Source organism: Brachybacterium sp. GCM10030267, assembly GCF_042666875.1.
Taxonomy (GTDB): Bacteria; Actinomycetota; Actinomycetes; order Actinomycetales; family Dermabacteraceae; genus Brachybacterium.
The window spans coordinates 1-55,634 of record NZ_JBHTCX010000001.1 but is presented as its reverse complement, the minus strand read 5'-3'; the positions used below and the strand labels follow the sequence as shown (position 1 = coordinate 55,634).

54 protein-coding genes (1 of these 54 running past the window's edge) are annotated in these 55,634 nt (G+C 70.9%); 23 read left to right on the top strand and 31 right to left on the bottom strand.

The features are described from left to right. Nucleotides 1-207 carry the 5' end (the start) of an OFA family MFS transporter gene (locus tag ACFQS2_RS00270; protein WP_377792314.1) on the bottom strand. It extends 1,332 nt beyond the left edge of the window, so only the first 207 of its 1,539 coding nucleotides appear in the window; it begins with the start codon at nt 205-207; its stop codon lies off the left edge, out of view. A gap of 94 nt (nt 208-301) precedes the next feature. Continuing rightward, entirely contained in the window at nt 302-1,597 is a 1,296-nt protein-coding gene (locus ACFQS2_RS00265; protein WP_377792313.1) for an MFS transporter, read from the bottom strand. 120 nt (nt 1,598-1,717) lie between these two features. Here ACFQS2_RS00265 and ACFQS2_RS00260 point away from each other — a divergent pair, with 120 nt between their 5' ends. The 3 genes from ACFQS2_RS00260 to ACFQS2_RS00250 are packed head-to-tail and all read left to right on the top strand — an operon-like array spanning nt 1,718 to nt 4,597. After that, nucleotides 1,718-2,554 (top strand): nucleotidyltransferase family protein, encoded by an 837-nt coding sequence (locus ACFQS2_RS00260; protein ID WP_377792312.1) that lies wholly within the window; start codon nt 1,718-1,720, stop codon nt 2,552-2,554. Next, the gene (locus tag ACFQS2_RS00255; protein WP_377792311.1) at nt 2,551-3,813 is read left to right on the top strand and encodes a galactokinase family protein; all 1,263 of its coding nucleotides are present in this window, start codon (nt 2,551-2,553) and stop codon (nt 3,811-3,813) included. The genes ACFQS2_RS00260 and ACFQS2_RS00255 overlap by 4 nt, the downstream gene beginning before the upstream one ends. A 4-nt stretch (nt 3,814-3,817) precedes the next feature. Beyond that, nucleotides 3,818-4,597: a hypothetical protein gene (locus ACFQS2_RS00250; RefSeq protein WP_377792310.1), complete on the top strand. Its 780-nt coding sequence runs from the start codon at nt 3,818-3,820 to the stop codon at nt 4,595-4,597. 18 nt (nt 4,598-4,615) lie between these two features. Here the strand turns inward: ACFQS2_RS00250 and ACFQS2_RS00245 are convergent, their stop codons facing one another. Next, entirely contained in the window at nt 4,616-5,572 is a 957-nt protein-coding gene (locus tag ACFQS2_RS00245; RefSeq protein ID WP_377792309.1) for a DMT family transporter, read from the bottom strand. A gap of 156 nt (nt 5,573-5,728) precedes the next feature. On the opposite strand from ACFQS2_RS00245, the gene ACFQS2_RS00240 reads away from it, so the two are divergent. Further along, entirely contained in the window at nt 5,729-6,913 is a 1,185-nt protein-coding gene (locus ACFQS2_RS00240) for a WXG100 family type VII secretion target (protein ID WP_377792308.1), read from the top strand. A gap of 56 nt (nt 6,914-6,969) precedes the next feature. Next, nucleotides 6,970-7,866 (top strand): aminodeoxychorismate lyase, encoded by an 897-nt coding sequence (locus ACFQS2_RS00235; RefSeq protein ID WP_377792307.1) that lies wholly within the window; start codon nt 6,970-6,972, stop codon nt 7,864-7,866. Nucleotides 7,867-7,870: 4 nt separating this feature from the next. On the opposite strand, the gene ACFQS2_RS00230 is transcribed toward ACFQS2_RS00235, so the two are convergent. From ACFQS2_RS00230 to ACFQS2_RS00220, 3 genes are read right to left on the bottom strand one after another with little or no spacing between them, the layout of a single operon-like run. After that, nucleotides 7,871-8,866 (bottom strand): aldo/keto reductase, encoded by a 996-nt coding sequence (locus ACFQS2_RS00230; RefSeq protein ID WP_377792332.1) that lies wholly within the window; start codon nt 8,864-8,866, stop codon nt 7,871-7,873. A 2-nt stretch (nt 8,867-8,868) separates the two neighbouring features. Then, nucleotides 8,869-9,270, bottom strand: a complete 402-nt coding sequence (locus ACFQS2_RS00225; RefSeq protein ID WP_377018859.1) for a MerR family transcriptional regulator — start codon at nt 9,268-9,270, stop codon at nt 8,869-8,871. A gap of 51 nt (nt 9,271-9,321) precedes the next feature. After that, nucleotides 9,322-10,278 (bottom strand): sugar-binding transcriptional regulator, encoded by a 957-nt coding sequence (locus ACFQS2_RS00220; protein WP_377792306.1) that lies wholly within the window; start codon nt 10,276-10,278, stop codon nt 9,322-9,324. Between the two features lie 97 nt (nt 10,279-10,375). Between ACFQS2_RS00220 and ACFQS2_RS00215 the strand changes: the two genes are divergently transcribed. The 5 genes from ACFQS2_RS00215 to ACFQS2_RS00195 all read left to right on the top strand — a co-directional run bounded on the left by ACFQS2_RS00215 (nt 10,376) and on the right by ACFQS2_RS00195 (nt 14,684). Then, on the top strand, nt 10,376-10,897 hold the full coding sequence (locus tag ACFQS2_RS00215; RefSeq protein ID WP_377792305.1) for a PTS sugar transporter subunit IIA: 522 nt from the start codon (nt 10,376-10,378) through the stop codon (nt 10,895-10,897). After that, on the top strand, nt 10,894-11,331 hold the full coding sequence (locus tag ACFQS2_RS00210) for an NUDIX domain-containing protein (protein ID WP_377792304.1): 438 nt from the start codon (nt 10,894-10,896) through the stop codon (nt 11,329-11,331). The genes ACFQS2_RS00215 and ACFQS2_RS00210 overlap by 4 nt, the downstream gene beginning before the upstream one ends. An 84-nt stretch (nt 11,332-11,415) precedes the next feature. After that, entirely contained in the window at nt 11,416-12,264 is an 849-nt protein-coding gene (locus tag ACFQS2_RS00205) for an aldo/keto reductase (RefSeq protein WP_377792303.1), read from the top strand. Nucleotides 12,265-12,343: 79 nt separating this feature from the next. After that, nucleotides 12,344-13,855, top strand: a complete 1,512-nt coding sequence (locus tag ACFQS2_RS00200; RefSeq protein WP_377792302.1) for an OmpA family protein — start codon at nt 12,344-12,346, stop codon at nt 13,853-13,855. A 34-nt stretch (nt 13,856-13,889) separates the two neighbouring features. Next, nucleotides 13,890-14,684, top strand: a complete 795-nt coding sequence (locus ACFQS2_RS00195; protein ID WP_377792301.1) for a serine hydrolase — start codon at nt 13,890-13,892, stop codon at nt 14,682-14,684. Between the two features lie 127 nt (nt 14,685-14,811). On the opposite strand, the gene ACFQS2_RS00190 is transcribed toward ACFQS2_RS00195, so the two are convergent. The 10 genes from ACFQS2_RS00190 to ACFQS2_RS00145 form a co-directional block, all read right to left on the bottom strand. Continuing rightward, nucleotides 14,812-16,647, bottom strand: coding sequence for a DUF222 domain-containing protein (locus ACFQS2_RS00190; RefSeq protein WP_377792300.1), 1,836 nt, complete (start codon nt 16,645-16,647; stop codon nt 14,812-14,814). Between the two features lie 690 nt (nt 16,648-17,337). Further along, the gene (locus ACFQS2_RS00185) at nt 17,338-18,450 is read right to left on the bottom strand and encodes an NlpC/P60 family protein (protein ID WP_377792299.1); all 1,113 of its coding nucleotides are present in this window, start codon (nt 18,448-18,450) and stop codon (nt 17,338-17,340) included. Nucleotides 18,451-18,557: 107 nt separating this feature from the next. Further along, nucleotides 18,558-19,685 carry a dipeptide epimerase gene (locus ACFQS2_RS00180; RefSeq protein WP_377792298.1) on the bottom strand — a complete coding sequence of 376 codons (1,128 nt, stop codon included), beginning with the start codon at nt 19,683-19,685 and terminating at the stop codon, nt 18,558-18,560. Further along, on the bottom strand, nt 19,682-20,833 hold the full coding sequence (locus ACFQS2_RS00175; protein ID WP_377792297.1) for a DUF819 domain-containing protein: 1,152 nt from the start codon (nt 20,831-20,833) through the stop codon (nt 19,682-19,684). Before ACFQS2_RS00175 ends, ACFQS2_RS00180 begins: the two co-directional genes overlap by 4 nt. A 153-nt stretch (nt 20,834-20,986) precedes the next feature. Beyond that, nucleotides 20,987-21,307, bottom strand: coding sequence for a DUF3870 domain-containing protein (locus ACFQS2_RS00170; protein ID WP_377018871.1), 321 nt, complete (start codon nt 21,305-21,307; stop codon nt 20,987-20,989). Nucleotides 21,308-21,326: 19 nt separating this feature from the next. Next, a complete protein-coding gene (locus ACFQS2_RS00165) occupies nt 21,327-22,805 on the bottom strand; it encodes an NAD-dependent succinate-semialdehyde dehydrogenase (RefSeq protein WP_377792296.1) in 1,479 nt (492 codons plus the stop codon). Between the two features lie 34 nt (nt 22,806-22,839). Continuing rightward, nucleotides 22,840-24,771, bottom strand: coding sequence for a glycoside hydrolase family 15 protein (locus ACFQS2_RS00160; protein ID WP_377792295.1), 1,932 nt, complete (start codon nt 24,769-24,771; stop codon nt 22,840-22,842). Nucleotides 24,772-24,775: 4 nt separating this feature from the next. Continuing rightward, a complete protein-coding gene (locus ACFQS2_RS00155; protein ID WP_377792294.1) occupies nt 24,776-26,281 on the bottom strand; it encodes a S10 family peptidase in 1,506 nt (501 codons plus the stop codon). 133 nt (nt 26,282-26,414) lie between these two features. Further along, complete coding sequence (locus ACFQS2_RS00150; protein WP_377792293.1) at nt 26,415-26,738, bottom strand: hypothetical protein; 324 nt, start codon at nt 26,736-26,738, stop codon at nt 26,415-26,417. A gap of 22 nt (nt 26,739-26,760) precedes the next feature. Further along, a complete protein-coding gene (locus ACFQS2_RS00145) occupies nt 26,761-28,458 on the bottom strand; it encodes a sodium:solute symporter family protein (protein WP_377018876.1) in 1,698 nt (565 codons plus the stop codon). Between the two features lie 353 nt (nt 28,459-28,811). On the opposite strand from ACFQS2_RS00145, the gene ACFQS2_RS00140 reads away from it, so the two are divergent. From ACFQS2_RS00140 to ACFQS2_RS00115, 6 genes are all read left to right on the top strand, one after another. Further along, a complete protein-coding gene (locus tag ACFQS2_RS00140) occupies nt 28,812-30,146 on the top strand; it encodes an ABC transporter substrate-binding protein (protein ID WP_377792292.1) in 1,335 nt (444 codons plus the stop codon). After that, the gene (locus ACFQS2_RS00135; RefSeq protein WP_377018879.1) at nt 30,143-31,027 is read left to right on the top strand and encodes a carbohydrate ABC transporter permease; all 885 of its coding nucleotides are present in this window, start codon (nt 30,143-30,145) and stop codon (nt 31,025-31,027) included. The genes ACFQS2_RS00140 and ACFQS2_RS00135 overlap by 4 nt, the downstream gene beginning before the upstream one ends. Then, complete coding sequence (locus ACFQS2_RS00130; RefSeq protein WP_377018880.1) at nt 31,024-31,941, top strand: carbohydrate ABC transporter permease; 918 nt, start codon at nt 31,024-31,026, stop codon at nt 31,939-31,941. Before ACFQS2_RS00135 ends, ACFQS2_RS00130 begins: the two co-directional genes overlap by 4 nt. A gap of 86 nt (nt 31,942-32,027) precedes the next feature. After that, nucleotides 32,028-33,383 (top strand): serpin family protein, encoded by a 1,356-nt coding sequence (locus ACFQS2_RS00125; protein WP_377792291.1) that lies wholly within the window; start codon nt 32,028-32,030, stop codon nt 33,381-33,383. 53 nt (nt 33,384-33,436) lie between these two features. After that, a complete protein-coding gene (locus ACFQS2_RS00120; protein WP_377792290.1) occupies nt 33,437-35,446 on the top strand; it encodes a beta-galactosidase in 2,010 nt (669 codons plus the stop codon). A 278-nt stretch (nt 35,447-35,724) separates the two neighbouring features. Then, nucleotides 35,725-36,942 (top strand): Gfo/Idh/MocA family protein, encoded by a 1,218-nt coding sequence (locus tag ACFQS2_RS00115; RefSeq protein WP_377792289.1) that lies wholly within the window; start codon nt 35,725-35,727, stop codon nt 36,940-36,942. Between the two features lie 120 nt (nt 36,943-37,062). Here ACFQS2_RS00115 and ACFQS2_RS00110 read toward each other — a convergent pair whose 3' ends face one another. The 6 genes from ACFQS2_RS00110 to rpmB all read right to left on the bottom strand — a co-directional run bounded on the left by ACFQS2_RS00110 (nt 37,063) and on the right by rpmB (nt 39,805). Beyond that, nucleotides 37,063-38,601, bottom strand: coding sequence for an FAD-dependent monooxygenase (locus tag ACFQS2_RS00110; RefSeq protein ID WP_377792288.1), 1,539 nt, complete (start codon nt 38,599-38,601; stop codon nt 37,063-37,065). 105 nt (nt 38,602-38,706) lie between these two features. Next, nucleotides 38,707-38,832: a ribosomal protein bL36 gene (locus ACFQS2_RS00105; protein ID WP_377792287.1), complete on the bottom strand. Its 126-nt coding sequence runs from the start codon at nt 38,830-38,832 to the stop codon at nt 38,707-38,709. Continuing rightward, complete coding sequence (locus tag ACFQS2_RS00100) at nt 38,829-39,074, bottom strand: type B 50S ribosomal protein L31 (protein ID WP_377018886.1); 246 nt, start codon at nt 39,072-39,074, stop codon at nt 38,829-38,831. Before ACFQS2_RS00100 ends, ACFQS2_RS00105 begins: the two co-directional genes overlap by 4 nt. 10 nt (nt 39,075-39,084) lie before the next feature. After that, the gene (gene rpsN / locus ACFQS2_RS00095) at nt 39,085-39,390 is read right to left on the bottom strand and encodes a 30S ribosomal protein S14 (RefSeq protein WP_377792286.1); all 306 of its coding nucleotides are present in this window, start codon (nt 39,388-39,390) and stop codon (nt 39,085-39,087) included. After that, complete coding sequence (gene rpmG / locus ACFQS2_RS00090; RefSeq protein ID WP_377792285.1) at nt 39,390-39,557, bottom strand: 50S ribosomal protein L33; 168 nt, start codon at nt 39,555-39,557, stop codon at nt 39,390-39,392. Before rpmG ends, rpsN begins: the two co-directional genes overlap by 1 nt. A gap of 11 nt (nt 39,558-39,568) precedes the next feature. After that, the gene (gene rpmB / locus ACFQS2_RS00085; protein ID WP_377792284.1) at nt 39,569-39,805 is read right to left on the bottom strand and encodes a 50S ribosomal protein L28; all 237 of its coding nucleotides are present in this window, start codon (nt 39,803-39,805) and stop codon (nt 39,569-39,571) included. A gap of 58 nt (nt 39,806-39,863) precedes the next feature. On the opposite strand from rpmB, the gene ACFQS2_RS00080 reads away from it, so the two are divergent. Together ACFQS2_RS00080 and ACFQS2_RS00075 are read left to right on the top strand one after the other, a co-directional pair. Next, nucleotides 39,864-41,021: a GTP-binding protein gene (locus tag ACFQS2_RS00080; RefSeq protein ID WP_377792283.1), complete on the top strand. Its 1,158-nt coding sequence runs from the start codon at nt 39,864-39,866 to the stop codon at nt 41,019-41,021. A gap of 129 nt (nt 41,022-41,150) precedes the next feature. Then, the gene (locus tag ACFQS2_RS00075; RefSeq protein WP_377792282.1) at nt 41,151-42,182 is read left to right on the top strand and encodes an aldo/keto reductase; all 1,032 of its coding nucleotides are present in this window, start codon (nt 41,151-41,153) and stop codon (nt 42,180-42,182) included. An 18-nt stretch (nt 42,183-42,200) separates the two neighbouring features. Here ACFQS2_RS00075 and ACFQS2_RS00070 read toward each other — a convergent pair whose 3' ends face one another. Next, complete coding sequence (locus ACFQS2_RS00070) at nt 42,201-42,761, bottom strand: helix-turn-helix domain-containing protein (RefSeq protein ID WP_377792281.1); 561 nt, start codon at nt 42,759-42,761, stop codon at nt 42,201-42,203. 89 nt (nt 42,762-42,850) lie between these two features. Between ACFQS2_RS00070 and ACFQS2_RS00065 the strand changes: the two genes are divergently transcribed. Then, complete coding sequence (locus ACFQS2_RS00065) at nt 42,851-43,861, top strand: NAD(P)/FAD-dependent oxidoreductase (protein ID WP_377792280.1); 1,011 nt, start codon at nt 42,851-42,853, stop codon at nt 43,859-43,861. A 4-nt stretch (nt 43,862-43,865) separates the two neighbouring features. Here the strand turns inward: ACFQS2_RS00065 and ACFQS2_RS00060 are convergent, their stop codons facing one another. Continuing rightward, complete coding sequence (locus ACFQS2_RS00060; RefSeq protein WP_377792279.1) at nt 43,866-44,888, bottom strand: zinc-dependent alcohol dehydrogenase family protein; 1,023 nt, start codon at nt 44,886-44,888, stop codon at nt 43,866-43,868. A 152-nt stretch (nt 44,889-45,040) separates the two neighbouring features. Here ACFQS2_RS00060 and ACFQS2_RS00055 point away from each other — a divergent pair, with 152 nt between their 5' ends. Then, nucleotides 45,041-45,934, top strand: coding sequence for a helix-turn-helix domain-containing protein (locus tag ACFQS2_RS00055; RefSeq protein ID WP_377792278.1), 894 nt, complete (start codon nt 45,041-45,043; stop codon nt 45,932-45,934). A gap of 10 nt (nt 45,935-45,944) precedes the next feature. Here the strand turns inward: ACFQS2_RS00055 and ACFQS2_RS00050 are convergent, their stop codons facing one another. The 4 genes from ACFQS2_RS00050 to ACFQS2_RS00035 form a co-directional block, all read right to left on the bottom strand. Further along, complete coding sequence (locus ACFQS2_RS00050) at nt 45,945-47,219, bottom strand: ATP-binding protein (RefSeq protein ID WP_377792277.1); 1,275 nt, start codon at nt 47,217-47,219, stop codon at nt 45,945-45,947. A 141-nt stretch (nt 47,220-47,360) separates the two neighbouring features. Continuing rightward, nucleotides 47,361-48,650, bottom strand: a complete 1,290-nt coding sequence (locus ACFQS2_RS00045) for a prolyl oligopeptidase family serine peptidase (protein WP_377792276.1) — start codon at nt 48,648-48,650, stop codon at nt 47,361-47,363. Between the two features lie 84 nt (nt 48,651-48,734). Continuing rightward, nucleotides 48,735-48,881: a hypothetical protein gene (locus tag ACFQS2_RS00040; RefSeq protein ID WP_377018903.1), complete on the bottom strand. Its 147-nt coding sequence runs from the start codon at nt 48,879-48,881 to the stop codon at nt 48,735-48,737. 78 nt (nt 48,882-48,959) lie between these two features. Then, the gene (locus ACFQS2_RS00035) at nt 48,960-49,208 is read right to left on the bottom strand and encodes a DUF6480 family protein (RefSeq protein ID WP_377018904.1); all 249 of its coding nucleotides are present in this window, start codon (nt 49,206-49,208) and stop codon (nt 48,960-48,962) included. Between the two features lie 89 nt (nt 49,209-49,297). On the opposite strand from ACFQS2_RS00035, the gene ACFQS2_RS00030 reads away from it, so the two are divergent. Both ACFQS2_RS00030 and ACFQS2_RS00025 read left to right on the top strand, forming a co-directional pair. Further along, entirely contained in the window at nt 49,298-50,674 is a 1,377-nt protein-coding gene (locus tag ACFQS2_RS00030; protein ID WP_377792275.1) for a cytochrome P450, read from the top strand. A 170-nt stretch (nt 50,675-50,844) separates the two neighbouring features. Further along, entirely contained in the window at nt 50,845-51,759 is a 915-nt protein-coding gene (locus ACFQS2_RS00025; RefSeq protein WP_377792274.1) for a TolB family protein, read from the top strand. A gap of 153 nt (nt 51,760-51,912) precedes the next feature. Here ACFQS2_RS00025 and ACFQS2_RS00020 read toward each other — a convergent pair whose 3' ends face one another. Both ACFQS2_RS00020 and ACFQS2_RS00015 read right to left on the bottom strand, forming a co-directional pair. Further along, nucleotides 51,913-52,893 carry a zinc-binding dehydrogenase gene (locus tag ACFQS2_RS00020; RefSeq protein ID WP_377792273.1) on the bottom strand — a complete coding sequence of 327 codons (981 nt, stop codon included), beginning with the start codon at nt 52,891-52,893 and terminating at the stop codon, nt 51,913-51,915. A 2-nt stretch (nt 52,894-52,895) separates the two neighbouring features. Further along, nucleotides 52,896-53,723 carry an NAD(P)H-dependent oxidoreductase gene (locus ACFQS2_RS00015; protein WP_377792272.1) on the bottom strand — a complete coding sequence of 276 codons (828 nt, stop codon included), beginning with the start codon at nt 53,721-53,723 and terminating at the stop codon, nt 52,896-52,898. 219 nt (nt 53,724-53,942) lie between these two features. On the opposite strand from ACFQS2_RS00015, the gene ACFQS2_RS00010 reads away from it, so the two are divergent. Then, complete coding sequence (locus ACFQS2_RS00010) at nt 53,943-54,890, top strand: AraC family transcriptional regulator (protein ID WP_377792271.1); 948 nt, start codon at nt 53,943-53,945, stop codon at nt 54,888-54,890. 160 nt (nt 54,891-55,050) lie between these two features. Here the strand turns inward: ACFQS2_RS00010 and ACFQS2_RS00005 are convergent. After that, nucleotides 55,051-55,634 (bottom strand): transposase (locus ACFQS2_RS00005; protein ID WP_377792270.1); only part of this gene is annotated, 584 nt, incomplete at its 5' end.

Here is a 55,634-nt window from a genome sequence, read left to right as displayed (position 1 = left end):
GGAGATGCCGAGCATCGCGATGGCCAGGGAGAAGATCCAGCCGACGGCGACCTCCCCGACGTCGAAGCGGCCCTGCAGCGGCGACTTGAAGACGCTGAAGGCATAGACCTGGCCGATCGAGAGGTGGATGGCCAGCGCCGCCGGCGGGATCAGCCAGCGATTGAAGCGGACGGGCGCGATGATCGCGCTGCGATCGAGAACGGACATGAGGAGCCTCCGGGGACAGGGCCGGCATCAGCGGTGATGCCGCGCGGCTGAGGTGCTGCCTGACGCGGCGCCCACGATACGTCCCCGGGACCGGTCAGTCCGACCGCGCGGCGTGACGGCCCGCCGCGATCGCCGCGACCAGCGTGACCGCGGACAGCGCCACCAGCACGACGCCGGGATGCCACCACGCCTGCGCCGTCCAGGCGCCCAGGCCCGCGGTCGCCAGCGGCACGAGCCCGCTGACCGTCGCGGCCACGGCGTAGCTCAGCGACAGCGCCGACAGGCGGAACCGGGCCGGGAAGAGGTCGCTCATGAGGCCGCCGAGCGCCGCCCAGGACATGGTGGGCAGAATGCCGCCGATGACCATCATCGCCACCAGCACCCCGAACCCGGCCGACTGCAGCAGGAGGTACATCGGGAAGGCGATCAGCGCCGTCCCGGCCGCTCCGAGGCCCACCACCAGCGCCGAGCCGATGCGCGCCGCGAGCGCCCCGAACAGCGGGATCGTCACCAGCTGCAGGAGGGCTCCGATGGTGGCCGCGGTCAGCAGCTGCAGATACGGGTAGCCCAGCACCGCTGAGCCGTAGTTCATCGTGTAGGTGTTCATCAGCGCATAGGAGCCGATGCCCAGCTGTGCGGCGCCGATCGCGATGACCAGGGCCAGCGGCCGGGAGCGGAACATCTCGGCCAGCGGGATCCGTTCGCGGCCGCCCTCCCGCGCCAGCCGCATGAACACCGGGGTCTCCTCGACCCGGCGCCGCAGGTAGACCGAGACCAGCAGCAGCGGGATCGCCAGCAGGAAGGGCACGCGCCAGCCCCAGCTGCTCATCGCCGATTCGGGCAGCGTCACCGAGAGCACGATGAACACCGCCGCCGAGAGGATCGAGCCGATGGGGGAGCCGAGCTGCGGGATCGCCGCGTAGAAGGCGCGCTTCAGCGGCCGGGAGTGCTCGGTCGCCAGCAGCACCGAGCCGCCCCACTCGCCGCCGAGCGAGATGCCCTGGACCAGGCGCATCAGCACCAGGCCGATCGCACCGAACCAGCCCGCCTGGGCGTACGTGGGCAGCAGCCCGATGAGCCCGGTGGCCACGCCCATCAGCGAGACCGTCCACAGCAGGGTGGCGCGCCGCCCGATCCGGTCACCGAGGTGCCCGAAGATGAGCGCCCCGACGGGCCGGATCACGAAGGAGACCGCGATGGTGCTGAACGACGCCAGCGTCGAGCCGGCCGGGCCCAGGGGCTCGAAGAACAGCGGGCCGACGAAGAACGCCGAGAAGTAGGCGTAGAGATAGAAGTCGAACTGTTCGAGCGAGGTGCCCACCATGGAGGCCCAGGCGATGCGCCACGGGGAGCGCGCGGCGGAGGACTGCGGGGCAGCCGTGGTGGTCATGAGGTCTCGCTTCCTGCCGCGACCGGACGCGGCGCTGACCAGCCTAGAAACCCTGCAGGCTCCGTGGTCGCCTTCGCGATAGGGCTCACACTCCGGCGTCGGCTCTCTAGACTCACCCGGGTGAGCGCCACCGACACCACCGTTCCCGCACCCGCCCGTCGGGCCGTGATCCTCGCGCGCGGCCTCGGCACCCGCATGCGCAGGGCCGACGACGCCGCGCAGCTCGACCCGGCCCAGGCCGCCGTGGCCGCCAGCGGCGTCAAGGCGTTGATCGATGTGGGCCGCCCCTTCCTCGACTACGTCATCTCCGCGCTCGCCGACGTCGGCGTCACCGAGGTGTGTCTGGTCATCGGCCCCGAGCACGATGCGCTGCGCGAGTACGCCGCGGCGGTCAGCGGTGGCCGGGTCACCGTGACCACCGCCATCCAGGCCGAACCGCGCGGCACCGCCGACGCCGTCGCAGCCGCCCGCGGCTTCGCCGGCGACGAGCGGGTCATCGTCGTCAACTCCGACAACTACTATCCGCGCGAGGCCCTCGCCGCGCTCGCCGCCGCCCCCGGCACCGCCCTGGTGGGCTTCGATCGTGCCGCCATGGTCGAGCGCTCCAACATCCCCGCCGACCGCGTACGCGCCTTCGCCCTCGTCGCCGCCGACGAGCACGGCCACCTGCGCGACATCGTCGAGAAGCCCGACGAGCAGACCCTCGCCGCCTACGGTGAGGATGCGCCCGTGTCCATGAACGCCTGGCTGTTCACCCCCGCGATCTTCGACGCCTGCGCGCGCATCGAGGCGTCCGTGCGCGGGGAGTACGAGATCATCGACGCCGTGCGGCTGCTGGTGAGCGAGGACGAGAGCGTCACCGTCGTCCCGTCGGCCGCCGGGGTGCTGGACATGTCCTCCCGCGGCGACATCGCCTCCATGCAGGAAGCCCTCGCCGGGATCGAGGTGCGGCTGTGACCGACGCGCTGACCGCGCTGACTCGAGCCGCCCGCGACGCACCGCAGCGGACCCGCTGGTTCGTGCCCGGCCGCATCGAGGTGCTCGGCAAGCACACCGACTACGCCGGCGGCCGCTCCCTGCTCGCCGCGGTCGATGCCGGGCACACCGTCACCGCCACGGCCCGCGCGGACCGCCTGCTGCGGGTGCGCTCCGAGGAGGCCGGCGAGACCGTCGACCTCGACCTCGACCACCTCGAGGAGCCCACCGCCGCGGCCGACGGGCACTGGGGCGGGTACGTCCGCACGGTCGCCGCCCGGCTCGCGGCGAATTTTCGCGGCCGCCTGCGCGGGGCCGACCTCACCGTGACCACCACACTGCCGCTGGCTGCGGGCATGTCCAGCTCCTCCGCGCTCGTCGTCGGCCTCGCCCTCGCGCTGATCGACCTCTCCGGCCTCGCCGCCGAGCCGGCCTTCGCCACCGCGATCACTACGCCCGAGCAGCTCGGCGAGTACCTCGGCACGGTCGAGAACGGGCAGAGCTTCGGGGAGCTGAGCGGCCACCGCGGCGTGGGGACGTTCGGCGGCAGCGAGGACCACACCGCGATGCTCTGCGGCGTCCCCGGCGCCCTGGTCCAGTACTCCTTCTGCCCCGTCCGCCACGAACGCACGGTGGCTCTGGGGGACGAGCTCGCCCTGGTGATCGCCGTCAGCGGGGTGGAGGCCGCCAAGACCGGTGCCGCCCGCGAGGACTACAACCGGGTCTCCCTCGCCGTGGGCGAGATCCTGCGCCGCTGGCAGGAGGACACCGGCAGGCACGACGCTTCCCTTGCGGCTGCGATCGGCAGCGGGCCCGCGAGCGTTCAGCGCCTGCGGGAACTCGCGGCCGACGACGACTACCTCGCCGGGCGCCTCGAGCAGTTCCTCGCCGAGTCCGAGCGGATCGTCCCCGCCGCAGCACTCGCCCTCGAGGAGGGCGACCTCGCCGAGTTCGGGCGCCTGGCCGACGACTCCCAGGCCGGCGCCGAGAGGGGCCTGCGCAACCAGGTACCCGAGACGATCACCCTGCAGAGACTGGCCCGGGAGCTGGGTGCCCACGCCGCGAGCGCCTTCGGAGCGGGCTTCGGCGGGAGCGTCTGGGCCCTGGTCGACGCCGTGGAGGCGGAGCAGTTCGCCGGCCGCTGGCTGGAGGCCTACCGGGCGAGGCACCCCGAGCGGGCCGGGACGGCGTCGGTCGCCATCACGCGCCCCGGCGCGGCGGCCCATCGGGTGACAGACTGAGGCCGTGAGCACGCCGATGAACAACTCCCTGCCCTGGCCCACCGAGGCCCCCGTCCTGCCCGTGCTGTCGGTACGGCCGGTGCTGGATCGGATCGATTCCCTCGCCCGCACCCATGAGCAGGACGTCACCCTGATCCCCGGTCTCGCCATGACCGAGGAGGAGGTCGCCGCGGACCCGCCGCCCGCGCTCGAGCAGGTCGCCGACGAGCTCGGCGGCATCGAGCTGTGCGGCCAGAGGGTCCTGACCCTGCAGATCGAGGACCGCACCGACGTCGGCCCCTACACGCTGCTGGGCGAGGCCACCTCGTTCTACCCGCTGTACGAGACGCCCGATGCCGCGGTAATCCTCACGATCGATCCCGACGGAGCGCCCGGCGCCGTCTACGGCATTGGCGAGGACCTCGCCCTGTACCTGGCCGCACCGAACCTGGGCGGCTACCTGGAGCGTTTCGCCGACGCCCTCGAGGCCACGCTGAACGCCCTCGCCGAGCGCGACGACGAGGGCGAGGCCCGCACGGAGGCCGCCGAGCAGCTCATGGAGGGCCACCTGTTCGCCGAGATCCTGGGCATGGACGAGACGGCCGACCCGGTCGAGGTGCCTTTGCAGGCCCCGGCCACCACGGACATCGTCGAGCTGCCCGGACATGCCGTCGCCGTGGCGGATCTGCGCGAGGCACCCCGCGGCGCCCGCGTCGACCTCATCGACGCCGATGTCCCCGGCGACCCGCTGGACCTCCACGTCATCTGGCGCGAACGCGGCCGGATCGTGGTCCTCGCCGGCTGACCCGCGGGCGCCCGCTCCTCAGGCCCGGGGCCGGCGGGCCGAGGCCGTGACCGCGGCGGCGACCAGGGTCAGCACGGCGCCGGTGATCGTCAGCGGTGTGAGGTGCCCGGGCGCGGCGATGGCATCGATGACGACCGAGGCCACGATCTGGCCGGCGATGGTCGACATCGCCAGGGTCAGCACGCCCAGCGGGCCCGCCAGATAGGCGGCCATGGCGATGAACACGACGCCGATCGGGCCGCCGAGGTAGAGCAGCGGGTTCGCCGGCAGCGCCTCGGGCGGCCCGGCGACGAGCACGTGCGCCAGCGCGGCCAGGCCCAGCGCCGCCGTGCCGACCACGAAGTTGCCCAGCGTGGCGACCATGAAATGGCCGCTGTGCTGGGTGACGCGCCCGTTGGTGGCCTGCTGCAGGCCCATGGCGACGCCGGCCACCATCGGCAGCGCGAGCAGATACCAGGGCGCCTCGGTGCTGATCCCGCGCGACATCGCCAGGATCACGGAGACCACCATCAGCCCGGCACCGATCAGGCGCATCGGGGTCAGGTGGCGCACGCCGCCGGGGCCGAGCCCCACCCGGTCCACGACCAGCCCGGTCACCGTCTGACCGGCGACCACGCAGACGATGAACAGCGCCACCCCGAGCAGCGCCACGGAGAACGACTGTCCCAGCACGTACGTCGCCCCGCCCAGACCGCCGATCGCGAGATACCAGGGGAAGGTGCCGGTCCGCAGGTCCCGCCAGAACGTGCCGGAGAGCCGGCGCAGGCGCGGCATCAGGGCCACCAGCACCAGGATCAGCACGAGACCGGAGCCGAAGGAGATGACGGAGGCGACGAAGCCGTCCTCGAGCTCGGCGGCGAGGTCGGAGTTGATGCGTGCCTGGGTGGCGCCCATGACGCCGCCGACGACGGCGGCCGGGACGGCCCACCACGGGGCGTGGGGCGCGGAGGGAAGCTGCGGGGAAGTGCCGGTCACGATCGCTCACTGTACGACCGCGGGCGGATTCGCGAGAACTGCCGATGGCATGGGTAGTCCTCCCCATGGCCGCCATCGTGCGACGGCCATACGGTGGAGCCATCACACGGGGAGCATCACGGGGCGTGGTGTGGGGATGAGGGAGACGAGGGGCCGATGAATCACTTCTGGGGGGCGGACACCGAGGCCTTGCGGTCGGTCGGGTCCATCTACGTGCGCAGAGCGGAGCTCCTGGCCGATCTGGAGGCGAGGCTGTCCTCGACCATCGACACCATCGAGTGGGTGGGCGAGGACGCCGACGCGTTCCGCGCCGACTGGACCGGCAAGGTCCGGCCGGGACTGCAGGACTGCTCCGTCGAGCTGCGCCACCACGCGCGTCGTCTGATGGGTCATGCCGACGAGCAGGAGGCAGCCTCCACCGTCGACGGCCCGACGTCCAGCGGCGGTGGCGGCGGCGCCGGAGGTTCGGGTGGCAGCGGCAGCGGCAGCGGCAGCGGCAGCGGCGGCGGTGCGGGCGCGGGCAGTCCGGGCGGCGCGACCGGCGGCGGTTCCGGCGGCCCAGGTGGCGCCGGCATGGGCCTGGCAGAAGGCGTGTTCGGAGGCGACGACGGCATGGCGGGGATGCTGCGCGAAGCACTCAGCACCCCGGAGGGCCGGGCCGCGTTCCAAGGCGGGCTGCTGGGCAGCCTGACCGGCGGAATGCTGTCCGGCATCCTGGATCGCGCTCTCGATTCCGGAATGGGTCTGCAGGATCTGCTGACCGGCCTCGGCCTCGGCGGAGGCCTGGGCAACGTGATCGGCAACGGCCCGCTCACCGACGGCACCTCTGACGACAGCACATCGGGCGGCAGCGACAGCTCCGGCGCCAGCAGCAGCTCCGTCGGCAGCGACAATTCCGGCGGCAGCGGCAGCGGCAGCTCCAGCGGCAGCAGCAGCGGCAGCTCCAGCGGCAGCGACTCCAGCGGCGCGGGCGACGGCAGCGGGGGCGGCGGCTCAGCCGGAGGCAGCGGCGCCGGCTCAGGCTCCGGTGGCGGCGCCGGCGGCGGCGAATCCGGAGGCGGCGCCGGGGAGGCGCTCGGCTCCGAAGCCGCAGGCACCGAGGGCGGGGGCCCGTCGGGCGGTGGTGGCATGCCGATCGGGATGCAGGGTCTCGTCGACGGCGGGGAGTCCAGCGGCGCCACGACTATGGGCGGACGCATCGAGATCGCCGGTGGCGACGAGGGCGGCTCCCTCCTGGACCGGATCCTCGAGATGATCGGCGACGTCATGGGACCGGGCGAAGGCAGCGGCCCGGCCATCGGCGAGAGCATCGGCCACTCCACGCAGGAGCATCGAGGCTGACGGGCCGGCAGGGTCTATCCTGAGAGGTCCGGTCGCCTCACCCCAGGAGCAGCGCCATGACCTCGTCCAGCACGGACACCCCCGCCCCGGTACTCGTCCTCGTTCCCGGCGCCGCCGGGGCTCCGACCGACGGCGGCGATCTCTTCGTCCTCGCCGACCCCGACGCCCCTCAGCTCTCGGTCACGGACCTGGTCGCCACCCGCGGCGACGGCGTCTTCGAGACGATCGGCGTGTTCGACGGCAAGGCCGTCAACGTCGGCCCCCACCTGGAGCGACTGGCACGCAGCGCGTCCCTGGCCGAACTGCCGGAGCCGGACCAGCAGACCATCGCCCAGGCGATCGACGCGGCGATCGCGGAGCACCCGGCGGTGCCCGAGCTGACCGTTCGCGTGATGCTCACGCGCGGCATCGAGGGCACCGGCACCCCCACCTGCTGGATCCACGCCCGCGTCTCGGACGACTGGACGCCGTACCGCGCCGGCATCCGCGTCGCCGTGCTGGACCGCGGCCTGTCCACCACCGTCACCGAGACCAGTCCCTGGCTGCTGCCGGGCGTGAAGACCCTGAGCTACGCCGTGAACATGGCCGCGACCCGCGAGGCCCGGCGCCGCGGCGCCGACGACGTCCTGTTCGTCTCCACCGACGGCTACGTCCTCGAAGGACCGACGTCCACGCTGCTGGTGCGCCACGGCGACACCTACAGCACCACTCCCGTCAGCGCGGGCGTGCTGCCCGGCACCAGCGTGACCAGCCTCTTCGACGTCCTGCAGCGCGAGGGCACGCAGACCCGCGAGCAGCTGATGGTCCCTGCCGACGTGACCTCGGCCGACGGCGTGTGGCTGCTGTCCTCCACCCGCCTGGCCGCGCCGATCTCCCACCTCGACGACCAGCAGCTGCCCGTGGATCTCGAGCTCACCGCCCGCTTCGAGCAGGTGCTGAAGGGTCAGGCCTGAGAGCTCAGCGGTCGATGGTCGACATGTCGCCGTAGCGCTCTCCCGCCACGGCGCCCCGCGGCACGGCCTCGACGAGCTCCCTCAGCGTGGCGGCATCCAGCGTCACGTCGGCCGCGCCGACGTTCTCTTCGAGGTAGCGCACACGCTTCGTGCCCGGGATCGGCGTCACGTCCTCGCCCTGGGCGAGGACCCAGGCCAGGGCGAGCTGGCCCGGGGTGCATCCCACGCGCTCGGCGATTGCCCGCACTCGCGCGACCAGCTCCAGGTTGGCATCGAGCGCCGAGCCCTCGAAGCGCGGGAACCTGCCGGCGGCGCGGCTGTCGCCGTCCTGGAGCGTCGAGCGATCGATGGCGCCGGTGAGGATGCCGCGGCCCAGCGGCGAGTAGGGGACCAGTCCGATCCCGAGCTCGCGGAGGGTCGGCAGGATCTCGTCCTCGATGTCGCGGGTGAACAGGGAGTACTCGGTCTGCAGGGCCGTGATGGGGTGGACGGCGTGGGCGCGACGGATCGTCGCCGCGGACGCCTCCGACAGCCCGAGGTGGCGGACCTTCCCGGCCTCGACCAGCTCCTTCATCGCTCCGACGGTCTCCTCGATCGGGACCTCCGGATCCACGCGGTGCTGGTAGTACAGGTCGATGTGGTCCAGGCCGAGCCGCTGCAGCGAGGCGTCGCAGGCGGCGCGGACGTACTCGGGACGGCCGTTGATGCCGACCATGGATCCGTCGGCCCGTCGCTCGTTGCCGAACTTCGTGGCCAGCTGGATCCGATCGCGGGCCAGCGGGGCGGAGGCGATGGCCTCGCCCACGAGCTTCTCGTTGGTGAACGGGCCGTACATGTCGGCGGTGTCGAGGAACGTGACCCCGAGGTCGAGGGCCCGGTGGATGGTGGCGATGCCGCCGGCGTGATCGGGGGTGCCGTAGAACTCCGACATGCCCATGCAGCCGAGGCCGAGGGTGGAGACGGTGAGCGGGGAGGCGGTGCCGAGGGTGCGCTGTGTGATGGTCATGGGTCCAGACAACTCCTTGGAGCGCGCTCCACGTCAAGCGCGTCCTCGTAGATACCGATCTTCTGCTCGATCGCCCCGAGGTGGGCGGTGACGTCGGCGAGCTGGGTGAGCACGACCTGCCGGTGGGCCTGCAGCAGCTCGAGCCGTTCCTGCTCGTTGCCCGCCCCCGCCCGCACCAGGTCGGCGTACCGGCGGATCTCGCGGATCGGCATGTCCGTCGCGCGCAGCCTCGTGATCAGCGCGATCCAGGCGAGGTCAGGGTCCTCGTAGCGGCGCTGCCCGCTGGCCGAGCGGGGCACGGGCCGCAGCAGCAGGCCGGCCCGTTCGTAGTAGCGCAGCGTGTCCGAGGTCAGGGCGAGCTGCCCCGCCGCATCGGCGATCGCGATCCCATCGGTCATGATCCGAGTGTGACTCCTGGAGCGCGCTCCAGGGCAAGGCGCGTGCGGGGATCAAGCGCGGGCGAGGATCTCCCGGGCCAGCTCGGCGTCGACGATCGCGGTGTCGATCGCCCCGCTGCGCAGCACGCCGCGCACCCCGGGGGCCTTCTCGGCGCCGGCCGCGACGCCGACCACCTCGGGGATCCGCAGCAGCTCGGAGAAGGTCACCGCGAGCACCCGCTGGTCCGTCGGCGCCCCCAGCGGCACCCCGTGCGCATCGACGAACCGCCCGCACACGTCGCCCACGGGGTCCTGGGCCTCGAAGGCGGCGCGCTCGGTCTCGCTGAGGTTCATCAGCGAGACGATGTGCGGGGAGGAATGCAGGCCCACGGATCCGATGCCCACCAGGGCGAGCTCGACCTGCGCGGCGGCGGCGAGCACCTTCCCGATGCTCGACTCGGAGCGCAGGGTGGCCGCTGTGGTCGCCGATTCCAGCACCGCCGGCGCGTACAGGGTCTCCGGTCGCGCGCCCAGCCGCGAGGCGAGCACCCGGAGCACGGAGTCACCGGAGTCGAACTGGTCCAGCGCGCTGTGCCCGCCCACCAGGGGCAGGACGCGGGGCGTCGGCCGCAGCTGTAGGGCCTCGAGCTGGGCGACCACGTTCTGGACCGTCTGCCCCCAGGAGACGCCGATGCCGCCCACGTGCGCGGCCCGTTCGGCCAGAGCCGCAGCACCCTGGCGGGCCACCGCCTCCATCGCGGTGGTGCGCGGCGCCGAGACGACATGGGCCTCGCGCAGGGAGAACGCCGCCCGCAGTGCTGCCTCCAGAGCCTCGTCACGCCGCGGCGGTCCCTCGGGGTCGTGGATCGCGATCTCGACGATTCCGCGGTCCCGCGCCTGGGTGAGGATCCGGGAGACGTTCGAGCGCGAGAGCCCGAGCTCGTGGGCGACCTCCGTCTGCGAACGGCCCTGCTCGTAGTAGAGCCGGGCCGCCCGCACGATCACGGCGGTGTCGCGAGGTGCGGGCATACGGTTCTCCTGGGACGCGCGGGAACGGATCCGCCCAGCGTACGCAGGGACAGGGCGAGGGGATGACAGAATCTGTGGCACCGACCCGGGAGGCCCCATGACCACAGATCCTCGTCACCGCGACCCTGCTGCGCCGCGCCTCGAGCTCGGCGTCGTCCTCTCCGGCCTCGACGTGGCCAGCGCCGAGGACGTGCTGCGCACCCTGGCCGGACGGCTGCTGGACGACGGCGCGGTGACGCCCGGCTTCCCCGACGCCCTGCACCAGCGCGAGCTGCGCTACCCCACGGGCCTGCCGACGCCGATCCCCACCGCGATCCCGCATGCCGATCCCGAGCATGTCCTTGTCCCCGGCCTCGCGCTGGCGACCCTGGCCCGGCCCGTGCCGTTCGGGGAGATGGGCGGCAGCGGCGGCACCGTGGACGTGCAGCTGGTGGCCATGCCCCTGCTCCGCGACGCCACGGAGCACCTGGCGACGCTGCAGCGACTGGTGGGCGTGCTGCGGGACGAGTCGGCCGTCGCGGATCTGCTGGCCGCGGCCGGCGACGAGCAGCTGCGCGAGCGCGCGATGGCACAGCTGGGTAACGTCGACCCTGGCCAGAGAGAGGAGGATCGCGCGTGAGCTCACCGCGACTGGGAGTGAAGGCGCTGATCGTCCGCGATGCGCACGTGCTCATGAATCACTACATCGATCCCGACGGCAGCGACGTGTACGCCCCGCCGGGCGGCGGCCAGGAGCACGGCGAGGACCAGGTGTCGGCGCTGATCCGCGAGTGCCGCGAGGAGATCGGGGCACTGGTCGAGGTCCATCAGCTGGCCTGCCTCTACGAGCTCCTCATCCCGCCGTTCCACCAGGTCAGCGTGGCATACTGGGCCGGCCTGGCCGAGGGCGAGGAACCGGGTATCGGCACCGAGCCGGATCCGGGGCAGGTGGGCACCGCCTGGCTTCCCCTGGATCGCCTCGCCGAGTACCGCTTCCATCCCGTCGAACTCGCCCGCTGGCTCGAGTCCGATCCCAGCAGCCGGCCCGTCTCGCTCGGGGTCTGCGCGGTCTGACGCCGGGCGGACCAGCGCCCGGGGCCGGGAGGAAAACGCTAGCCTGGGAGTCGCCGACTCACCTGTTTCATCACGAGGAGAATCATGCCCAGCTCGCCCTCCATCCCCTTCCACGACGGCCGTTCGATCCCGCAGCTCGGGTTCGGCGTCTGGCAGGTGGAGAATTCCGTGGCCACCGACGTCGTCGCCCGAGCACTCGAGGCCGGCTACCGCCACATCGACACCGCCCGCGGTTACAACAACGAGGCCGGCGTCGGCCAGGGCCTGAAGTCGGCGGGTCTCGCGCGCGATGACGTGTTCGTGACCTCGAAGGTCCCCAACCAGGACCAGGGGCGCGAGAACACCCTGCGCTCCTTCGACGCCACCATGGAGGATCTCGGGCTCGAGGAGCTCGACCTCTATCTGATCCACTGGCCGGCCCCCGCCAACGGTCTCGCGGTCGAGACCTGGAAGACGTTCATCGAGCTGCAGGAGCAGGGCCGTATCCGCTCCATCGGCGTCTCGAACTTCCGCGTCGAGGACCTGGAGAAGGTCGAGGCCGAGACCGGTGTGCGGCCGGTGCTGAACCAGATCGAGCTCCACCCCTACTTCAACCAGCCCGAGCTGCGCGAGTTCCACGCCTCCAAGAACATCGTCACCGAGTCCTGGTCGCCGCTGGGCCAGGGCGGCGGCGAGCTTTCCGACCCCGTGGTCCAGGAGATCGCCGACAAGCACGGCGCCTCCACCGCGCAGGTCGTCATCGCCTGGAACCTGGCCCTCGGCAACGTGGTGATCCCGAAGTCCGAGACCCCCGAGCGCATCGTGTCGAACTTCGCCTCCCTCGAGGTTGAGCTCGCCGACGACGAGATCGAGGCGATCACCGCTCTGCACAAGGGCGAGGCAGGCCGCCGCGGCGGCAACCCCGGCGAGTTCGGCGGTCGTCAGGGCGCCTGAGCCGCGAGGTATCGCTCCCCTCTCCCGCGGTCTCCCCGTAGGCTCGCTCTCTGAGGGGCCGAGGGGGAGGGGCAGCACCATGCGACGACGCGCACTGATCGGCGGACTGATCACCGCGCCGGTGATCGCGGCCTGCGACGGCCAGAACAGCGACGGGTCCGACGGCGGGGGTGCCTCTGACGGGGCCGCCTCCCCGTCGGACGCGCCGCCGCCGTCCGTGCCGGTGACCTACGGCCCGCTCCAGCTGGACGTCGCGGTCACCTCGGTGATTCGCACCGGTGACTACCTGGTGGTCACGATCGAGATCACCGCGGACGACCCGGACGACGTCCTCGACTTCGGGCCGGTGCGCGCGTTCGAATCGGTCGCCTCCAGCGACTACGTCGACGCCCGCCAGCTCGACGGCCTGCGGCTGCTCGACCTCGACGGGGACCGGGTCGCCATGATCGCCATGGACGCCGAGGACCGCTCGGTGCATACCGAGCCCGAGGCGGCCTGGAAGGATCGCTCCGGATCCGCGGGGACGGAGAGCCTCCACCTCGTCTATGGAGATCTCGGGCCCGACGAGGTCTCGGTGCTGATCCCCAAGGGCGGGCTGCTCTCCGGTGTCCCCGTCACCGAGGGCGAGATCCCCGAGATCGACCCCAAGGAGCCGCTCGACCTCTCCGCGGTCACGGTCGCCCCGATCAACCCGTTGATCTCGTACACCACCGATCTCACGACCACCACCAGGACCGAGAGCACCCAGGAGAGCACCACCGTCAGCCTCGGGGCGGACGTCCTGTTCGACTCCAGCTCGGCGGACCTGGGGCAGGACGCCCAGGCCGTGATCGACCAGGCCGCACAGACGCTCTCCGAGCACGAGCCGGGGCCGGTGCAGGTCGTCGGCCATACCGACGACGTCGATGACGAGGCCTTCAACCAGGACCTCTCAGAGCGTCGCGCCCAGGCCGTCGCCGACGTCCTGGGAACGCTGATCGACGGCCAGGACTACCCGCTGGAGGTCTCGGGGCAGGGCGAGAGCAGCCCGGTGGCCAGCAACGATACGCAGGAGGGGCGGGCCTTGAACCGGCGCGTCGAGCTGAGCATCGACACCCCGGTCGAGACCGAAGAGACCGTCTCCCGGGACCTCCCGGAGATCGAGGGCCCGGTTGCCACCGGCGAGGAGGGTGTGGAGTTCGACGACCTCACGCCGGTGCGGTTCCGTGCTCCGTCGGCCCGTCTCGTCCAGGATCATCTGGTGGTGCGCTTCGAGATCACGAGACTGGACGACGAGGTCGGCTCGTCGATCGGCGTGAGTGACGCGAAGGGTGACGTGCCGATGCCCGAGGACGTCATCCTGATGAAGACCTATGGCGGTATCGCCGTGATGAACGGTCCTGTGGCGACGTTCCCCGCGCTGCACCGAGTGACCGGGGACGACTCCGTGATCCGCCCACTCGCTGACCTGAGGACGAACTCACGCATCGACGGCGGCACGACGCGCGTCGACGAGATCGTCTACCCGGGCGGCACCCCGGTGGGGGAGACCGTGACCATCGAGGAGGTCCAGGGGCGCTGGCGACTGACGGACATCCCCGTCACCCGCTGACCCTCCTGCGACTCTGCGCGGATAGGCTCGGTGCATGCCGATCCCGACCGCCGCCGTTCCCGACCAGGTCGCCGTCTCGTACTGCCTGCTCGACGCGGACGGCCGGCGGCTCGCGTCCGAGGGGGCGGACCGTGCCTACTACGCCGCCAGCACGATCAAGCTGCATGTCCTCCTCGCCGCCCTGCATGCCGCCGACCGTGGAGAGCTGGATCTGGACGCCATGGTGGGCTCCACGTCGACGTTCATCGGGGCGGACGGGCGTTCGTTCAGTCTCGGTGGGGATCATCTGGATCAGACGCACCCGGCCGAGGGCGAACCGATTGCGGTGCGTGACCTGGCGGTGCGGATGATCGATCGCTCGAGCAACGAGGCGACGAACCACCTCGTCCATCTCGTGGGCCTCGAGAGCGTGGCGAGGGTGATCGCCGACCTCGGCCTGTCGGCGACGCGGGTGGAACGGCTGATCGGGGACGGGAGCGCGCTCGAGGCCGGTGCGACCAACGAGACCTGTGCCGCCGATCTCGCCGAGACGATGCGGGTGCTGGTGGACGAGGGCGGCGGGCTCTCCCGCGCGTCCCGAGCGCTGGCGCGCGACGCGTTGCGTGCTCAGCGCATTCCGGTGATCGCGACGCCGCTGCAGGACGGCATCGAATGGGGATCGAAGTCCGGCTGGGTCGACGGCTACCGCCACGATGTGGCCTACATCGGTGATCCGACCGGGCCCGACGTGCGAATCCTGGCCGTCATGACCGCCGGACTCGGTCAGGATGAGGCGGACGGGCGCATCGCCGGTCTGGTCCGCGCGCTTCTGTCGGACCTAGTGGCCTGACCGGACTCTGGTCAGCCTGCGAGCACCGTTCCACGGGGCGAGCAGCAGCTGGACCGTCGACGTCGACGCCTCGGCAGGTTGGCGGCGGTGACTCTGTGCCGTCGATGGCCATAATCGCCGCCCGCCGTCAGAACGGTGGTGGTTCGTCGTCCTCTGGGCGGGGCGGCGGCGGGGGTGTGGGGTCGGCGCGTTTGCCGAGGAATCTGCGTTCGCGTTCGCGGCGCTTTTCGGTGATTCGTTCGGTCTCGGAGCGTTGGGCGTCTTGTTCTTGGGCCTGGGTGGCCTGGTCCTGGATGCGTTCGTGGTGGTTCCAGGCGGTGTTGAGGGCGGCGACGAGGTGTGGGGTGGCGAGGTCGGTCTCTTCGCGGGTGCGGGCGCGGGCGGCGAGGTCGATGCTCCACCGGGTCTCCAGGGGCCCGCCGCTGCTGCCGTGGAACGGGTCGGCGCGGTCGTGCCCCTTGAAAGTATTGCTGGCGTCGTTTTCGGAGCCAGCGCCACGACCGGTACCACTGGGGATGCCGGGGCCCCTGGGATCGGGTGCCGGATTTCCCGGGCCGCCCTCATTATCGGGCATGCTGCCGCCGCTGGGCGCGCGGGTGTTTCCGGTGTCGCGTTCGGGGTCTATTCGGCCGCTGGTTTTCAACTGGTGGTGGCGCCAGCATAATCGGTGGAGATTGACGAGGGTGGTGAGGCCGCCGGCTTCGGGGTGGTGGTGGTTGAATTCTTGGATGTGGTCGTTCTCGGCGCTGAGGGCGGTGGCTTTCCGGCACCCGGGGGCGGCGCACACGGGGTGGCGCAGCCGCAGCTGCTGACACATCTGGGCGCTGGGTTTGTAGGTGGTGGCCGCGGTGGGCAGGAACGCTCCGGTGGCGGGGTCGGTGAGGATCCGATGCCAGGTCGCATCCTCGTTCGCTGCCAACACGCGTGCTTGTTCGGCGGGGATCGGGGTCTGGCCCTCGATCAGCCCGGGCGCGTTCGAAGCACCGAGGAGGGTGAGGGCGGGGACGGTGACGTTCAGGGTGAACTGCTGGCCGCGTTCTTGGACCGGGTCGATGCTCAGCATCGAGTGGGTCAGCACCGCGTACCGCAGCTCTGCGAGGGATTTGGCGCGGCCGCGTTCACGCAGGTCCTCATCGATGTCGAACGGCAGCGGGCCTTCTTGGCCGTCGCGGAGGGCTTGGCGCTGTGCTTGCTGGACGGTGAGGGCGGAGGTGTCGATGCGGTGCATCAGCGCGATGATCTCGGGGATGGGCCCGGTGATCAGCATGGTCGCCGTCCCGCACCGCTCATCATCGATCTCCACCGCCACCTGGCGCTTGGTCTCGGGCAGTTCGGGCAGGGCATCGGCGGTGAGCAGATCGATGAGGTATCTCAGGCGTCTATCGAACTGGTCGCGGGAGATGTTCGCCAGATCCCACGAGGAGACATGCACGTCGACGATGTGGATCTTCTCGTCGTTGAGGGCCGCGGTTTTGCGCAGCAAGTGGCGGTGCCAGTCCTCAGGGAGGTCCCCGGCATCGAGGAACGCGAACACGGCGGGGAGCTGGTCGATGGCGCGGTGGGCGTGGCGGATCATGGACTCGGCGCGGCTGGTGGAGCAGCGCATCGCAGTGGCGAGTTTCAGCGCGACCAGGTCCGAGTCCTCCACGGATCCTGCCACCTCGTCGTCGGCGGTGAAGAACTCACAGACACGCTCGAGCTGGCGCGCGTAGGCGGTGGCCTGGGCACGGAGGGCGGCATGGATCGCCTGCACTCGATCGGCCTGCTCACTGCCGGCCTCGGCTTCGGCGGCCTCGAGGATCCGCTCTTCGGTCAGCGGCTTGCGGGCTCGCAGGGGCGGCACTGTCGGCATCTCCGCCTCGGGCTCGGGTTCCGGCGCAGTGTCCGCAGGGCCGGACGCGTCATCGGGGCAGGCATCGTCGGCCGGATTGGGAGTGTCACCGGAGCCAGGAGCGTCATCCAAGCCGTGGCCTTCGCCCGTGCCGGGAGGAGCGGTGCCCTCGCGGGCGTTCGCGGAATCAGCGGCCTCCGGGCCCGGGCAGGGCTCGCCAGCGTGGTCTCGTTGCAGTTCTTCCTCGCCCACGACCAAACCCCCTCCCTTCCCCTGACAGTGCCGCACCCCCGGAAATCCCCGGCCCCTACGTGCCGTGCCCAGTTTATCGACTCGAACACCAATCCGAAAGAGATTCGCGAGATCCGGAGGAATTTGTGGATGAGCGACCACTGTGGAGGAACGATGGCGGCGTCGAATGTGGACGAATGGCCACTGTGGAGGAACGGCGAGGCGTCAATGTGGACGAATTGCCACTGTGGAGGAATGATGGTTTACGTCCACGCGATTTACCACATCTGAGCGGCGTCAACAGTATGGGTGTGGAAAACCTGCCATTGTGGAGGAAAGGCACATCGGGTCGCCGTGAGCACCGGCTCGGACAGCCCACGAGCACTGCGCCGGGCGTCGTCACCGGCACTGAGTCGCACACCGCCCCAGACACACATCGGCACCTGACGGCGCGCTCGCAGGGAGCGCGCCGTCAGGTGCCGATGGGGCACGAACGTGGTGTGGGGCTGCACGGGGCAAGGGGCCCGCCGGACCGGTGGCCCGTCGCCCCGCCGGCCCGCCGGCTCGCTGGCCCTTCGACCCGCCGCTGGCTCAGCCGGCCAGGGCCACGCGCCGCGCTCCGGCGTACTCGCCGGTCGGGTCGTACTCGGTCAGCGACATCTTCTCGACGCTGCGCGAGGCGTTGGGCGCCTGCATGATCATGTCATCGCCCAGGTAGAGGGCGACGTGGCGGATCGAGTCGCCGCCCGGCTCGGTCGCGAAGAACACCAGGTCGCCGCGCTGGAGGTCCTCGCGCTCGACCGGCTCGAGCCCGGAGTTGTTCATCTGGGCACCGGCATCGCGGTTGACGGTGATCCCGTGGTGGTGGAACAGCGTGTAGGTGTAGCCGGAGCAGTCGAACCCGTAGGCGCTCACGCCCGCCCACAGGTATCGCAGCCCCAGGAACCGCTCACCGGTGGCGACGATGTCCTCCACGGTGGGCAGCGGCGGCTGCTCGCCGTGCTCGCGGACCACCACGTCGTCGGCCGGCAGATACGCCGCCCGGGCGCCGGGAACCGCGACCTTGACCGCCTTCCCGGTACGGCCGAGCACCGGCAGGATCGTGTCGAAGGAGACCGGGATGCTCGGATGGTTGCCCGACGGGGTCCCCGTCAGCGTGCTGGTCAGCGCCGTGACGGTCGCCGTCGGCGCGGAGCCGGCGCGGGCGGCGAAGTCGCCGTCGGCCACCAGATGGATGGTGGGCACCCAGCCGGGGTAGCCGCGCGGGTCGCGCGGGGTGGGCTGCGCGGTCACCACGATCTTCGCCCAGTCGCCGTCGATCTCGTCGACGATCACCTCGCTGCCGAGCACGGCCTGGGACTCGAGCTCGCCGGTCAGCCAGCGCCGGGTCTCGGTGTCCTGCATGTTCGCGTTCCAGGCATCCAGGTCGACGGGGTTGGTCAGCGAGGGGTCGTCGATCCCGGGACGGTTCGTGCGCGGATCCACCCACAGGGTGGTGGCCGTGACGGCGACATGGGCGAGGCCGCCCGGAGAGAGGCCCTCACCAGGGGCGGGGAGCCCCGCGGGGGCGGCGTCGGCGGGAGCGGCGACGGCGGCGGGCGCGACGGAGGCCAGCCCTGCGACGGCGAGACCGGCGGTACCGGTCGCGGCGAGACGCAGACCATCGCGGCGGGTGAGACGGACAGCGGGGGAGTGCGTGGACATCAGGTTCTCCTTCGAGGTGTCCCCGGCAGGGCGAGGACGGCAGATGGTGGGTCCAGGGTGCGACGGGTGGGCGCGGTCGGGCGCGACACCCGGCATGGGCACGGTGCTCACGTATCACCCCCGTCCTCATCGGCCCGCAGCCGCTGGAGGCCGAGGCCGGGACCGCCGGTCAGGCGCAGCCAGCCGCCGCTCTGGGTGAAGCCGCCGGCGGGGGCTTCGGAGGCGAACCAGAAGGGCGGATCCAGGTCGATCATCGTGATCGCCGGGTGCGCGATCGCGACGTGCGCGGCCGCAGTGATCGAGATGCGCGGCTCCATCATCGCGCCGATCATGCACTCGATGCCGGCCGCCTGGGCGACGTCGGCGATGGCGAGGGCCTGCGGGATGCCGCCGGTCTTGGCCAGCTTGATGTTCAGCAGGTCCGCGGCGCCGGCCTCGACGAGCCGGTGGGCGTCCTCGACGGACCACACGGACTCATCGGCCATGATCGGCAGCTCGACCGCCGCCGCCACCCGCGCCATGCCCTCCACGTTGGCGGCCGCCACGGGCTGCTCGACCAGGTCGATCGGCAGAGCGTCGATCTCGAAGCCGGTGATGATGTCGATGGCCTGCTCGGGGCTCCAGCCCTGATTGGCATCCAGTCGCAGACGGGCCGAAGGGGCCGCCGCGATGACCGCAGCCAGCCGGCGTCGGTCCTCATCGATGTCGTGGCCGAGCTTGATCTTGAGGATCTCCTCGCCGCCGGCCACCGCGGCGCGAGCCCGCTCGGCCATCACCTCGGGCTCCTCGAGCGAGACGGTCATGTCGTTCATCAGCCCGTCGTCGGCGCGGCCGCCGAGCAGCTCCACCAGGGGAGAGCCGGCCGCGCGGGCCCAGGCGTCGTGCAGGGCCACGTCGCACGCCGCCCGGGCACTGGTGCCGCCTTCGAGGGCTCCGGCGATCCGGGCCGACAGCTCCGCGACGGTGCCCCGGGCGCCCTCCAGCGCCTGCCGGAGGGGGCCGGAGAGGGCCTCGGCGATGGAGTCGGCCGATTCGCCGGTGACGGCGACGGTCTCCGCCGCGGAGCCCTGGCCGACGATGCCTCCGGCCAGCTCGACCTCGGCGACGACGTACTCGACGGCCTCGGTGCGGCGGGCGGCGGTGACGAAGGGACGGCGCAGAGGAGCCCGGTGGCGATGCTGACGCACCGCGAGGATGTGGAGCTCTCGTTCTCGGGGATCGGGTGCGGTGCTCACAGTGCCGACATCACCTGGGCCGCGGCGAGACCGATGAAGGTGCCCGCGAACGATCCGATCAGTGCGTAGAGGATGCCGACGGGGACCAGCTGCCGGTTGAAGGCGCTGGCGACCACGGGCGCCGAGGCGATCCCGCCGATGTTCGCCGTCGAGGCCACCGCCAGCGAGAACAGCTCGGTCTTGGTCAGCTTCGCGTAGACCACCATGATCACGGCGTGGATGGCGAGCACCAGCAGGCCGATCAGGAGGTACAGCGGCGCCTGGGTGAGGGCCGAGAAGTCCGAGCCGGAGGCGATCTGGCCGATCACCACGAACAGCATCAGCGTGGCGACCTCCTGGGTGCCCGCGGTCTTCCCCAGTGGGGTGACGGCGACGATCAGGCCCAGGACGGAGACGATGAGGATCGTCCAGGTGGTGCCGGTGACCACGTCGCCCCATTCGGGCAGCAGGCCGCCGATCCAGGTCACGACGGTCGAGACCAGGATCGAGCCGAAGATCGTGATCGCCAGCGAGACCACGGTGACCGGCCGCTTCTCCTCCTCCAGCACGCCCATGTGGGAGTCGAGGTGGGAGGTGTCGGCCTTGGTCCACCGGTTGAACCGCGGCGAGGCGGCGACCGAGGCGAACATGATCATCAGCCACAGCGAGTACATGATCGTGTCGGTGATCAGGGCGTAGCCGAAGATGCTCTCCGGCGCCTGCAGGATGTCCTGGATTGCGACCATGTTGGCGCTGCCGCCGGTCCAGGAGCCCAGCAGAGCACCGAGCGCCTTCCACGACTCCTCGTGCAGCGCCGCCTGGAAGACCAGGAAGACGAGGATCATCGCCAGGAACAGCGAGGCCGCGGCCACGAAGTAGGTCAGCAGCAGCTTCGGGCCGAGCCGGATGATCTTGCGCAGGTCGCAGCCGAAGAGGAACAGGAAGATCATCGCCGGCAGCAGGACGTCCTTGACCTGGGCGATGGGCTCCCGGGTGGCGTCGTCCTGGCCGAAGACGCCGAGGGAGTTGAGGGTCGCGCACAGCAGGTACATCAGCACCATGCCGGGCACGAAGCGGAAGAACTTCCAGCCGGTGGTGCGTTCGAGCACGATCAGCACGCCGGAGAGTCCGAGCAGGACGCCGAGCATGAGTAGGCCGTCGGTGATCACGAGAAGGGTCCTCTTCGTCGGGGGCGGTCGGGGGTCGGGACCGGATTCGGGGACAAAAAAATCGGAAGCACCAGCGAGCGCCGCCTCTTCCGAGGCGCGTTCACGGTGCTTCCGACGGGATCCGGTTCGGTGAGGTTCCGGGCGGACGGTGAGTTATGCGGTGATGCCGGCCGACAGATCGCGGTACTTCGCAGCGGCGTTGCGCACGGACGTGGCGAGCGCCCTCTGCGAGGACCCGTGGTACCTGTCGGTGATCGACTCCACCAGGGCGTCATCCTCGAGCAGCGAGCGGCCCACCAGCAGCTCACGCACGAACTCGACGGTGAGAGTCAGCGTGGCGGTGCAGTCCGCGGCCCGGATGACGTGGGTCTCAGTATCGACGATGAGGCCGATGAAGAACAATCCCCACTGCGACGTGATCGGATTGTTGCTCGGCGCCTTGGCCTCGCCGGTCAGGTAGATCGTGGTCCCCATGGGGCGAAGCTTATGCCGGTCACATCGGCAGGCGCACGTAGCTGGTCTCGAGGTATTCGGCCAGGCCCTCGTGGGAGCCCTCGCGGCCGAGCCCGGATTCCTTGATGCCGCCGAAGGGGGCGGCGGGATCCGAGGAGACGCCGACGTTGACCGCGACCATTCCGGCCTCGATGCGCTGGGCGGCATCGGTGACCTCGGCGAGGTCGGAGCCGGCGACGTAGCTCATCAGCCCGAACTCGGTGTCGTTGGCGGCGGCGACCATCTCGTCGATGTCGTCCATGACGATGATCGGGGCGACGGGCCCGAAGATCTCCTCGTGGTTGACGCGGGCGTCGGCCGGGACGTCGCCGAGCACGGTGGGGGCGTAGAAGTACCCCTCGCGATCGAGCCGCTGCCCGCCGGTGAGGACCTTCGCGCCGCGGTCGACGGCGTCGGCCACCAGCTCCTCGACCTTCTGGACGGCGTCCTCGTTGATCAGCGGGCCGAGCGTGGTGCCGTCCTCGGCGCCGGGGCCGGTGACGAGGTTCTCGGCCTCCTCGACGAGGCGGCGGGTGAACTCCTCGGCGACGGTGGAGTGGACGTAGAACCGGTTCGCGGCGGTGCAGGCCTCGCCGTTGTTGCGGAACTTCGCGGGCATCGCCGCGGTGATCGCGGTCTCGATGTCCGCCGAGGGCAGCACGAGGAACGGCGCGTTGCCGCCGAGCTCCATGGACGCCTTCAGCACGTGCTCAGAGGCTTGGCTGAGCAGGGTGCGGCCGACGGCGGTGGACCCGGTGAACGAGATCTTCCGCAGCCGCGGATCGGACATCAGGGTGGAGCTGAGGCCCTTGGAGTCCGAGGTGACCACGCAGTTCACCACACCCGCGGGGACCCCGGCCTGCGCCAGGATCTCCATGAACAGCAGCGAGGTCAGCGGCGTCATCTGGGCGGGCTTGTGCACCACGGTGCAGCCGGCCGCCAGCGCCGGGGCGATCTTGCGGGTCGCCATCGACAGCGGGAAGTTCCACGGGGTGATGAGGAAGGCGGGGCCGACGGGCCGGGACACGGTGAGGATCGCGTGCTTCGCCGACGGAGCCGGGCGGAACTCGCCGGGCGGGCGCACGCCCTCCTCGCTGAACCAGCGCAGGAACTCCGCGCCGTAGGTGACCTCGCCGTAGGCCTCCTTCAGCGGCTTGCCCATCTCCAGGGTCATCGCCAGGGCGAGGTCATCGGCCCGCTCGTGGCACAGCTCGTAGGCGCGGCGCAGGATCTCCGAGCGCTCGCGCGGGGTGGTCGCCGCCCAGTCGCTCTGCGCGGCGACGGCGGCGTCGAGCGCCTGGGGGCCGACGGTCGTGGCATCGGCGTCGGCCACCTGGGTCAGCGGCCGGCCGGTCGCGGGGTCGATGACGTCCAGGTCCCCGGCGGCGGCGAGGAACCGGCCGTCGACATAGGAGCTGCGGGGCACGCGGTCCATCAGCTCCGCGATGCGGGCCTCGGTGATGGTGGGCAGATCGCTCATCGTGGTCATCTCCTTCGTCGTCTGCTGGCGGGGCTCAGCGGGGGATCGTCAGGGCGAGAGCGTCGACCGCTCGGATCAGGCCGAGGTGGCTGAAGGCCTGGGGGAAGTTGCCGGCCATGCGCTGTGCGGTGCCGTCGTACTCCTCGGCCATCAGGTGGAGGTCGTTGGCGCAGGCCAGGATGCGGTCCATGAGCTGGACGGCGTCGGCGCGACGGCCGGAGCCGGCGTACTGCTCGACGAGCCAGAAGCAGCACACCAGGAACGGGTGCTCGTCCCCGGGCAGCCCGTCCTGGCCCTTGGTGAGGTAGCGCAGGATCAGTCCGTCCTCGGTGAGCAGGTCGCGCTCGATCCGTTCGACGGTGGCGAGCATGTGCGGATCGTCCGGCGGCAGGAAGCCGGTGTGGGGGATCTGCAGGAGAGAGGCGTCGACCTCGGCGGACCCGTAGGTCTGGGTGAAGGCGCCGTCCTCGCCGACGCCGCGGGTGAGGATCTCCTCGCGCACCTGCTCGCGCAGGTGCTTCCAGCGGGCGAGGTCCTCGTCCGGGGCGGGCAGGCCGTAGGTCTCGACCGCATCGATCGCCCGGTCGAAGGTCGCCCAGATCATCACGCGGCCGTGGGTGAAGTAGGCGGGCTCGCCGCGCATCTCCCAGATCCCGTGGTCGGGCTCGTCGATCCGGTCCACGGCGTAGCGGACCAGGGCCTTCTGCAGCGGCCACGACCAGGCGGACTCCTCCAGCCCGGCCTCGCGCATCGCCGACAGCGCGATCATCACCTCGCCGACCACGTCGGCCTGGTACTGGCCGGCGGCCCCGTTGCCGATGCGCACCGGCACCGAGTCCTCGTAGCCGGGGAGGTGGGGGAGCTCGCGTTCGACCAGGTTCCGGTCCCCGGTGATGGAGTACATGATCTGGAGGCGCTCGGGGTCGCCGGCGATGGCCCGCAGCAGCCAGTCGCGCCAGGTGGCGGCGGCATCGATGTGACCGTGGGCCAGCAGCGCCTCGAGGGACAGGGCCGCGTCGCGCAGCCAGCAGAACCGGTAGTCCCAGTTGCGCACCCCGCCGAAGTCCTCGGGCAGGCTCGTGGTCGCCGCGGCGATGATCCCGCCGGTGCGGCGGTGGGTGAGGGCCCGCAGCACCAGCAGGGAGTGGGCGACGGGTTCGGCGTATTCGTTCTCCACCCGGACCTGCCCCAGCCAGCCGGCCCATTCGGCGGTGGTGCGGGCCAGAGCCGCGCGGACGTTCGGGGCGGCGGGCACCTGCTGCCAGGAGGGGAACCAGGTGAGCACCCAGGAGGCGCTCTCGCCCGAGGCCAGCCGGTGGCTGCCGCGGTGGACACGGCCGTGCGCGCTCAGCGCCGGCCCGTGCAGGGCGACGCCGTCCCCGCCGGCGACGGCGATCAGCACGCTCTCGCCCTTCTCGTCCTGGCCGCGGCGCACCCACGGCACGGCCTGGCCGTACTCGAAGCGGATCTTCAGCTCCTGGACCACCTCGACGGTGCCCTCGGTGCAGGTGACGCTGCGGATCAGGTCCGCGTGATCCTCCACGTCGCCGCGCAGGGAGGTCGCCGTGCCGGCGGCGGAGCTCGAGGCGGAGCTGGGGGTGGAGGGCCGGTCGGCGGCGTCGGAATCACTGCCGTCCGCGCCGTCTCCGCTGTCCGCGGCGGGATCGTCCGACGGGTCGGCGAGGTCGATCGGGAGGAACTCCGTGACCGTCGCGGTGCCGGTGGGGGAGCGCCACACCGTCTCCAGCACCATCGTCGAGGGCAGGTAGCGGCGGGAGAGGACCTCCCCGTCGGCGATCCGCAGGGACCAGTGGCCGTGGGACTCGTCGCCGAGCAGCGAGGTGAACATCGCGTCGGCGTCGAAGCGCGGCATGCACAGCCAGTCGATGTCCCCCTCCCGCGTCACGAGTGCCGTGGTGCGCTGGTCGGAGAGGAGGGCGTGCTCTTCGATGCGTGGAGCCGTCATGAGATCAGTCCACCATCTCCGGCTCCGCCGCGCCGACGAACTCGGCAAGATGCTGCGACAGGGCCAGGCGGCTGGGCTCGTGGCAGTACATCATGTGCCCGGCCTCGTAGTACTCGATGCGGATCCGCTCGGCGAAGTCCTCTCGCGGAATGGCGAGCTGGGCCAGGACGTGCTCGCTGGCATGGAACGGGGTCGCGGCGTCGTGGTAGCCGTGGGAGACCAGCACCCGGGTGTGCGGGGACTTGCGCAGCAGCCGCGCGAGGTCAGAGGCGACCTCGACGGCACGGCCCTCGAAGTCCTTGTAGCTCCACGGGTGCACGCGGGCGGACATGATCTCGTAGACCACGTCGCTGGTGAAGTCGAGCTCCCGGCGCAGGTACTGGTTGATCGTCGCGGTGTAGGCCGGGGCCAGCTGGTCGATCGAGGGGTCCGTCTCCATCGTGGCGGCGTTGCCGTCCCCGGCGGGAGCGGTGAAGCGCCCGTCGATGCGGCCGGCGACCAGGCCCTGGTCCCGCAGCAGCTCGGCGAGGTACGCCTGGTGCTCCACGCGCAGATCCGCGCGCTCGACCCAGTCGGGGTCCACGCCGATCAGGGAGCCGATGCGGGCGGCGGCCTCCAGCTTCTGCTCGGGGGACAGGCGCAGCCCCGCGGCGAGCAGGGCCGGGTACTCCTGCTCGGCGAACGCCTCCGCCTCGTCGACCACGTCCTGCAGCAGCCGCTCCTCGTGCTTGCCGTGCGCGTGGGCGATGGCGGCGTAGGTGGGCAGGTAGTGCACGTAGGGGCGATCGTTGCCCTCGGTGAAGCGGATGGTGCCGAAGTCCAGCACGGGGGAGACCAGGGCGATCCCCGCGACGGCCACGTAGTAGCGGTCCATCAGATGGGCGGCCACGGCGGAGGCGCGGGTGGTGCCGTAGGACTCCCCGGCCAGGTAGATCGGGGAGGTCCAGCGCTGGTTGCGGGTGAGCCAGTCGATGACGAAGGAGGCGATCAGGTCGCGGTCCGCGGCCAGTCCGTGGTGGCGGTCGGGCTTCTGGCCGGGGACGGGCCGGGAGTAGCCGGTGGTCATCGCGTCGACCACCACGAGGTCCGCGTGGCGCAGGATCGTCTCGTCGTTGTCCAGCAGCCGGTGCGGCGGGGCGGCCGGGGAGCCGGCGTCGCCGGCGTCCACCCGGCGCGGGCCGAGCAGCCCCAGGTGCAGCCACACCGTCGAGGCGCCGGGGCCGCCGTTGAAGGCGAACACCACCGGCCGGGCCGCCTCCGAGCCGCCCGGGGCCGGTGCGCTGGCGACGTAGGAGACCGAGAACAGCTCGGCGTAGGCGGTGGCGCGGCCGTACTCCTCACCCTCGGGCTCCTCCCTCAGCACCACGGTGCCGGCGGTGGCCGTGTAGTCCAGCGGCCCGTCGGCCAGTGCGAGCGAGTGCAGCGTGGTGACCAGGTTGTCCTCGGGCACGGGGGTGGCGTCTGCGCCCTTGCCGGTCTCGGGGGCGGGGGTGGTGGACTCGGCGTTCACTCGTGCTCCTTCACGTCGGGGGCGTCGGCCTCGATGCTACGCGGGCCCCGACGACGCCGGCCCGCCGGCCCGAGGAGCATCGGGCAGGCGGGCCGGGATCGGTCCTGCGGAGAGGGAGCGGGGTCTCAGGCCCTCACTCCAGAGGAGCGATGTCCCGAGGTGCCTCGGCACCCTCCTCGTTGTCCCGCACGACGATGCGCAGCGGGTCCACCTTGGTCCAGAGGACGAACGCGATCGCGACCACGATCATGGCCAGGCCCGCCCACAGGTTGGCGTTGACCCCGCCGGTCTTGGCGGCCTCCGCCTCGGTGAAGGCGAACAGACCCATCAGGGTCACGACGATGCCGAAGAGCCCGATCAGGGCGCCGATGAAGTTGCGGATGTCGAAGGCCCCGGTGGTCTCGACGTGCGTGCCGTCGGGGACGTCGGCGGCGCTGCTGTCCTTGTGTGCACTCATGAGTGATCTCCTCCGTCCGCGCTCACGCGAAGACGATATTCAGGATGACGACGAGGCCCAGAGCGATCAAGGCCATGGGAACCGGGCGGCGGTAGAAGGCGAGGTTCTTCTCCTCGGGATCGACCAGGTCGGCCTTCGCGGTCTCGGAGTACACCAGGCCCTTCAGCTCGAGGACCGGCTTGGGAGCGGTGAACTGCGTGACCACGACGGAGACGATGATGTCGACCGCGAACGCGGCGAAGGCGCTGACGAAGGCGAGGCCCTGGCCGGGCAGCTCGAAGACGCCGAAGAACGTCGAGGAGCCCCACAGGCCCACGGCCGCCAGGGTGCCGGCGACCAGGCCGGCCCAGCCGGCCGTCGGCGTCATCCGCTTCCAGAACATGCCCAGGATGAACGTCGCGAACAGCGGCGCGTTGAAGAACCCGAACAGAGCCTGCAGGTAGTCCATCAGGTTCGAGAACTGACCGGCGATCAGTGCGGTGAAGATCGCGATGACGCAGGCGGCGGCGGTGGCGACGCGACCCACGAACGTGTAGTGGGCATCCGGCGCGTCCTTCTTCACGTACTGCTGGTACAGGTCGTAGCTGGCAACCGTGTTGAACGCCGAGATGTTCGCGGCCATGCCGGCCATGAACGCGGCCAGCAGGCCCGCGATCGCGACGCCGAGCAGACCGTTGGGCAGCACGTCGCGCATCAGCAGCAGCAGGGCGTCGTTGTAGGTCACGCCCGTGGCGGCGGCCGCCTCGGCATCTCCGGCCGAGGCGTACTGCTTGAAGTCGACCATCTCGTTCACCAGCACCGCGGTGATCATGCCGGGGATGATGACGATGAAGGGGATGAACATCTTGGGGAAGGCGCCGATGATCGGCGTCATCCGGGCGGCGGTGAGGTCCTTGGAGGCCATGGCCCGCTGGACCTCGACGAAGTTCGTGGTCCAGTAGCCGAAGGACTGTACGAAGCCCAGGCCCAGCACGATGCCGACCACCGACAGCACCGGGCTGTCGAAGCCGGAGAGCTGCTCGCCCGGCCACGTGTGCAGCTGCTCGGAGCCGAGCATGCCGTCACCGGCGACGCGCTCGGTCAGGCCCTGCCAGCCGCCCACACGGTGCAGACCGATCAGCGTCAGCGGCAGCAGGGCCGCGACGATCACGAAGAACTGCAGCACCTCGTTGTAGATGGCGGCGGAGAGACCGCCGACGGTGATGTAGAACAGCACGAACGCCGCGGCGAGCACGAGGCCCACCCAGATCGGCCAGCCCAGCAGGCGGTTGACGATCGTGGCCAGCAGCGAGAGGTTCACGCCGGCGATCAGCAGCTGGGCGACGGCGAAGCTGAGGGAGTTGACCAGGTGGGCGCCGGTGCCGAAACGCATGCGCATGAACTCGGGGACCGAGCGCACCTTGGAGCCGTAGTAGAAGGGCATCATCACGACGCCCAGGAACAGCATCGCCGGAATCGCGCCGACCCAGAAGTAGTGCATCGTCGGCAGGCCGTACTGGGCACCCGTGGCGGACATGCCCATGATCTCGACGGCGCCGAGGTTGGCGGAGATGAAGGCGAGACCGGTGACCCAGGCGGGCAGGGAGCGACCGGAGAGGAAGAACTCGATCGAGTTCGAGACGCCGCGCTTGGCGTACCAACCGACGCCGAGGACGAACGCGAAGTACAACGCGATGATCGCGTAGTCGATCCACTGTGCATCCAGGCGGATGTCGACCATGAGGAATCCTTGGAACGTGGGAAAAGAGGGGCCGCCGCCGGCGTGGACCCGAGGAGGGAGGCGCACCGGCGGAGGGCAGCTCGTGCTGACGGCCGGTCACGCTACCACCGAGTAGGAGCGGGATAACCGAAACGTTTCGGTGATCAGCGCGGGTGTGCGCCAGACGCGTCGGACGTCACAGATCCATGGGGTGGTATGGGCGGTTCCGCCCGATCGGGCGCGGCCGTGCGGGCCGCTGTTCCGGCCGGCGGAACGGCCGACACGGCAACCGCTTCCCGTCGGGTTCGGGGAACGTTCGGGGCGTGCGGTTATGGTGGCCTCACCCTCGAGGACGAGGAGAGGAGACCAGCCCCATGAGCAGATTCTCGCGGCGCTCAGCGCTCGCCGGCTCGGGAGCGGCCACCCTGGCCGCTGCCGCCGCCGCGTGCGCGCCGCCCAACCCCGGCGGCGTCAACGCCGAGGCCACCATCCCGGCGGCCGACGGACCCGTCACCCTCACCTACTGGGCGTGGCTGAAAGACCTCCAGAAGGTCGCCGACATCTTCAACCAGAGCCAGGATCGGATCCGCGTGGAGACCACCTGGATCCCCGGCGGTCCCGACGGCGGCTACGCCAAGATCCTCTCGGCAGTCGCCGCCGGCGGCGGCCCCGACATCGCCCAGGTGGAGCTGCGGTCCGTGCCCGAGTTCGCGCTCGCCGGCGCGCTGGTGGACCTCACCCGGTACGGCTTCGCGGACCAGGAGTCCGCCTTCGACCCCGGCGCCGTCTCCCAGGTCAAGGTCGGCGATTCCTACTGGGCCGTCCCGCAGGACACGGGCCCCGTCGGCACCTTCTACAACCGTGAGGTGCTCGAGGGCGAGATGGGACTGGAGCCCCCGGCGACCTGGGAGGAGTTCCGCGAGCTCGCCGGCACCGTCTCCGAGGCCGGCAAGCAGCTGATCACCCTCGATCCCGGCGACGGCTCCCATCCGGTCGCGTGGGCGATGCAGTCCGGCGCGCAGTGGTTCACCCCGGAGGGGGACGGCTGGATCGTGAACATGACCGACGACGCCTCCATGCGCGTCGCGGAGTTCTGGGACGGCATCCTCGCCGAGAAGCTCGTCGGCACCGGGTACGGCGCCTTCTCCACGCCCTGGTACGCCGCGGCGGGAGCCGGGGACGTGCTCGCCTCCATCTCCGGCTCCTGGAGCGATGCCCTGATCCAGACCACGCCCGGGGCGGAGGGGAAATGGGCGGTCGCGCCCATGCCCAGGTGGGAGGACGGTTTCGCCTCGGGCGCCCACGGCGGGTCATCGGCCGCGGTGCTGTCCAACAGTGCGCACCCTGCGGAAGCGCTGGAGTTCCTGACCTGGATGTGCACGGACCCCGTCGGCATCGACGCCATGATCGAGAACTCCGGCATCGGCTGGTCGCCGGCGGCCGACTACATCGGAGAGGTCCGTCAGGAGCCCTCCGAGTTCTTCTCCGGCCAGAACTACAACGAAGAGGTGTTCGTCCCCATGGCCGAGGGTCAGAACCTCGAGTGGACCTGGGCGCCGCTCATGCAGCGGGCGATGGCGATCATTGGTGACGGGATGAACGGCGCCATCACCGGCGAGGTCCCGCTGACGGACATGTTCGCCGAGACCCAGGCGGAGATCGTCCGGATCATGCGCGAGATCGGACTGGACGCGGAGGAGGCACGATGAGATCGAAGACCGCCCCCTGGCTCCTGCTCGGGCCATTCCTGGTGCTGTTCATCGGCACCATGATCATCCCGATCATCATGGCCATCGGCTACAGCTTCACCAGCGTCGAACGCTCCGGGCTGCTCGGCGAGGAAGGCGTCACCAGCGCCTTCGCCGGGCTGGAGAACTACGTCGCCGCGCTGTCGAACGCGAACTTCATCGCCTCTATCGGGCGGATGATCCTGTTCGGCGTGGTCCAGGTGACGGTGATGATCGTCGCCGCCACCATCCTCGCGCTGCTGCTGGAGAGCGCGAGCGCGAGGTGGCCCGGCTTCTTCCGCGCCACCTACTTCCTGCCCTACGGGATCCCCGGCGTGATCGCCACGATCCTGTGGTCCTTCCTGTACATCCCCGGGCTCAGCCCCATCGTGGACGTCCTCGGGATCGTCGGCATCAACATCGACTTCCTGGCCCCCGAACTGGTGCTGTGGTCGATCGCGAACATCGTGACCTGGACCTACACCGGGTACAACATGCTGATCATCATCGCCCAGCTCAAGGCGATCCCCGGCGAGCTGTACGAGGCGGCGAAGATCGACGGAGCCGGGCCGATGCGGATCGTCCGCTCCCTCCAGCTGCCGCTGATCCGCCCCGCGGTGATGCTGACGATCATCTTCTCGATCATCGGCACCCTGCAGCTGTTCGCCGAACCGCGGCTGATGCAGAACATGAGCGCCGGGATCACCTCGGAGTACACCCCGAACATGGCCGCCTACGCCTTCGCGTTCCAGTACAACGACGTCGGCATGGCCGCCGCGCAGGCCGTGATCATCGCGGTCTCCGCCTTCGTGCTCTCGGCGATCGCGCTGGGAGTCTCCTCCTGGACGGAGAAGCGCCGATGACCACCACGCAGACCCCCACCCGCCGCCGCGCCGCGCCCGTCGCCGACGGCCGCTCCGGTTCCCGCGAGGCGGGGCGCAGACCAACCACCACCATCCTGGTCACCGCGATCCTCGCCGTCATCGCGATCTACTTCCTGGTGCCGGTGTACTGGGTTCTCGTCAACGCCACCAAGTCCACCGAGGACCTGTTCGGCACCAGCGGCTTCTGGTTCGGCCAGGACTTCCAGCTGCTCGAGAACATCCGCGCGGTGCTCTCGGCCAACGGCGGGATCTTCCCGCGGTGGGCGCTGAACTCCGTGCTGTACGCGGGAGTCGGCTCGGTGCTGGCCACCTACTTCGCGGCCGCCGCGGGGTACGCCCTGGCGAAGTACCGCTTCCCGGGCCGGCGCCTGGTCTACGTGCTGGTCCTCGGCGGCGTGCTGGTGCCCGGCACCGCGGTGGCGCTGCCGCTGTTCTTCCTGTTCAGCTCCATCGGGATCACGAACACCTACTGGTCGGTGCTGATCCCCTCTCTGGTCAGCCCGTTCGGTCTGTTCCTGGCCTCGATCTACGCCAGCGCCGCGGTCCCGGACGAGCTGCTGGAGGCCGGCCGGATCGACGGGGTGGGGGAGCTGGGGCTGTTCCACCGGCTCGCGCTGCCGCAGCTCACCCCGGCCCTGGTGACGATCGTGCTGTTCCAGTTCGTCGCGATCTGGAACAACTACATGCTGCCGCTGGTGATGCTGGCCGACGAGACGCTCTATCCGATCACCCTGGGCCTGGACAACTGGCGGGCCCAGACCGACCGGCTGCCGGAGTTCTACCAGCTCACCGTCGGCGGCGCGCTGCTGTCGGTGATCCCGCTGGCCATCCTCATCCTGGTCCTGCAGCGCTTCTGGCGCGGCGGGCTGACGGAGGGGTCGGTCAAGGGGTGATCTCGCCCCGGCCCCGCACGGCCCCGGGGCCGATTCGCCACGCCGGAGCCCTTGCACCGGGCCGTCGTCCCGTCTTCGATGAGGACATGGCCACCACTGCTGCTCCGCCCCGCCGTGCACGTCGCCCGGAGTGGCGCCGGCGCTCCGTCCTGACGGCCGGGGCGGCCCTCCCGTTCGCGCCGGTCGCTCTGGCGGGCTGCGGCGACGACGGGCAGGGCGAGGTCGGCGAGCCGGATCTGAGAGCCGAGCTGCCGCGTGCCGAGCCCGGCTCGCCCGAGAGCGCCGGCGAGAGCGTCGTGCCCTTCACGGCGCGGCTGTGGGCAGGCATCGACCGCAGCGCCGTCAACGCCGTGTGCTCACCGCTGTCCGCCCAGATCGCGCTGACCATGGCCGGACTGGGAGCAGCCGGGGACACCCGCGCCCAGATGGAGGAGGCCCTCGGCGGGAGCATCGACGAGCTCGCCCAGGACTCCAACACCCTCGCCACCGTGCTGGCCGCCGTGGGCGATCAGGAACGGGACAACGCCGGGGACGATGCCCCGCAGCCGCCCGTCGCCTCATTGGTGAACGGCACCTGGCTGCAGGAGGGGATGGCCGTCGAGGACGGCTTCCTCGAGGGCCTGGCCACCTACTTCGCCAGCGGCGTCTACGAGGCGGACTTCGCCGACGACGCCGAGCGGGAGCAGGCCCGCCAGCGGATCAACGACTGGGTCGCCGAGGCCACGAACGATCTGATCGAGGAGCTGGTCCCCGAGGACGCCCTCGATGCGCAGACACGGCTGGTGCTGGTCAATGCGCTGCACCTGAAGGCAGCCTGGCAGGACACGCTGACTCGCTCCGGCGGCACGTTCACCACCGCCGAGGGCGAGGAGAAGAGCGTCGAGATGCTCAGCGGCACGACCGGCAGCTGGTACGAGGACGAGCTGTGCCGGGCGACGGCGCTGGGGACGTACGGGGGCGACCTCGCGCTCGCTCTCGTTCAGCCGCTCGAGGAAGTGGCCGCCGTGCTCGATGCGTGGGCGGAGAGCGCCGACGACACTGCAGCCAGCCTCTCGGCGCTGCTGAGCGGGCTCGATGCCTCCGACGGTGCCACCGAGCTCACTCTGCCCGGGTTCGACATCGGCTGGGCCGGCGAGCTGTCGGGGCCGCTGCAGGAGCTGGGCATGAGCGATGCCTTCGATGCCGGTGCGGCCGACTTCTCCGGGATCACCGCCGAGACGGACCTGTCCATCTCGCAAGTGATCCAGAAGGCGGTGATCACCGTGGACGAGGAGGGCATGGAGGCGGCAGCGGCCACGGCCGTCGTCGCCGAGGCGGTCTCGGCGCCCGCGGAGGAGCACGAACTCGTGCTGGATTCGCCCTTCCTGGTCGTCGCCTACGAGACCTCGACGCTCGCCCCGCTCGTCGTCGGCTGGATCGGCGATCCGACGCAGACGCGATGACGGCATCTATGCTGGCCGAAGCGCTTCCCGAATGATCTCGCGATGGAGGAGACATGACTGCTGCACGACCCTGGCCCGTCGGCGTCGAGGGGATCGCCTACGGCGGCGACTACAACCCCGAGCAGTGGCCGCAGGAGGTGCGCCTCGAGGACATCGACCTGATGCGCGAGGCCGGCGTGAACCTGGTCAGCGTCGCCATCTTCGCGTGGGCCACGATCGAGCCCCGCGAGGGCGACTACGACTTCACCTGGCTGGACGAGACCATGGACCGCCTCGGCGAGGCCGGGATCAAGGTGGCCCTGGCCACCGCGACCGCGTCGCCGCCGCCGTGGCTGACCCGCCACCACCCCGAGATCCTCCCCGTCACCGAGGACGGCACCGTGCTCGGTCAGGGCGGGCGCCAGGCCTACGCCGTCTCCTCCCCGCTGTTCCGGGAGTACGCGGTGCGCATGACCCGGATGATGGCCGAACGCTACGGCGAGCACCCCGCGCTGGCGCTGTGGCACGTGGACAACGAGCTGGGCTGCCACGTCCCCCACGACTACTCCGACCGGGCCGCGGCCGCCTTCCGCACCTGGCTCGAGCGCCGGTACGGATCGATCGACGCGCTCAACGACGCCTGGGGCACCGCGTTCTGGTCCCAGCGCTACGACACCTTCCGCGAGATCCTGCCGCCGCGCGCGGCGCCGACCTACGCCAATCCCACCCAGCAGCTGGACTTCGCCCGCTTCTCGAGCGACGAGCTGCTGACCCACTACCGGGCCCTGCGCGACGTGCTGCGCGAGATCACCCCGCAGATCCCCACCACCACGAACCTCATGCTCAAGTCCGACACCAAGTGGATGGACTACTACTCGTGGGCCGATGACCTCGACCTGGTGGCCAACGACCACTATCTGATCGCCGACGACCCGCGCGGCCAGATCGAGCTGGCGCTGGCCGCGGACCTCTCCCGCGGCGTGGCCGGCGGCGACCCGTGGATCCTCATGGAGCACTCCACCTCCGCCGTGAACTGGCAGCCTCGCAACCGCGCCAAGGGCCGCGGCGAGATGCTGCGCAACTCCCTGGCGCACGTGGCCCGCGGGGCCGACGGGGTGATGTTCTTCCAGTGGCGCCAGTCCCGCGCGGGCGCGGAGAAGTTCCACTCGGCGATGGTGCCCCACGCCGGCCGCGACACCGACATCTGGCGCAGCACCGTCGCGCTCGGCCGCGCCCTGGAAGCACTGGCCGAGGTGCGCGGCAGCCGCGTCCTGAACCGGATCGCGATCATCGTGGACTATCCCTCCTGGTGGGCGAGCGAACTGGATTCCCACCCCACCCAGGCGCTGCGCTACAGCGAGGAGCTGCTGCGCTGGTACACCGCCTTCTGGGATCTCGGCGTGGGAGTGGACATGGTGCCGGTCGACGCAGACCTGACCGGCTACGAGCTGGTGCTCGCCCCCACCCTGTACACGGTGCGCGACGAGGACGCCGACCGTCTCGCCGCGGCCGCGCGCTCGGGGGCGCAGGTGGTCATCACTTTCTTCTCCGGCATCGTCGACGAGAACGACCATGTGCGCCTCGGCGGCTACCCCGGTGCCTTCCGTGACCTGCTCGGCGTGCGCACCGAGGAGTTCGCCCCGCTGCTGGCGGACCAGGTGCTGCATCTGGACGACGGCACCGAGGCCGATCTGTGGAGCGAGAAGACCCGCCTCGAGGGTGCCGAAGCGATCCGCAGCTGGGCCGACGGACCGCTGCACGGCCGGCCCGCTGTGACCCGGAACCCGGTGGGGGAGGGCGCGGCCTGGTACGTCGCCGCCCGCCCGTCGGCCGAGGGGCTCGAGGCCCTGGTGGCCGAGATCGTCGCCGCGGCCGGCGTGGAGCCGTCGGTGGCAGGGCTGCACCGCGATGTCGAGGCGGTGCGTCGCTTCGCGGAGGACGGCACCACCTACCTGTTCGTGCTCAACCACTCCGACCGCGACCAGGTGGTGCAGGTCAGCGGCTACGAGATGCTCTCGGCCACCGATGTCGAAGGCGCCGTGACCGTGCACGCCGGCGCCGCGGCGGTGGTGCGCGAGAGCTGAGCGGGCATACCGCGGTGGGCGGCCTGGGTGCGGTCGGTCTGCGCGCGGGCGGCCTGCGTGCCCGGGCCACCCCGACACACGCGTCGTCGCCCGCCACTCCCCCGATACGTTGCACTACCGCCACGAATCGGGGGAATGCCGCGGCGCGTCGGACTGCGTCACCGGTTCCCGGCCCGGTCCCCCTCGTCCCACCGCTCCCGTCATCCGATGCCGCCCCGCAGTTCGCCCCCTCCATCACCTGCCGTGCCCCTCGCACCCCCGCCACTGAACGGAGACTCATGCCCGGCCTCACGCCACCTCAGCCCACCCCGTCGGCCCCTGCCATGTCGGATCTGAGGATCGGGGTGATCGGCTTCGGGGCGCGCTCGCCGCTGGCCGAGCACGCCCACCGCCCCGGCGAGGGCTCCCGGATCACCGTGGTCGCCGACCCGTCGGAGCGTGGCAAGGAGATGGCCCGCGCGCGGCTCGGGGAGGACATCGCGCTGGTCGAGGACGTCGACCAGCTGCTGGCCGGGCACGACGTCGACGCGGTCATGATCCTGACCCCCGACTACGCGCATGCCGAGGTCGCGCTGAAGACGCTCGAGGCAGGCGTGGCCACCTTCTGCGAGAAGCCGATGGCGATCCGGATCGAGGACACCGACGCCATGCTCGCCATGGCCCGGGACAAGCGCGCTCGGCTGTACATCGGCCACAACATGCGCCACATGCCGGTGGTCCGGCAGCTGAAGGAGATCATCGACTCCGGTCGCATCGGCCGGGTACGCGCCATCTGGTGCCGCCACTTCGTGGGCGCCGGCGGCGACTTCTACTTCAAGGACTGGCACGCCGAGCGGGACAAGGCGATGAGTCTGCTGCTGCAGAAGGGCGCCCACGACATCGACGTCATCCACTGGCTCGCCGGCGGCTACACCCGCCGCGTCTCGGGCATCGGCGACCTCGCCGTCTACGGGGACATCACCGATCGCCGGGACAACTCGGACCGCCGGATGGGCGACTGGTACGACGAGGACACCTGGCCTCCCACCGCCCAGAAGGAGCTGAACCCCGTCATCGACGTCGAGGACATCTCGATGCTGTCGATGACGCTGGACAACGGGGTGCTGGCCTCCTACCAGCAGTGCCACTTCACCCCCGACTACTGGCGCAATTACACCGCGATCGGCGACGCGGGACGGATCGAGAACATGGGGAACGACGGCGGGGACCAGATCCACATCTGGGAATCGCGCCGTTCCGGACCCGGCCGCCCCGACGCCGTCGAGGTCATCGAGCGCGCCGAGGGGTGGCACGGCGGCGCCGATCCGCGCCTGGTCGCGGAGTTCCTCCGCTTCGCGCGCGACGGCGGCGCCACCGAGGTCTCCGCGATCGCAGCCCGCGAGGCCGTGGCCACCGGGGTGCGCGGCGCCGAGTCGATCCGCAGCGGGGGAGTGCCGCTCGAGGTGCCCGCCGTGACGGAGGACGTGCGGGCGTACTTCGACGGCGGGCAGGCGTGACGCGGGTGCGGCGAACCGGCTGTGGCCTATCAGCCGTCCTGATTCTCTGAGCCCGCCCCGGACGTCACTTGCGTCAGGCGCGGGGCCCGGGGTAAGGGGGTCTGTCGGCTAGCGGCGGCCTCACGCGACGACCTCGAACGCCGCAAGCGCCGAGCTCACGTCGTAGGTGCTCGCGGCGCCGGCATGCAGCGGGAACGCGGCGGCGACGAAGCCGTCGGGCCGGATCAGGTACATCCGATCGCGCCGCAGCCGGCCCCGGGGATCCGCGGCGAAGGCGAACGGGCCCTCGATCCAGTCCGGAACGGCAGGGCGGCGCGCCCGGCTTCCGTAGGTGTGCAGCTGCCAGGTCATCGCGTGCAGAGCGTCCGCCCTCTCCCCGTCGGCCAGCAGCCGCAGGCCCACTGCCGGATCATCGGCCCAGGCCGGCGGCGTCGTGCCGGCCGGCACCTGCCGGTAGCGGATCCGGTACTGGCCGAGCAGCCCGCCCAGGTGCGGGCCCAGGGCTGACCGGAACAGCGTCGGGCCGAGGAGCGAGATGATCCCGCTGAACCGGCGTCGCAGCGCCGCGGCCCCGCGGCCGCGGCGGGCGATGATCCCGAAGGCGCGGTCGGTGCCCTCGATCAGGGTGAGAGCGACGGGTCGCCGCTCCCGTTCGTAGCGTCCGACGGCCGAGGGAGTGAGGTGGCCGCGGACGACGTCGGCCAGGAGGTTCGCCAGGTGATGGGCGTCCTGCAGGCCGGTGTTCATCCCTTGGCCGCCGATGGGGGAGTGCACGTGGGCGGCGTCGCCGGCGAGCAGCGCGCGCCCCTTGCGGAACTGGGAGGCGACGCGGTGGTGGACCCGGTAGGCAGAGAACCAGTCCACGCGCTCGAAATTGATGCCGAGATCGGCGCGGGCCTCGGCCAGGACCTCGTCCTGATCCGGGGACTCGGTGGGGCTGAGGCACACCAGGCGGGCGTGGCCGCCCGGGCCCAGCGGGATGAACACGGCGAAGGAGGCATCGCCGAAGCGGGCGGCGACGGTGTTGTCGGGGATCCCGGTGACGCCGTGGAGATCGGCGACGCAGAAGGTGGCGTCGTCCGTGACCCCCTCGAAGGGCAGGCCGAGCTGGTGACGCACCGTGGAGCTCGCCCCGTCGGCGCCGATGCACCAGCGGGCGCGGAGCCGGCATAGCCCCTGGGGTCCTTCGACCAGTGCCTCGACCTGCTCATCCGCGGGGTCGATGCCCTCGAGGAGAGTGACCAGACGGTGGCCCCATCGGACAGGACGCCCCTCGCCCTCGAGCGCGGAGGCCAGCAGCTCCTCGTTACGGCTCTGCTCGAAGATCTCCGCCCCGGGGAACGGGGTGTCCCCGGCCTGGGCAGGAGCGAACTGGAACCCCTCCGGGTTCGCGGACTGCCGCAGCTGGAACCCCGTGGCAGGATTCGCCGCCTCCAGCACCTGCTGCGCCAGTCCCAGCTGATCGTAGATCTCCATCGACCGGGCCTGGACCACCAGGGCGCGGGACTCACGGGTCGGGCCGGACTTGGGGTCGATAACCTCGGCGCGCACACCGCGCCGGGCCAGGACCAGAGCGGCCATCAGCCCCGTCGGCCCGGCCCCGACCACCAGCACGTCGGTCTCGAGCAGGGGAAGCTCGCGAAGGGGCACTGCGGTCATGGGCCAGCCTCTCGCCGGTGGTACCCGGAGCGGGTGGCTTCACCGTAATGCGACGGCCGTGCCGGGACCAGGGGTTCCTGGTCCCGGCACGGCCGGAGTCGCGGGTCAGCCCTTCTGGCGGCCCTTGAAGCGCGGGTCCTGCTTGTTGATGACGTAGATCCGCTCGCGGCGGCGCACGACCTGCGCGCCGGGCTTACGGACCAGCGAGCGCAAGGAGGAGCGGACCTTCATCGCTGCCCGTAGCGCCGGCGGAACTTCTCCACGCGCCCAGCGGTGTCCAGCACCTTCGCCTGGCCGGTGTAGAAGGGGTGCGAGGCCGAGGAGACCTCGACGTCGATCACGGGGTACTCGTGGCCGTCCTCCCAGGTCACCGTCTTCTCGGAGCCGCGGGTGGAGCGGGTCAGGAACGAGTAGCCGGCGGCGGCGTCGCGGAAGACGACGGGCCGGTAGTCAGGATGGATGCTCTGCTTCATGGTGTTCTCCTCACCAGCTGGATTTCGTGATGCCGGGCAGCTCGCCGCGGTGGGCGGCGGCGCGGAACCGGACCCGGGAGAGCCCGAATCGGCGCAGGTGCCCGCGGGGCCTGCCGTCGATCGCGTCGCGGTTGCGCAGCCGCGTGGGGCTGGCGTCCCGCGGCAGGCGCTGCAGGGCGCGCTGGGCCTGGACCTTCTCGGCCATCGGCGTGCTCGGGTCCTTGATGGTGCGCTTGAGGGCGCGGCGCTCGACGGCGTAGCGGGCGACGATTTCTGCACGGCGCTCGTTCGCCGCGATCTTCGACGTCTTGGCCATCAGCGCTCCTCACGGAACTCGACGACGGAGCGCAACGTCGGGTCGTACTTGCGTGCGACCAGGCGATCGGGGGTGTTCCGGCGGTTCTTGGTGGTCATGTAGGTGTAGCCGGTGCCGGCCGTGGAGCGCATCTTCACGGTGGCGCGCACGTCGGTCTTCTTCGCCATGGGTGTTCCTCTCAGATCTTCTCGCCGCGCCGGCGGATCTCGGCCACGACGGCCTCGATCCCGCGACGGTCGATGATGCGCAGGCCCGTGGTGGAGACCTGCAGGCGGACGGTGCGGCCCAGGGACGGGACGTAGAACCGCTTGGACTGGATGTTGGGATCGAAGCGGCGCGAGGTGCGCCGATGCGAGTGGGAGACGTTCTTGCCGAAGCTCGGTGCGGCTCCGGTGACTTGACAGCGTCGGGACATGACGGCAGATTCTAGCTACTGAGAATCATTATCGTCAAGCGTCTGGAGCAGTACCGGTATGTCCGAGCCTCAAGAGATCCACCGTCGTCAACGACCGGGAGCGGCGGAATCTTCCACGCCTGTCGCCGTCGTCACTGCGATCGACGCGGTGCTGAGGGATTCGCTGGTCGCGAGCCTGCTGCTGGACGTCCCGGGCGCCGTGGCGCTGCGCTACGAGGTCGACGTCGAGTCGGTCACCCTGCGGCGGCTCGTCCTGTCCGCCGACGGCATTGCGGAGGATGAGGAGGTCATCCTCGAGCACCCCTGCGCCTCGTGCGCGATGCGGGAGGACGCCGTGCCGGCTTTGAACCGTCTCGCGAGCGACCCTCGCATCAGCGTGATCCTGCTCGCGCCACCGATCTCGGCGGACCCTTCCATTGTCGCGGGCACCCTGGCGCCGCACCAGCGCGCATGGCACCTGGCGAGCGCCTCGACCGTGCTCTCGGCCGAGAGCCTCCACGAGGACCTCCTCGGCGATGCCACTCTGGCCGAGCGGCAGCTGCAATGGGCCGAGGGCGACGAGCGCAGCGTGGGCGAGGCGCTCGCCGCCCAGATCGAGTACTCCGGGCTGCTCGTGCTCGACGGCGACGGGCCTTCCGGCGCCGACGGCGAGGCTGCCACGCAGCGGATCGCGGCCGGCCGGGAGCTGCTCGAGCATCTGCGTGCACCTGACCAGCTGCTGGCCGTCGGACTCCATGACCTCGAGAGCGGCTCGATGCATAGCGGGGCGCTCGACCACCAGGCGGCCCTGTTGCGCCGCGACGCCCGCGTGGTCGAGCCCTACGGCGGGCCATCGGCGCACGGCACCTGGACTCTCGACCTGCACTCCGAGCGGCCTTTCCACCCCGATCGCCTGCTCGAGAACATCGAGGCCCTCGGCGGCGGGCGCCTGCGCAGCCGCGGACGCTTCTGGGTGCCGGACCGCCCCGACACCATCTGCCAGTGGGACGGCGCCGGCGGGCAGGTCTCCATCGGCGCCACCTGGAAGACGGGCCGCGAGCTGCCGACCACGCGGCTCGTGGTCACCGGGGTCGACGCGGCAGATGTCGAGCGGGTGCGCGCGGCGCTCGGCCGCAGCCTGCTCACCGAGGACGAGTGGGCTGCGGGCCTCGAGCCGTGGATGGGGGCGGAGGACCCGCTGGCGCCGTGGCTCGGGGAGCGCGGCGTGCTGCGGTGAGGACCCGATCACCCGGTCCGCCACCCGACCCGCCCTCGACGCAGCCGGTGGGCGCTGACAGACTCGTCTCAGCCCTCGGCGCCATCGGCGGCGCCTCGGCAGGGCTTGAATCCGACCACGGGAGTGACCATGGACTACCGACTTCTCGGCTGCAGCGGAACCGTCGTCTCGGCGCAGACGCTGGGCACGATGACCTTCGGCAAGGAGGCCGACGAGGCGACCTCCTTCGACATCATGACCGCCTTCGTCGAGGGCGGCGGGAACTTCTTCGACACCGCCGACGTCTACACCGGCGGCACCTCCGAGGAGATCATCGGCCGCTGGCTGGCCGAGCACCCCACCGAGGCCGAGCAGGTCGTCCTGGCGACCAAGGGCCGCGCCCGCACCGGCGACGGACCCAACGACATCGGCATCTCCCACCGCCACCTGCGCACCGCGCTGGAGAAGTCCCTGCGCCGCCTCGGCGTCGAGCACGTGGACCTGTACCAGATGCACGCCTGGGACGCCCTGACCCCGGTCGAGGAGACGCTGCGCTTCCTGGACGACGCGATCTCCGCCGGCAAGATCTCCTATTACGGCTTCTCGAACTACCTCGGCTGGCAACTGACCAAGGCCGTCCACATCGCCCACGCCCACGGCTGGGCCCGCCCCGTCACCCTGCAGCCGCAGTACAACCTGCTGGTGCGGGACATCGAGCACGAGATCGTCCCCGCCGTCCAGGACGCGGGCATGGGCCTGCTGCCCTGGTCGCCGCTGGCCGGCGGCTGGCTGACCGGGAAGTACAAGCGCGATCAGGAACCCACCGGCGCCACGCGCCTGGGGGAGAACCCGCAGCGCGGGATGGAGGCATGGCAGAAGCGCAACGACGACGAGCGCACCTGGCGCACGATCGACGAGGTGCGCGCGATCGCCGACGCCCACGGCGCCTCCCTCTCCCAGGTCGCCCTGGCCTGGGCCGCCGCCCAGCCCGCCGTCACCTCCGTAATCCTCGGCGCGCGCACCGTGGAGCAGCTGCGAGACAACATGGCCGCCGCCGACCTGCAGCTCAGCGAGGACGAGCTGCGCCGCCTCGACGAGGTCAGCGCCCCGCAGATGGACGACTACCCCTACGGTCCCGCAGGGATCAAACAGCGGCGCCGGCCGCTGACGAAGGAGAGCTGAACCGGAGCGACCCGACGGTCAGTTCTCCGATCGGTGCCCCCGCCGCGCCTCGCGGTCGAGCACCATGAGCACGTCGGCCGGGCCGCCCTCGCTGCCGAAGGCGTGCGGGAGCATGGTCGGGAACTCGGCGCTCTGATTGGTCTCGACGCGGTAGCGGCGCTCGCCCAGCAGCACGACCGCGGTGCCGGAGAGGACGACGATCCACTCCTGCCCCGGGTGGGATCGCATCTTCGTGGGGGCCGGAGGTGGCTCGGTCAGGCGCCGGCGCAGCACGACGGTGTCCGGGCTGCTCTGCAGACTCCACCGCAGCGCGTCCAGGTGGCGGTCCATGACGGGGTTGGAGACGACGTCGTCGGTCGCGGATTCCACCAGCTGGTCCAGGCTCGTATCCAGCGTGCGGGCGAGGGTGACCAGCTGATCCAGGGATAGCCGCCGCTGGCCGTTCTCGATCCGCGAGAGGGTGGACTGGCTGAGGTGGGCGCGTTCGGCGAGGTCGGCCAGCGACCAGCCCTGCGCGAGGCGCAGGCCACGGATCCGTTTGCGCACGAGGCCGTCGACGGCGCCATCTTCTTGCGTCATGAGCAAGAGTGTATGCCTGCGAGGCAACACCTGCCTAGTCTCAGGGTGACGCCTCCGAGGGAGGCCCCCGACGACGAGAAGGATTCTCCATGACTGACACGCACTCCACCCCTGGATTCGACCCTCTGCCCGAGGGCACGGTCGATGTCGCCGTGCTCGGCGGCGGCGCCGCCGGCCTGAGCGGCGCACTGATGCTCGCCCGCTCCCGGCGCTCCGTCGTCGTCATCGACGCCGGCACGCCGCGCAACGCCCCGGCCGACGGGATCCACGGCCTGCTGGGCCATGAGGGCACCCCGCCCGGGGAGTACCTCGAGCGGGGGCGCGGCGAGGTGCGCGGCTACGGCGGGCTCGTCGTGACCGGCACCGTCGCCGCGGCGCGGGCCGCCGATCCGTCGGCCGACGGCGATCTGCGCTTCACCCTCGAGCTGACCGACGGTCGCCGCCTCACTGCTCGCCGGCTGCTCATCGCCACCGGGCTGCGCGACGAGCTGCCCGACGTCCCGGGCCTGGCCGAGCACTGGGGCCACGGCGTGGTCCACTGCCCGTACTGCCACGGCTGGGAGGTGCGCGACGAGCCCATCGGGCTTCTCGCCCGCGGGCCCATCTCCGCCCACCAGGCGCTGCTGTTCCGCCAGCTCACCGACGACCTCGTCTACTTCCGGCGCGGCACCGAGCTCGACGACGAGACCCGCGAGCGGTTCGACGCCCTCGGCATCAAGATCGTCGAGGGCGAGCTCGCCGAGGTCGTCCCGGATGAGGACGGGACCATCGCCGGGGTCCGTCTGGCCGGCGGAGAGGTCGTGGAGCGCCGCGTCCTGGCCGTCGGCACCACCATGCACGCGCGCACCGAGGGCCTCGAGCCCCTCGGCCTGCCGATGGAGGAGCTGCCCCACGGGATGGGTCGCCACATCGTCACCGGCATGGCCGGTACCACCGAGGTGCCCGGCGTCTGGGCCGCCGGCAATGTTGCGGAGCTGAGCGCGCAGGTGGGGGCGTCGGCCGCGGCCGGAGCGCTCGCCGGGGCGCACATCAACGCCCAGCTCGCCGCGGCCGACGCCGACGCCGCCGTGGCTGCGCGGAAGGCGGCCACGGCGGCGTGAGAGCTCAGACGCTCAGCAGCACCTTGGTGGCGCGGCGCTCGTCCATGGCCCGGTAGCCCTCGGGAGCCTGCTCGAGGGGCAGGGTGAGGTCGAAGACCTTGCCCGGGTCGATCTTCCGATCCCAGATCAGCTGGATCAGCTCGGGCAGGTAGCGGCGCACCGGGGCGGGGCCGCCGTGCAGATGCACGGCGGAGAAGAACAGCTCCTGGCCGGGCAGCTCGACGTCGTGCGAGACGCCGACGAAACCGATGTGGCCGCCGGGGCGGGTGCCGCGGATCGCCTGCATCATCGACTCCTGGGTGCCCACGGCCTCGATCATGCTGTGCGCGCCGAGTCCGCCGGTGAGCTCCTTCAGCCTCTCCACCCCGGCATCGCCGCGCTCCTCGATGACGTCAGTGGCGCCGAACTCTCGGGCCAGTGCCTGGCGGTCGGCGTGGCGGCTGAAGATGATGATCCGCTCGGCGCCCATCTGCTGCGCGGAGAGCACGCCGAGCAGGCCGACGGCCCCGTCGCCCACCACGGCGACCGTCTTGCCGGGGCCGGCCTGGGCGGCATCGGCCGCGAACCAGCCGGTTCCCAGCACGTCGGAGGCGGCCAGCAGGGACGGGATGAGCTCGGGATCGGGCGTGCCCGGGGTCTTCACGAGCGTGCCGTCGGCGAAGGGGATCCGGGCGCGCTCGGCCTGGGTGCCGATCTCCCCGTCGACGAAGATCGCGTTGACGCAGCGCGAGGGGTGGCCCTCGCGGCAGATCTCGCACTGGCCGCAGGAGATCACGAAGGAGCCGACGACGAAGTCGCCGACCTCGAGCGTCTCGACCGCGTCGCCGATCTCCTCGACCACGCCGACGTACTCGTGGCCCATGTGCTGGTGGTCGGGCTGGTCGGCGCCGCGGTAGGGCCACAGGTCCGAGCCGCAGATGCAGGTCGCGGCCAGGCGGATGACCGCGTCCGTCGGCTCGAGAATGGTGGGGTCCTCCCGGTCCTCGACGCGGACGTCGCCGGGGGCGTGCATGATCACGGCGCGCATGATGTCTCCTTGAGGGGTCTGTGCATGGACCTTCCCATGGTGCGCCGAGAGGGCGGCTGGTGGGGAGTGACTGATGAGGGGTGTACTCGCAGGGCACCCCAGAGCCCCCCAGAGCATCCCGGTGCCCCGAGAGCGCGGCCTAAGGTGTCGCCATGGACAACAGGTCTCAGGTGCGCGAGTTCCTCACCTCCCGCCGCGCCAAGATCACGCCGCAGCAGGCCGGCCTGCCCTCCGTCGGCGCGCGGCGGGTGCCGGGGCTGCGCCGCAGCGAGGTGGCGCTCCTCGCCGGGGTCAGCGTCGAGTACTACGCCAAGCTCGAGCGCGGCGGGATCGGTGGCGCCTCCGCCGCCGTGCTGGATGCGCTCGCCCGAGCGCTGCAGCTGAACGAGACCGAGCGGACCCATCTGCTCGATCTCGCGCGCGCGGCCGACGGCATCCCCGCCTCGGGCAGGGCCCGTCGGCCCTCGAGCAGCCGGACGGCGCTGCGACCCAGCCTGCAATGGGCCCTGGATTCGCTGACCGACGGGGTCGCTTTCGTGCGCGACCCGCGCCAGGACGTGCTGGCCACCAACGACCTGGGCCGGGCCTTCTTCTCGCCGCTGATCGGGGACGGCGGGCGCACCCCGAACCTGGCGCGCTTCCAGTTCCTGGACCCGGCCTCGAAGGACTTCTACCCGGACTGGGAGCTGTTCGCCGAGATGTGCGTGGCGATCATGCGCATGGAGGCCTCCCGCGACCCTCACGACACGGAACTGCAGGACCTCGTGGGCGAGCTGTCCACCCGCTCGGACCTCTTCCGCACCCTGTGGGGCCGCCACGATGTGCGCCAGCACGGCGCGGGGACCAAGCGGTACAACCATCCCGTCGTGGGTGAGGTGTCCCTGGCCTACGAGGAGCTCGCGATCACGGCGGAGCCCGGCTGCGTGCTGATGATCTACACCGCCGAGCCCGGGTCCCAGAGCGCCGAGCGACTGCAGCTGCTGGCCAGCTGGGAGGCCTCCCGCCGCGAGGAGGCACGACGGGCCGCGCTCGCCGAGGACGGCTGAGCGGCGGGGCTCACCCGAGCAGAGCCAGCGGGACGACGCAGACCCCGTCCGGGCGCCGGTACGCGTCCGATCCTGTCGTCAGCACGACTTTGCTGCGGAGTCGAGGGCCGATCTGTTCGCCCAGCCAGTGCAGATGGCGGACGTCGCCATCGTCGACCGTGCGAGCGAGCTTCACCTCGAAGGCGACGACACTGCCGTCATATCGCTCCAGGACCAGATCCACCTCGCGGGTCCCGCCCCGAGTGCGCAGGTGGAACACCCGTGCCTCTGCCGCTGCTCCCGCAGCACGGATCGTCAGCGTTGCCAGTGATTCGAACAATCGCCCGAACAGCTCGGCAGCGCCGTCGGCTCCGGAGAGCAGCGAGCTCTCCGAGATGTTGAGCAGTGTCGTCACCAGGGCAGGATCGGCAAGGTGGTGCTTCGATGCCTGGGTCAGCCGGGTCATCTGCGAGAACCCCGGCAGCCATGCGTGGACAGGATCGAGAATCCACAGTTTCGTGAGGATGTCCCGATACGAGAGCGCGGTGGCCTTGGAGGGCTTGCTCGAGTCACCCGGCGTGGCCGCGTCGAGGATCTTCGTGTAGTCGGTGGTCGTCGACGTGGCACGGGCGTAGGCCGAGAGCCAGGCGCGCAAGGAGGCGGGCCGGCGCACGGAGATCCCCTCCGCAGGGATGTCCCGGTCGATGATCCGGTCCACGTAACCGGCAAGAGCTGCACGTCGCGCTCGAGGCGGAAGCGCACGGACATCGGGCAGCCCGGACCCGCAGATCTCTGCGGCGTAGTCAGCCAGCGTGAACTCGGTGTGCCCCCTGATCGTCGAACCCGGCTCGAAGAGGTCGGTGATCCGGACGGAGGGATCGGTGGTCGGGCGCTCGGCCAGGCTCAGAGGCCGCATCCTCAGCGAGACGATCCTGCCTGCCCCCGAATGCGTGTCGCCCCCCGTCTGCGGTGATGCGCTGCCGGTCAGAAGATACGTGCGCTCGCTGCGGGCATCGACGGCGCGGCGCACCGCATCCCAGATCTCGGGGAGATGCTGCCACTCGTCGATGAGGACGGTATCGGCACGGGAGAGGTGGAACTGCGGATCTGCGGCGACGAGCGACCGGATCGCGGGATCATCCAGAGCCAGAATGGCGTCTGTTCGCCGAGACGCGGTGGCTGTCTTCCCGACGCCTTTGGGGCCGTCGATCGCGATGGCCGAAAGGTCTGGGAGGAGTGCGTCGAGTTCGTCGTCGATATAGCGGTGCAGGTACGTGTCCGCCGGCCGTTGTGCAGGCTGAGTCATGAGACCTCCTGCCTGCGACGATACTCCCTACTAGTCGTTCTGCCAAGGTTCTACTAGTCGTTTTGCCACCGATCTACTAGTCGTCCTGCCAAGGAGTTACTAGTCGTCCTGCCACCTGTCGAGTGAGCGTGGCTCGGCCGCTCAGCGCCGCTGGGCGGCCATCCACTCCCACAGATGCGTGCCCTGGTGCGAGGGATCGTTGCGGGCGGCGTAGATCCAGGAGAAGTGCCCGGGGTAGCTCTCGCCCTCCCAGGTGACGTCGTCGTACAGGCTCATGATCGAGTCCGGGATCAGGCCGTGGGCATGGACCGTGTTCGCCTGCGGATCGACGGTGGTGTCGTCGGCCGCGGCGATCAGCCAGGTGGGCGTGTCGATGGCGGCGAGCTCGTCGTCGGTGACGAGGCGGCCGGGGGAGTCCCCGCGTGCCTGGACCACGCCGCAGATCGGCACCGTGGAGGCGAACGCGCCGGGGTTCTCCACCACCATCTTCAGGCTCATGTAGCCGCCGTTGCTGCAGCCGATCACGTGGACGCGGTCGCGGTCGACGGGATGGTCGGCGGCGACCTCCTCGATGATCTCGTCGATCAGCGGCTCGAACGCCGGGCCGTCGTCCATCCACGCGGACGTGCACTGCGGAGCGACCACGATCGCGCCGCCGAAGATCTCCTGCGCCTCGTCGGTGGCGAAGGCCAGGGCGCCGCGATTGGCACGCAGGTGGGTCTCGTTGTCGTAGTACTCGATCTCCCCGTCGAACAGGCCGCCTTCGCCGCCGCCGTGCAGCCACACCACCAGCGACAGCTCGCGTGCGCTGCCATGCCCGTGCGGGGTGAACAGGCGATAGTTGGTGCCGGAGGCGGCGACGTGGGAGCTGAACGCGTCCACCTCCGCGTCGACAAGGCCGTCCTGGACGAACTCGTCGATCGAGCCGTGCCCGTTGCCGTGGGCGGGAAGGGGAGCATTCTGGGTGAGGGTGTACTCGAGCTCCAACAGGACGTTGCGGCTCGCGTCGTCGAGGTACTCCAGGGTGCCGGCGCCCTCCACATCCGGGCCGTGCTCGAGATCCAGGCTGATCCGGCCGCTGTGGTCGGCGCGGGCGGCGGTGACGGTGCGGTCCACGTCGAAGGCGACGGTGCCGGTGACGGGATTGGTGCCGGTGGCGTGCACGCTGAAGGCCTCCGGGGAGAGCTCGCCCGGGATCAGGCCGCCACGGCGACCGGCGTCGATGACCACGGAGGTGACCTGCTGGCCGCCGTCGAGCACCTGTGCCTGGAGGGTGAAGCGCGCGGTACGAGCCGGTGGGCCACCGGGGCGGGCCGGGGCCTCGCCGCTGCGACCCTGGGCGGAGGCGGTCGGGGCGAGAGCGGCCAGGGCCGCGGCGGTGCCCGCGCTGCCGGCGGTCAGGAGGGTGCGGCGGGGGAGAGGGGCGGTCATGGGAACTCCTTCGTCCGGATGAACCATCAGGGATGAGCCATCAGAGGTGGCCTGAGTCACCGTATCGGGCCCGCCCTCCCGTGATCACCCCTCGGTGAGCTCCTCTTCCATGAGGGCGTCCAGACGGTGGATCACGCGCCGGAACTCGGTGTTCCGGATGCCGGTACGCCGCCACGCTGCGCGCCCGCGCTGGTAATCGGTGAAGGCGGGCCGTGCCGCCAGGTCAGTCATCGTGTGTGCTCCTTATCCGTCGGTCCGGCCGTCCCGGCGCGCGAGGCGACGGGGCAGCCGGGTCTCCACGTGTTCAACTCATTCGTCGTGCCCCTGGTCGGAGCTCATCTGGTCCTCGGCCGGCGGCGTCTCGCCCGGGGGCACACCGCCGCCCTCCTCGAGCCCGGTGAGGTTCTGCTCCTCGGGATCAGGGTTCGCGTTGGCTCCGCGGTCCTCGTGGGAGTCCGGGGTGTCCTCATGCAGCGGCCACGGATCGGCCGACGGGTCGGTGTCGGGATCCTGACGCTTCGGATCAGCGGGGCCGGGGCCGGAAGTCTTCTCTGACATGGCCACAGCGTGCCAGCGTTCGCCACCGCGCGATATCCATCGGACCATTCGGAAGGTCGCGCAGGGTCTTCTCGTGCGAATCTGGAGTCATGCCTCGCGACACGACGCACGCCGGCTCCGGACAGCCCAGCCCCGACCGCGACGGGGCCGGTCAGGTTCCGCTGCTGAGCGCCTCCGATCACGCCCGGGTGCTCACGAGAGTCCTGCTCTCACCCGTGGTCAAAGGGCCGATCGTGCGCCGGCCCGGACCGGTGAACCTCGTCGAGCGCTTCGACCTCGACAGTGCCGGCGTCCGCGAGATGCAGCGATTGCACGAGCGCTACGGCGACGGGCCCGTCCAGCTGCGGATCCCCGGCCGCCGTCTCGCTCTTGTGCTGACACCCGCGGACGTCCACCGCGTGCTCGACGGCACGCCGGAGCCGTTCACGCCCGCGACGCTCGAGAAGCGTGGGGCCCTGAACCACTTCGAGCCCGAATCCTCCCTGGTCTCCTCCGTGCAGGAGCGCCGGGCCCGCCGGCCCCTGAACGAGGAGGTCCTGGAATCCTCCAGGCCCGTGCACAGCCATGCGGAGGTCATGACCGCCGCGATCGAACGCGAGGTGACCTCCCTGCTGGGGCACGCCGATTTCACCGGCACCCTGGACTGGGACGGCTTCGCCACCGCCTGGTGGCGCATCGTGCGCCAGATCGTCCTGGGCGCCGCCGCCCGCGAGGACCACCAGATCACCGACGACATCCGGCGCCTGCGCCGACGGGCGAACCTCGCCTACGCGATGCCGCAGAACCGTCGGCTGCGCGAGAGCTTCCTGGCGCAGCTGCGCCGCTACGTCGAGGCGGCCGAACCCGGCAGCCTCGCCGAGATGGTGGCCCGCACCCCTGCCTCCCGGGACGCCGAACCGATCCAGCAGATCCCGCAGTGGCTGTTCGCCTTCGACGCCGCCGCCTGGGCCACCTTCCGCGCCCTGTCGCTGCTGACCTCCCATCCCGGCGCGGTCGAGACCGCCCGGGAGGAGATGACCCGCGCCCCGGAGCTGCCCTACCTCCGCGCCACCGTGCTGGAGTCGCTGCGGCTGTGGCCCACTACCCCGCTGCTGCTGCGCGACACCACCGAGGAGACGACCTGGCGCACAGGTTCCCTGCCCGCGGGGACGGCAGTGATCATCTTCGCCCCGTACTTCCACCGCGATGAGCGCCACCTCGCCGAGGCGCATCGCTTCGCCCCGCAGCTGTGGCTGGAGGGGCACGAGCCGGGCGAGCGGGACGACCGCGCCTGGCCGCTGGTTCCTTTCAGCGACGGGCCCGGTATCTGCCCCGGGCGCAACGTGGTGCTGCTGACCTGCTCCATGGTGCTCGGCGAGCTGGTCCGGCAGCGCTCGCTGACGGCGCAGCAGCCGCTGGATACCAGCACGCTCCCGGGGAGCCTGAGCCCGTTCTCCTCGCGGTTCACGGTGGCGCCGGTTCGATGAGGCGTCCGGGGGATCGCTGAGGTGTCCGCTGGAAGCGACGGTGGCCCGTTGAGACGGCGGCCCGCTCTGTTCAGGGCTGAGGCCATAGGATCGAAACGGCCCGGCCACGCAGGTCGTGGCCCGACGCGATGGGGCGCACCGCTCCGCGTCCCTCGACCAAGGAGTACTTCATGGCACGCCGTCTCGCCCAGGGCCAGCGCACGATCATCCGCACCCTCGACGTCGACACCGGTGAGACCGCGGTCCTCCACGAATCGGCCGACGTGCTCTACGAGGCCCCGAACTGGGCGCTGGATGGCACCGCGCTCTACGTCAACGGCGACGGCCACCTGTTCCGGCTCGAGCTGAACGGCGGCGCGCCGCAGCGGATCGACCTCGGCGACGTGCCGGAGCTGAACAACGACCACGTGCTCGATCCCGACGGTGAGCACATCTTCGTCTCGGCGGACGACGGGCACATCTACCGCGCTCCGCTCGCCGGCGGGCAGGCCACCCGGGTCACGAATGACGATGGCCGCCTGCACTTCCTCCACGGCGTCAGTCCTGACGGGGAGACCCTCGCCTACATCGGCGTGGAGACGTCGGCCGACGGCGCCTGGCGCGCCCCGAACGTCTTCACCATCCCTGCCGCGGGTGGGCCGGATACCCAGCTCACCGACGATGAATTCCCCGACGATGGCGCCGAGTACGCGCCGGACGGGCAGTGGATCTACCTCAACTCCGAACGGGCCCGCACCCGGCCCGGCCACGCCCAGCTGTTCCGCATGCGTCCCGACGGCACCGGCGCCGAGCAGCTCACATCCGACGAGCGCGTGAACTGGTTCCCGCACGTCAGCCCGGACGGCACGCGACTGGCCTATGTCAGCTTCCCGCCCGGTACCGAAGGCCACCCGGCGGACCGGGACGTCATCGTGCGGCTCTGCGAAGCCGACGGGGCCGGGATGCGGGACCTCGCGCGGGTGCTGGGAGGCCAGGGCACGATGAACGTGAACAGCTGGTCCCCGGACAGTCGCAGCATCGCCTACGTCGAGTATCCGATGGACGATGGGCGCACCGAGAGCGACGCTGCGCGAGCCGAGAGCTGAGAGTCGCCGGGCGCACTCGACTCTTCGACATCGGCACGTGGCGTCGCACTTTCCGCAGATCCTGCGACGTTCTCGGCCAATCCTCGCCGTCCTCGCCGCCGCCCCCTGGTTCGAGACCGGCGGCAATCCGGGAACGTGGCTTGTGCCAGCCGGTCACTCGACCCGGAAGACGACCCTGCCGTGACTGCGCGCAGCACCGCCGGCCACCCAGTGGGGAAGCTCGTGCCAGGAACGCACATCGAGCGGCCCCGGGTCGAGCCGACCGGCATGGACCTCACCGGCCAGCCACGCCATCTCCGTGGAGAGCTCGGCCTCAGCGCCCAGGAAGAAGCTGGTGATCGCCCGATTGTGCCGGCCGCTGGAGGCCTCGAACGCCCCGAGAGGGAAGTGCTCCTCCTGAGAAGCAGAGTGTCCCAGGGCGACCACGGTCCCACCGGCCTCGAGGGCTGCATACGCCGCGACGAGATGTGGCCCGCCGACCATGTCGAGAGCGGCATGGACGCGCGTGGTCACCTCCCGCACGTCGGCGAGGACCGCGCGTGCACCGAGCCGGCGCAGCCAGGGGTGACTCTCCCGGTTCCGGGCGACGGCGATGACGTCGGCACCGGAGCGCGCCCCGAGCTGGACGGCCGCGCTGCCGACGGCGCTGTTCGCCCCGACGATGAGCAGATGGCGCCCCAACAGCGACCCGAGGCGGCGCAGAGCCCGCAATGCACTGGCCATCGGCACCGGGATCGCCGCGACCGCGGTGAGGTCGGCGGTCTCCGGCACCTCGGCGACGGAGTCCGACGGCACGACGCGCCGTCGCGCCCACCCCGCGTCGGCCCCGAGGAACACGACCCGGGCGCCGGGTGGGGGACCGCTGCCATCGGCCGCCGCGCGCACCACATGACCGGCTCCGTCCCACCCGGGTATCCACCCCGCCGGCGCCGACGCCAGCGCCACCAGTTCGCCCGGATTCGGGGCGAAGGCGGCGACCTCGACCAGGACATCCTGTGGTCCCGGATCGGGCGTGCGGACCTGGGTCAGTTCCAGCCGGCCGGGAGCCGTGGGGGAGGTCGTCCAGGCCTCCATGGAGGGCACCGTCGGCGCCGTGCTGGACACCGCGTCCACGCCATCTCGTGCGTTGGCCATGGTCACGAGCTCCCGTCGGCGCCCGCGGGGGTCTCACGGCGATGGATGCCGAGGTCCAGGCGCCCCGGCAGCAGGCCGGGATCCAGCGAGCGCAGGTGGGAGGGGTAGTCGCCGTCGCGCAGCCGCCGGTAGGGGCGGTTGCTCTCGGCCTCGAGGCCCTCGAGCCGCGACGTCAGGCGCTGGGTCTCCCGCTCGACGTCGTCGGCGGAGATCGAGTCGGCGTCGTGGATGACGTGCAGGTCCAGCACGTCGATGCCGACGTACCACAGCGCCCCATGAGTCAGCGGGAACAGCAGGGAGTCGAGGTCGCCGCTGACGCCGCGAGGCCCGAGGGTGCGCTCGTCGTCGCCGGCGGAGACGGTGACCAGAGCCTTTCTTCGGGTGAGGCCGCCGTCGCCGTAGCGGCGCGGCATGCCGACCTCGGGATCGAGCTCTGCGTCGTAGGCGAAGCTGTCCGTCAGCACTCGGTCCAGCCATCCCTTGAGGATCGCCGGCGGGCCGTACCACCACAGGGGGAACTGGATGACCAGCAGCTCTGCCGCGGCCAGCTTCGCGTGCTCTGCGCGGACGTCGGCGGCGACCCGGCCCCGCGTGTAGGCCTCCCCGGCGTGGACGGCGAGGTTGCCCGGCGCGGCGGCCTGATCGCCGAGGTCCTGCTCACCGAACGCCGGGTCGAATCCCATGGCGTACAGGTCCGAGGTCGCCACCTCGTGATCGCGGGAGAGCACCTCGACGCCGGTGCGGAAGAGGTGGCCGTTCAGCGATTCGCGCCGAGGATGCGCGAGCACCCAGAGTGCGCAGCCGGGAGTGGGCGGATGGTCGACGGACATGAGGGCCTCCAAGGGTGAGGATCGGCGGGACCATGAGAGGTACCGGTGGGCTGACGCCGTGGGGTGAGCCAAGGGCTGGGGGCGACAGGTTCGGTCGTGGCTCGGTCTGTGGATATGCCCCATTCCATCGCCTCCGGGTGAGACGGGAGAATGTCCCTGACGCTGAAACAGATGCGCCACCGTCTCAGGGTGGGCCCCGGTGCCGACTAGGGTGGCGTCGTGGACACCCTCTCCGAAGTGCTCGACAACATCCGCTCCTCGGGGGCGCTGATCGATCAGAATCTGCTCGAGGCGCCGTGGTCCATCCGCTTCGAGGCCGGCTCCTCGATCACCGTCGCCACGCCGCTGCAGGGACAGGCATGGCTCATCGAGGACGGCGTCGAGCCCGTCGGCCTCGCTGCGCGCGACCTCCTGATCCTCACCGGCCCAGACCCGGTCCTCATCACCAGCGATCCCCTCGACAGGACTGCGGCACCCAGCTGCATCGTGCGCGCGGACGGCAGTTGTCTGGAGCCGGCAGGCAGACTCGATGGGATAAAGGGGCTCGACCGCCGGCGTGCCGCACCCGCGAGGGAGCACGTGCTGCTGACGGGAACCTTCCCGACGTCGGGCCGTATTTCCGAGCGCCTCCTCGGCGCCTTGCCGCCGGCGGTCGTCCTGCCCCGCCGTCACCAGCGCTCGCGGGCGCTGGACATGCTGGAGGCAGAGCTGGGCAGCCGGGAGCCCGGTCAGCAGGCGGTCCTGGATCGTCTGCTCGACCTGGTGCTGATCGGCGCCCTGCGCGACTGGTTCGCCCTGCCCGAGGCGAGCGCGCCGGCCTGGTACGGCGCCGCCGGAGACCCTGTCGTCGGTCCCGCGCTCGCCGCCCTCCACACGGACCCGGCACGACCGTGGACCGTGGAGTCGCTCGCCCGGGCGGCCAGGGTCTCCCGCGCGACGCTCGCCCGCCGCTTCGCCGACGTGATGGGCGAACCGCCGATCTCCTACCTGGCCGGCTGGCGGCTGTGCCTGGCGGCCGACCTGCTCCAGGACACCGAGGACACCATCGAGACCGTCGCCCGGCGCGTCGGCTACTCCAGCCCCTATGCGCTCAGCGCCGCGTTCACCAGGGAGTACGGGATCCGCCCCAGCCAGTACCGGGCGCAGTCGCGGCGCGCTGCCGCGTAGCTGACTGGTGCAAGGCGGCCCCGGACGCGGGCGGCAGGCGGCGGTCCCATAGGTGACTGGCACGAACATGTAGCTGAGCGGCACGCGACCCCCCCCAGGAGGAGGGCGCGTGCCGCTCACGGGTGTTGTCAAGCTGGTTGGAGTCAGTGGCTGTTCTGGGTCAGGCTGTTTGCACGAGGTGGTTGATCCCGACCGTCGCTGGTGGGGACGGCGTTTTGGGTTTTGCTCGGAAGCGCTCGGGATGGGACTCGTAGTACCGCTGTAGGGTCGCCTCGCGCCTTGCCCACACTGTGCGCCATGTACCAAAGTGCACTTGCGACGGCGTGAAGTGGGCGACGCCAGAGTGGTACTGCTGATTGTTCGCCCACACGGTATATGCGTGGTCGAACTCACGAGCGTTCTGCAAGCTCTCGAAATACTCCGGGTATGACGACCGGCTTTTCATTGTGCTGAACTCGGCCTCAGAGTACGGGTTGTCATTGGAGACATATGGCCGACTATTGCTGGCCTCGATTCCGTGCTCATCGAAAAGGTTCATGAGCGCGGTTGACTTCATTGTCCCACCGTTGTCTGAGTGGATCACTCGAGGGGCGCCCTCCCTTGCGATGGCTTCGGTGAACATTTCAACGGCGTGACATCCTGCCGAGTCGATCTCAACTCGACTCGCGATGCGATACCGGGAGAAAATGTCAATGACCGAGTACATCTTGAAGGTGATGCGGGAGTAGGTTGATTTCAACTCGG

What these genes read in the sequence shown, in the direction of transcription:
- ACFQS2_RS00015 (WP_377792272.1), bottom strand. Translation starts at nt 53,723, where the DNA reads ATGTCCGTCGACCATCCGCCCACTCCCGGCTGCGCACTCTGGGTGCTC.
- ACFQS2_RS00185 (WP_377792299.1), bottom strand. Translation starts at nt 18,450, where the DNA reads ATGTCCACGCACTCCCCCGCTGTCCGTCTCACCCGCCGCGATGGTCTG.
- ACFQS2_RS00205 (WP_377792303.1), top strand. Translation starts at nt 11,416, where the DNA reads ATGCCCAGCTCGCCCTCCATCCCCTTCCACGACGGCCGTTCGATCCCG.
- ACFQS2_RS00145 (WP_377018876.1), bottom strand. Translation starts at nt 28,458, where the DNA reads ATGGTCGACATCCGCCTGGATGCACAGTGGATCGACTACGCGATCATC.
- ACFQS2_RS00225 (WP_377018859.1), bottom strand. Translation starts at nt 9,270, where the DNA reads ATGACCGATGGGATCGCGATCGCCGATGCGGCGGGGCAGCTCGCCCTG.
- ACFQS2_RS00195 (WP_377792301.1), top strand. Translation starts at nt 13,890, where the DNA reads ATGCCGATCCCGACCGCCGCCGTTCCCGACCAGGTCGCCGTCTCGTAC.
- ACFQS2_RS00080 (WP_377792283.1), top strand. Translation starts at nt 39,864, where the DNA reads ATGTCCGAGCCTCAAGAGATCCACCGTCGTCAACGACCGGGAGCGGCG.
- ACFQS2_RS00050 (WP_377792277.1), bottom strand. Translation starts at nt 47,219, where the DNA reads ATGACTCAGCCTGCACAACGGCCGGCGGACACGTACCTGCACCGCTAT.
- rpmG (WP_377792285.1), bottom strand. Translation starts at nt 39,557, where the DNA reads ATGGCGAAGAAGACCGACGTGCGCGCCACCGTGAAGATGCGCTCCACG.
- ACFQS2_RS00040 (WP_377018903.1), bottom strand. Translation starts at nt 48,881, where the DNA reads ATGACTGACCTGGCGGCACGGCCCGCCTTCACCGATTACCAGCGCGGG.
- ACFQS2_RS00165 (WP_377792296.1), bottom strand. Translation starts at nt 22,805, where the DNA reads ATGAGCGATCTGCCCACCATCACCGAGGCCCGCATCGCGGAGCTGATG.
- ACFQS2_RS00060 (WP_377792279.1), bottom strand. Translation starts at nt 44,888, where the DNA reads ATGCGCGCCGTGATCATGCACGCCCCCGGCGACGTCCGCGTCGAGGAC.
- ACFQS2_RS00170 (WP_377018871.1), bottom strand. Translation starts at nt 21,307, where the DNA reads ATGGGGACCACGATCTACCTGACCGGCGAGGCCAAGGCGCCGAGCAAC.
- ACFQS2_RS00140 (WP_377792292.1), top strand. Translation starts at nt 28,812, where the DNA reads ATGAGCAGATTCTCGCGGCGCTCAGCGCTCGCCGGCTCGGGAGCGGCC.
- ACFQS2_RS00215 (WP_377792305.1), top strand. Translation starts at nt 10,376, where the DNA reads ATGACCACAGATCCTCGTCACCGCGACCCTGCTGCGCCGCGCCTCGAG.
- ACFQS2_RS00105 (WP_377792287.1), bottom strand. Translation starts at nt 38,832, where the DNA reads ATGAAGGTCCGCTCCTCCTTGCGCTCGCTGGTCCGTAAGCCCGGCGCG.
- ACFQS2_RS00220 (WP_377792306.1), bottom strand. Translation starts at nt 10,278, where the DNA reads ATGCCCGCACCTCGCGACACCGCCGTGATCGTGCGGGCGGCCCGGCTC.
- ACFQS2_RS00125 (WP_377792291.1), top strand. Translation starts at nt 32,028, where the DNA reads ATGGCCACCACTGCTGCTCCGCCCCGCCGTGCACGTCGCCCGGAGTGG.
- ACFQS2_RS00135 (WP_377018879.1), top strand. Translation starts at nt 30,143, where the DNA reads ATGAGATCGAAGACCGCCCCCTGGCTCCTGCTCGGGCCATTCCTGGTG.
- ACFQS2_RS00075 (WP_377792282.1), top strand. Translation starts at nt 41,151, where the DNA reads ATGGACTACCGACTTCTCGGCTGCAGCGGAACCGTCGTCTCGGCGCAG.
- ACFQS2_RS00045 (WP_377792276.1), bottom strand. Translation starts at nt 48,650, where the DNA reads ATGACCGCCCCTCTCCCCCGCCGCACCCTCCTGACCGCCGGCAGCGCG.
- ACFQS2_RS00150 (WP_377792293.1), bottom strand. Translation starts at nt 26,738, where the DNA reads ATGAGTGCACACAAGGACAGCAGCGCCGCCGACGTCCCCGACGGCACG.
- ACFQS2_RS00035 (WP_377018904.1), bottom strand. Translation starts at nt 49,208, where the DNA reads ATGTCAGAGAAGACTTCCGGCCCCGGCCCCGCTGATCCGAAGCGTCAG.
- ACFQS2_RS00120 (WP_377792290.1), top strand. Translation starts at nt 33,437, where the DNA reads ATGACTGCTGCACGACCCTGGCCCGTCGGCGTCGAGGGGATCGCCTAC.
- ACFQS2_RS00025 (WP_377792274.1), top strand. Translation starts at nt 50,845, where the DNA reads ATGGCACGCCGTCTCGCCCAGGGCCAGCGCACGATCATCCGCACCCTC.
- ACFQS2_RS00055 (WP_377792278.1), top strand. Translation starts at nt 45,041, where the DNA reads ATGGACAACAGGTCTCAGGTGCGCGAGTTCCTCACCTCCCGCCGCGCC.
- ACFQS2_RS00200 (WP_377792302.1), top strand. Translation starts at nt 12,344, where the DNA reads ATGCGACGACGCGCACTGATCGGCGGACTGATCACCGCGCCGGTGATC.
- ACFQS2_RS00130 (WP_377018880.1), top strand. Translation starts at nt 31,024, where the DNA reads ATGACCACCACGCAGACCCCCACCCGCCGCCGCGCCGCGCCCGTCGCC.
- ACFQS2_RS00030 (WP_377792275.1), top strand. Translation starts at nt 49,298, where the DNA reads ATGCCTCGCGACACGACGCACGCCGGCTCCGGACAGCCCAGCCCCGAC.
- ACFQS2_RS00235 (WP_377792307.1), top strand. Translation starts at nt 6,970, where the DNA reads ATGACCTCGTCCAGCACGGACACCCCCGCCCCGGTACTCGTCCTCGTT.
- rpsN (WP_377792286.1), bottom strand. Translation starts at nt 39,390, where the DNA reads ATGGCCAAGACGTCGAAGATCGCGGCGAACGAGCGCCGTGCAGAAATC.
- rpmB (WP_377792284.1), bottom strand. Translation starts at nt 39,805, where the DNA reads ATGTCCCGACGCTGTCAAGTCACCGGAGCCGCACCGAGCTTCGGCAAG.
- ACFQS2_RS00110 (WP_377792288.1), bottom strand. Translation starts at nt 38,601, where the DNA reads ATGACCGCAGTGCCCCTTCGCGAGCTTCCCCTGCTCGAGACCGACGTG.
- ACFQS2_RS00100 (WP_377018886.1), bottom strand. Translation starts at nt 39,074, where the DNA reads ATGAAGCAGAGCATCCATCCTGACTACCGGCCCGTCGTCTTCCGCGAC.
- ACFQS2_RS00115 (WP_377792289.1), top strand. Translation starts at nt 35,725, where the DNA reads ATGCCCGGCCTCACGCCACCTCAGCCCACCCCGTCGGCCCCTGCCATG.
- ACFQS2_RS00160 (WP_377792295.1), bottom strand. Translation starts at nt 24,771, where the DNA reads ATGACGGCTCCACGCATCGAAGAGCACGCCCTCCTCTCCGACCAGCGC.
- ACFQS2_RS00070 (WP_377792281.1), bottom strand. Translation starts at nt 42,761, where the DNA reads ATGACGCAAGAAGATGGCGCCGTCGACGGCCTCGTGCGCAAACGGATC.
- ACFQS2_RS00265 (WP_377792313.1), bottom strand. Translation starts at nt 1,597, where the DNA reads ATGACCACCACGGCTGCCCCGCAGTCCTCCGCCGCGCGCTCCCCGTGG.
- ACFQS2_RS00020 (WP_377792273.1), bottom strand. Translation starts at nt 52,893, where the DNA reads ATGGCCAACGCACGAGATGGCGTGGACGCGGTGTCCAGCACGGCGCCG.
- ACFQS2_RS00065 (WP_377792280.1), top strand. Translation starts at nt 42,851, where the DNA reads ATGACTGACACGCACTCCACCCCTGGATTCGACCCTCTGCCCGAGGGC.
- ACFQS2_RS00240 (WP_377792308.1), top strand. Translation starts at nt 5,729, where the DNA reads ATGAATCACTTCTGGGGGGCGGACACCGAGGCCTTGCGGTCGGTCGGG.